55 protein-coding genes and 1 pseudogene (1 of these 56 only partly in view) are annotated in these 52061 nt (G+C 46.3%); 20 read left to right on the top strand and 36 right to left on the bottom strand.

The features are described from left to right. The 15 genes from F461_RS18875 to F461_RS0116340 all read right to left on the bottom strand — a co-directional run. A protein-coding gene (locus tag F461_RS18875; RefSeq protein ID WP_020002223.1) for a phage tail protein crosses the window boundary here: on the bottom strand, positions 1-17 show its start. 991 nt of this gene lie to the left of the window's left edge; the window shows 17 of its 1008 coding nt (coding positions 1-17); the start codon lies at positions 15-17; its stop codon lies beyond the left edge, outside the window. Positions 18-210: 193 nt separating this feature from the next. Beyond that, positions 211-690, bottom strand: coding sequence for a tail fiber assembly protein (locus F461_RS18880; protein ID WP_020002224.1), 480 nt, complete (start codon positions 688-690; stop codon positions 211-213). 1 nt (position 691) lies between these two features. Continuing rightward, complete coding sequence (locus F461_RS18885) at positions 692-2413, bottom strand: phage tail protein (RefSeq protein WP_020002225.1); 1722 nt, start codon at positions 2411-2413, stop codon at positions 692-694. An 8-nt stretch (positions 2414-2421) separates the two neighbouring features. Continuing rightward, on the bottom strand, positions 2422-2973 hold the full coding sequence (locus F461_RS18305) for a phage tail protein I (protein ID WP_020002226.1): 552 nt from the start codon (positions 2971-2973) through the stop codon (positions 2422-2424). Beyond that, positions 2973-3863: a baseplate assembly protein gene (locus F461_RS0116290; RefSeq protein ID WP_020002227.1), complete on the bottom strand. Its 891-nt coding sequence runs from the start codon at positions 3861-3863 to the stop codon at positions 2973-2975. Before F461_RS0116290 ends, F461_RS18305 begins: the two co-directional genes overlap by 1 nt. After that, complete coding sequence (locus F461_RS0116295; protein ID WP_020002228.1) at positions 3860-4198, bottom strand: GPW/gp25 family protein; 339 nt, start codon at positions 4196-4198, stop codon at positions 3860-3862. Before F461_RS0116295 ends, F461_RS0116290 begins: the two co-directional genes overlap by 4 nt. Positions 4199-4313: 115 nt before the next feature. Then, complete coding sequence (locus F461_RS0116300; protein WP_020002229.1) at positions 4314-4994, bottom strand: phage baseplate assembly protein V; 681 nt, start codon at positions 4992-4994, stop codon at positions 4314-4316. Next, complete coding sequence (locus tag F461_RS0116305; protein ID WP_143154752.1) at positions 4975-5601, bottom strand: hypothetical protein; 627 nt, start codon at positions 5599-5601, stop codon at positions 4975-4977. Before F461_RS0116305 ends, F461_RS0116300 begins: the two co-directional genes overlap by 20 nt. Positions 5602-5822: 221 nt before the next feature. Continuing rightward, positions 5823-6206, bottom strand: coding sequence for a helix-turn-helix domain-containing protein (locus tag F461_RS0116310; RefSeq protein WP_020002231.1), 384 nt, complete (start codon positions 6204-6206; stop codon positions 5823-5825). A 12-nt stretch (positions 6207-6218) separates the two neighbouring features. Further along, a complete protein-coding gene (locus F461_RS0116315) occupies positions 6219-6521 on the bottom strand; it encodes a phage holin family protein (RefSeq protein WP_020002232.1) in 303 nt (100 codons plus the stop codon). After that, complete coding sequence (locus F461_RS0116320; RefSeq protein WP_020002233.1) at positions 6521-6736, bottom strand: hypothetical protein; 216 nt, start codon at positions 6734-6736, stop codon at positions 6521-6523. Before F461_RS0116320 ends, F461_RS0116315 begins: the two co-directional genes overlap by 1 nt. 2 nt (positions 6737-6738) lie before the next feature. Further along, positions 6739-7377 carry a hypothetical protein gene (locus F461_RS0116325; protein ID WP_020002234.1) on the bottom strand — a complete coding sequence of 213 codons (639 nt, stop codon included), beginning with the start codon at positions 7375-7377 and terminating at the stop codon, positions 6739-6741. A gap of 317 nt (positions 7378-7694) precedes the next feature. Beyond that, entirely contained in the window at positions 7695-7907 is a 213-nt protein-coding gene (locus F461_RS0116330; RefSeq protein WP_073020939.1) for a hypothetical protein, read from the bottom strand. A 1-nt stretch (position 7908) separates the two neighbouring features. After that, positions 7909-8547 (bottom strand): DUF6475 domain-containing protein, encoded by a 639-nt coding sequence (locus tag F461_RS0116335; protein WP_020002236.1) that lies wholly within the window; start codon positions 8545-8547, stop codon positions 7909-7911. A 4-nt stretch (positions 8548-8551) separates the two neighbouring features. After that, positions 8552-9493 (bottom strand): hypothetical protein, encoded by a 942-nt coding sequence (locus tag F461_RS0116340; protein WP_143154753.1) that lies wholly within the window; start codon positions 9491-9493, stop codon positions 8552-8554. A gap of 288 nt (positions 9494-9781) precedes the next feature. On the opposite strand from F461_RS0116340, the gene F461_RS0116345 reads away from it, so the two are divergent. Together F461_RS0116345 and F461_RS0116350 are read left to right on the top strand one after the other, a co-directional pair. After that, on the top strand, positions 9782-10300 hold the full coding sequence (locus F461_RS0116345) for a helix-turn-helix domain-containing protein (RefSeq protein ID WP_020002238.1): 519 nt from the start codon (positions 9782-9784) through the stop codon (positions 10298-10300). Positions 10301-10985: 685 nt separating this feature from the next. After that, a complete protein-coding gene (locus F461_RS0116350; RefSeq protein WP_020002239.1) occupies positions 10986-11189 on the top strand; it encodes a hypothetical protein in 204 nt (67 codons plus the stop codon). 244 nt (positions 11190-11433) lie between these two features. On the opposite strand, the gene F461_RS0116355 is transcribed toward F461_RS0116350, so the two are convergent. The 7 genes from F461_RS0116355 to F461_RS0116385 form a co-directional block, all read right to left on the bottom strand. Beyond that, positions 11434-11670, bottom strand: coding sequence for a hypothetical protein (locus F461_RS0116355; RefSeq protein WP_020002240.1), 237 nt, complete (start codon positions 11668-11670; stop codon positions 11434-11436). Between the two features lie 88 nt (positions 11671-11758). Continuing rightward, complete coding sequence (locus F461_RS0116360; protein ID WP_020002241.1) at positions 11759-12442, bottom strand: ABC transporter ATP-binding protein; 684 nt, start codon at positions 12440-12442, stop codon at positions 11759-11761. Between the two features lie 2 nt (positions 12443-12444). Further along, positions 12445-13620 (bottom strand): ABC transporter permease, encoded by a 1176-nt coding sequence (locus F461_RS0116365; protein ID WP_082208236.1) that lies wholly within the window; start codon positions 13618-13620, stop codon positions 12445-12447. A 9-nt stretch (positions 13621-13629) separates the two neighbouring features. Then, complete coding sequence (locus F461_RS0116370) at positions 13630-14634, bottom strand: class 1 isoprenoid biosynthesis enzyme (RefSeq protein WP_020002243.1); 1005 nt, start codon at positions 14632-14634, stop codon at positions 13630-13632. Positions 14635-14641: 7 nt separating this feature from the next. After that, entirely contained in the window at positions 14642-15298 is a 657-nt protein-coding gene (locus tag F461_RS0116375; RefSeq protein WP_020002244.1) for a class I SAM-dependent methyltransferase, read from the bottom strand. A 563-nt stretch (positions 15299-15861) separates the two neighbouring features. Further along, a complete protein-coding gene (locus F461_RS0116380; protein WP_020002245.1) occupies positions 15862-17460 on the bottom strand; it encodes a cation:proton antiporter family protein in 1599 nt (532 codons plus the stop codon). A gap of 293 nt (positions 17461-17753) precedes the next feature. After that, the gene (locus F461_RS0116385; RefSeq protein WP_020002246.1) at positions 17754-18662 is read right to left on the bottom strand and encodes a hypothetical protein; all 909 of its coding nucleotides are present in this window, start codon (positions 18660-18662) and stop codon (positions 17754-17756) included. 454 nt (positions 18663-19116) lie between these two features. Here F461_RS0116385 and F461_RS0116390 point away from each other — a divergent pair, with 454 nt between their 5' ends. The 12 genes from F461_RS0116390 to F461_RS0116445 all read left to right on the top strand — a co-directional run bounded on the left by F461_RS0116390 (position 19117) and on the right by F461_RS0116445 (position 28412). Continuing rightward, the gene (locus F461_RS0116390) at positions 19117-19974 is read left to right on the top strand and encodes a universal stress protein (protein WP_020002247.1); all 858 of its coding nucleotides are present in this window, start codon (positions 19117-19119) and stop codon (positions 19972-19974) included. 22 nt (positions 19975-19996) lie between these two features. Continuing rightward, positions 19997-21367, top strand: coding sequence for a F0F1 ATP synthase subunit beta (gene atpD / locus F461_RS0116395; protein WP_020002248.1), 1371 nt, complete (start codon positions 19997-19999; stop codon positions 21365-21367). Then, positions 21364-21747, top strand: a complete 384-nt coding sequence (locus F461_RS0116400) for a hypothetical protein (RefSeq protein ID WP_020002249.1) — start codon at positions 21364-21366, stop codon at positions 21745-21747. Before atpD ends, F461_RS0116400 begins: the two co-directional genes overlap by 4 nt. Further along, positions 21744-22055: an AtpZ/AtpI family protein gene (locus tag F461_RS0116405; RefSeq protein WP_020002250.1), complete on the top strand. Its 312-nt coding sequence runs from the start codon at positions 21744-21746 to the stop codon at positions 22053-22055. Before F461_RS0116400 ends, F461_RS0116405 begins: the two co-directional genes overlap by 4 nt. Further along, the gene (locus F461_RS18310; protein WP_020002251.1) at positions 22042-22353 is read left to right on the top strand and encodes an ATP synthase subunit I; all 312 of its coding nucleotides are present in this window, start codon (positions 22042-22044) and stop codon (positions 22351-22353) included. The genes F461_RS0116405 and F461_RS18310 overlap by 14 nt, the downstream gene beginning before the upstream one ends. Before the next feature lie 43 nt (positions 22354-22396). Next, complete coding sequence (locus F461_RS0116415) at positions 22397-23092, top strand: F0F1 ATP synthase subunit A (protein WP_020002252.1); 696 nt, start codon at positions 22397-22399, stop codon at positions 23090-23092. Positions 23093-23095: 3 nt separating this feature from the next. Then, on the top strand, positions 23096-23374 hold the full coding sequence (locus tag F461_RS0116420; RefSeq protein ID WP_020002253.1) for a F0F1 ATP synthase subunit C: 279 nt from the start codon (positions 23096-23098) through the stop codon (positions 23372-23374). Between the two features lie 84 nt (positions 23375-23458). Continuing rightward, positions 23459-24193 carry a F0F1 ATP synthase subunit B family protein gene (locus tag F461_RS0116425; protein WP_020002254.1) on the top strand — a complete coding sequence of 245 codons (735 nt, stop codon included), beginning with the start codon at positions 23459-23461 and terminating at the stop codon, positions 24191-24193. Between the two features lie 7 nt (positions 24194-24200). Beyond that, positions 24201-25727: an alternate F1F0 ATPase, F1 subunit alpha gene (locus F461_RS0116430; protein WP_020002255.1), complete on the top strand. Its 1527-nt coding sequence runs from the start codon at positions 24201-24203 to the stop codon at positions 25725-25727. A gap of 4 nt (positions 25728-25731) precedes the next feature. Next, positions 25732-26616, top strand: coding sequence for a F0F1 ATP synthase subunit gamma (locus F461_RS0116435; protein WP_020002256.1), 885 nt, complete (start codon positions 25732-25734; stop codon positions 26614-26616). A gap of 73 nt (positions 26617-26689) precedes the next feature. Next, positions 26690-27061: a hypothetical protein gene (locus F461_RS0116440; protein ID WP_020002257.1), complete on the top strand. Its 372-nt coding sequence runs from the start codon at positions 26690-26692 to the stop codon at positions 27059-27061. A 265-nt stretch (positions 27062-27326) separates the two neighbouring features. Next, the gene (locus F461_RS0116445; protein WP_020002258.1) at positions 27327-28412 is read left to right on the top strand and encodes a DUF6765 family protein; all 1086 of its coding nucleotides are present in this window, start codon (positions 27327-27329) and stop codon (positions 28410-28412) included. A 117-nt stretch (positions 28413-28529) separates the two neighbouring features. Here the strand turns inward: F461_RS0116445 and F461_RS0116450 are convergent, their stop codons facing one another. The 4 genes from F461_RS0116450 to F461_RS0116465 are packed head-to-tail and all read right to left on the bottom strand — an operon-like array spanning position 28530 to position 30924. Further along, a complete protein-coding gene (locus tag F461_RS0116450; protein WP_020002259.1) occupies positions 28530-29198 on the bottom strand; it encodes a GNA1162 family protein in 669 nt (222 codons plus the stop codon). A 9-nt stretch (positions 29199-29207) separates the two neighbouring features. Beyond that, positions 29208-29633 carry a DUF4810 domain-containing protein gene (locus F461_RS18315; RefSeq protein WP_020002260.1) on the bottom strand — a complete coding sequence of 142 codons (426 nt, stop codon included), beginning with the start codon at positions 29631-29633 and terminating at the stop codon, positions 29208-29210. Beyond that, positions 29630-29950, bottom strand: coding sequence for a hypothetical protein (locus F461_RS0116460; RefSeq protein ID WP_020002261.1), 321 nt, complete (start codon positions 29948-29950; stop codon positions 29630-29632). Before F461_RS0116460 ends, F461_RS18315 begins: the two co-directional genes overlap by 4 nt. Then, complete coding sequence (locus F461_RS0116465; RefSeq protein ID WP_020002262.1) at positions 29950-30924, bottom strand: CsgG/HfaB family protein; 975 nt, start codon at positions 30922-30924, stop codon at positions 29950-29952. The genes F461_RS0116460 and F461_RS0116465 overlap by 1 nt, the downstream gene beginning before the upstream one ends. An 809-nt stretch (positions 30925-31733) precedes the next feature. On the opposite strand from F461_RS0116465, the gene F461_RS18320 reads away from it, so the two are divergent. Genes F461_RS18320 through F461_RS0116490 form a run of 4 tightly spaced genes read left to right on the top strand, consistent with a single transcriptional unit; the run spans position 31734 to position 39560 of the window. Next, a complete protein-coding gene (locus F461_RS18320) occupies positions 31734-33071 on the top strand; it encodes a TolC family protein (protein ID WP_020002264.1) in 1338 nt (445 codons plus the stop codon). A gap of 19 nt (positions 33072-33090) precedes the next feature. Continuing rightward, a complete protein-coding gene (locus F461_RS0116480; protein WP_020002265.1) occupies positions 33091-33351 on the top strand; it encodes a YHS domain-containing protein in 261 nt (86 codons plus the stop codon). Between the two features lie 58 nt (positions 33352-33409). Then, positions 33410-35584 carry an efflux RND transporter periplasmic adaptor subunit gene (locus F461_RS0116485; protein WP_020002266.1) on the top strand — a complete coding sequence of 725 codons (2175 nt, stop codon included), beginning with the start codon at positions 33410-33412 and terminating at the stop codon, positions 35582-35584. A 7-nt stretch (positions 35585-35591) separates the two neighbouring features. After that, on the top strand, positions 35592-39560 hold the full coding sequence (locus tag F461_RS0116490; RefSeq protein WP_020002267.1) for an efflux RND transporter permease subunit: 3969 nt from the start codon (positions 35592-35594) through the stop codon (positions 39558-39560). Positions 39561-39963: 403 nt separating this feature from the next. Here F461_RS0116490 and F461_RS0116495 read toward each other — a convergent pair whose 3' ends face one another. The 8 genes from F461_RS0116495 to F461_RS18325 all read right to left on the bottom strand — a co-directional run bounded on the left by F461_RS0116495 (position 39964) and on the right by F461_RS18325 (position 49134). Then, complete coding sequence (locus tag F461_RS0116495; RefSeq protein ID WP_020002268.1) at positions 39964-41379, bottom strand: ABC transporter ATP-binding protein; 1416 nt, start codon at positions 41377-41379, stop codon at positions 39964-39966. After that, positions 41370-42185: an ABC transporter permease gene (locus tag F461_RS0116500; protein WP_020002269.1), complete on the bottom strand. Its 816-nt coding sequence runs from the start codon at positions 42183-42185 to the stop codon at positions 41370-41372. Before F461_RS0116500 ends, F461_RS0116495 begins: the two co-directional genes overlap by 10 nt. Further along, positions 42182-43117, bottom strand: a complete 936-nt coding sequence (locus F461_RS0116505) for an ABC transporter permease (protein WP_020002270.1) — start codon at positions 43115-43117, stop codon at positions 42182-42184. Before F461_RS0116505 ends, F461_RS0116500 begins: the two co-directional genes overlap by 4 nt. Continuing rightward, the gene (locus F461_RS0116510) at positions 43118-44596 is read right to left on the bottom strand and encodes an ABC transporter substrate-binding protein (protein ID WP_020002271.1); all 1479 of its coding nucleotides are present in this window, start codon (positions 44594-44596) and stop codon (positions 43118-43120) included. It abuts the gene before it with no gap. 349 nt (positions 44597-44945) lie between these two features. Then, the gene (larB, locus tag F461_RS0116515; protein WP_020002272.1) at positions 44946-45692 is read right to left on the bottom strand and encodes a nickel pincer cofactor biosynthesis protein LarB; all 747 of its coding nucleotides are present in this window, start codon (positions 45690-45692) and stop codon (positions 44946-44948) included. A gap of 8 nt (positions 45693-45700) precedes the next feature. Next, on the bottom strand, positions 45701-46498 hold the full coding sequence (gene larE / locus F461_RS0116520) for an ATP-dependent sacrificial sulfur transferase LarE (protein WP_020002273.1): 798 nt from the start codon (positions 46496-46498) through the stop codon (positions 45701-45703). Positions 46499-46508: 10 nt separating this feature from the next. Beyond that, complete coding sequence (gene larC, locus F461_RS0116525) at positions 46509-47792, bottom strand: nickel pincer cofactor biosynthesis protein LarC (RefSeq protein ID WP_020002274.1); 1284 nt, start codon at positions 47790-47792, stop codon at positions 46509-46511. Between the two features lie 190 nt (positions 47793-47982). Continuing rightward, positions 47983-49134: an aldo/keto reductase gene (locus F461_RS18325; RefSeq protein WP_020002275.1), complete on the bottom strand. Its 1152-nt coding sequence runs from the start codon at positions 49132-49134 to the stop codon at positions 47983-47985. 983 nt (positions 49135-50117) lie between these two features. Here F461_RS18325 and F461_RS0116540 point away from each other — a divergent pair. Continuing rightward, on the top strand, positions 50118-50894 hold the full coding sequence (locus tag F461_RS0116540) for an autotransporter outer membrane beta-barrel domain-containing protein (protein ID WP_020002277.1): 777 nt from the start codon (positions 50118-50120) through the stop codon (positions 50892-50894). A gap of 25 nt (positions 50895-50919) precedes the next feature. Beyond that, positions 50920-51141, top strand: a pseudogene (locus F461_RS19560) (integrase core domain-containing protein); the annotation flags it as partial. Between the two features lie 132 nt (positions 51142-51273). On the opposite strand, the gene F461_RS0116545 reads toward F461_RS19560, so the two are convergent. Both F461_RS0116545 and F461_RS19285 read right to left on the bottom strand, forming a co-directional pair. Continuing rightward, entirely contained in the window at positions 51274-51624 is a 351-nt protein-coding gene (locus F461_RS0116545; RefSeq protein ID WP_020002278.1) for a hypothetical protein, read from the bottom strand. 8 nt (positions 51625-51632) lie between these two features. Next, positions 51633-52061, bottom strand: a 429-nt coding sequence (locus F461_RS19285; RefSeq protein WP_026364817.1) for a hypothetical protein, incomplete at its 5' end; no start/stop codon positions are given.

The raw sequence follows: 52061 nt of genomic DNA on the forward strand, positions 1-52061 counted from the left end.
GTATAAAAATCAGGCATATTCTCTCCAGATTTATGACAACACAGCATCTTTCTTCATTACAGCACCCTGTTGTCTCACTCTGCTTTTTCAAATTTTACGTTGGCCACACTAAAAACTGTTCGTTATTACACCGCAAAAAACGGTACCAAATGCTATTCATTAACTACGTAACGCTGTCGGGTTAAGAGAAACTATCCTCTGCGGCTTCGGTTAGTTCTTCCCCATGCGCAGCCAATTGCACTTTTTCAAGAACGACTGCTTTGTGGAACTCTGCTCTGGTTGACTCTGGTCTTCAGAAGATTCAGGATTGGTCAATGCTACGAGTTCTGACCGCAACGCTTGTGCCTGTGTTTCAAGCTCAACAAGACGAGCTTTATCCGCGTCTGTTGCTGTACCTGCTGCTTTTGCGCGTAATGGACGTACAGAAGCAGAGTCATTTGCGGTGAGCAGCTGTTGGATTTCGATAATGCGTTGTTGTGTGAGCTCCTGCTCTGTTGGTTCAGGTAGAGCCGGTGGTTCCACGGCAATAGGATGGCCGTTTTCATCTAGCTGAATAACCTTTCCTTGTTCCAATGCTCTTACAAGAGCAGAATGTTCCTCTAATGTAATAGGAACAGCTCGCTGCGGAATCTCTTGATGCACTGTAGAAAGGTAAAAACCACCAGATTCAGGGTCATAATATCTCTTCATTTTATTTACCTATTGCATTCCAATATATGTTACGACCATTAGCTAAATGCGATAGAACATTAAGAATAGCTTCGAAGCCAGTTAACTTGGGTACAGCCACACTAACAATTGCAGTATCATATCGATACATTCCGTTTATGACATCCAAGTCATACGAGTTAACTCCTACACCATAAGTGATTGTTATTGAGCTATAGTCTGTAAAAGCAACTGGAAATACTTGGTCAATATTATGGTATGAAGCATTTACAAGATTGACGGTGCACCAACGTTGTTCAATAAATCCGTCAGGACGCCGCCAAGCTTTCCCCGGAACCAACTCCACCCACTCGGAACGATCAACCTTGTTTCCATTAATTGCCGCCACCTGCTGCGCAAGAGCCTGCATATCAATCTGTCCAGCATTAATGGCCACATCAAATGCTTTGATGCACGGAAGAACATAGGAGGTCTTCGGGCGGTTTTCTTCGGCGGTTGGGACGACACGAGAAGCTCTAAAGTCAACATCACCAATCTGGTTTCCTGAACCAGCGGAAGGAGTTGAACTGACAACAGTACTAACAAATGCACCGTCTGTTGTAGTTAGTACACCTGATATTCGACCGACTGTGCCTGTGATCTCACGAATCGCATCCCCAGCCCAATCACCAGCCGCCTTGTCTCCATGAGCCGCCGCAAAGTATTTGGTATAGCAAGGCAAAATGAAGTAGTCCCCGCCGTCCCAACAGTACTTACCGCAAGAGCCATCTTGTACTGCGGCCTCAGCATCCCACGCGGCTTCATCTGTAAGGTACGTCCCACACTTCTTCATCCATTCGAAAAGCTGCGGAGCTAAACTGCAAAGTATCTTCTGCTTCACGTTGACAGGAATTGTACCGGGCAAGGCTTCTCCAGTTGTAGAGAAGCAAAGTTCACCAACAGGAACACCTGCAACGGCCCCCCATGCTATACTCCCATCTTCCTGCTTTATAAGCACCTGCCCCGCCTCACCTACATCAAGCGGCAATCCGTGGGGAGCCGTGTCGCCCAAGTGTGTTGTGATCTTCTTGTACACCTCGTTCACAGCCATTGACGTTGCAACCTTGACTGTACTGGTAGACGTACACGCACTGCTCATTACAGACTTAAGTAATTCCCATACGCCTATTGGAGTACAAGCAAGATCACTTGCAGTTTTAGCTACATGCTCTTCATCTGTTGCAAGACGCACAAAGCCTGTTTGTGCTGTTGTCGCAAGTCTGTGCGCTAACGGATCTGCATTATGATCAAGCACGTCCTGCTTTGTTGCCAACGCAACTGCTGTATCAATGACTAGATTCACTTCATCCGCATTTTCAAAATGCAGAGGCAGACGAACTACCAGATCACGCACGGAGCCATTGACGGCAACGGGCTTTTCCGTATCCGGAAAATTGCCGATGCAAAACAGATTGCCGCTTTCATCCAACAAACCGACTTCTCGAATCGTAAAGCCGCCTGTATCTGCTGGAATGGCAAATTCAAAAATAAAGGTATTAGGATCGTCAGAATCAACTTTGATTCCTGCAACCTCTCCGCGCCATACTTCGTTAACCAGAGCTGTCATGCCTTTGTTTGGAATAACGGCAAGACCGTTCCCGTCACCGACAACGGCGTGTGTCAGGGAAAAACTCTGGCCTTGCGTGGAAGCAAGCCCCAAGGCTTGAAGTCCTGTATCAGTAACTACGGTGTAAAAATCAGGCATAATAATTCCTAGTTAGCTTTAATGCGCCCTAATTCATAAATGGTCACAAACTCACCGCAGAATACAGCACTGGATACAAGCGGCTTTTGCGTCAACGCTGCTGGTGTGAGCGCAATTTTCCCAAGATGGGAGCGACAGTTCTTCGCCGCATTCACAACTCGTTCAACTTCTTGATAGGTTGCTTCTTCCGCTTTGTATCCCGCGGGAAGCTGTACCTCTAAGTCATAGGTTGCGGGTGCGCCCTTCGGTTCTGTTTCCCACCATTGAATTGCACGCACCGCAATGCCCAGCGCGCCTAAAGCTTCTTCAACGGCTCCGCATGTGCCTTTCTTTTTATGTACACTAATAGAACGGGCTGTTATCTGCCGTTTCTGCTCATCGCTCCACTCCTCGTTCCACTCATCCACAGAGCGCTCGTAGGCCAGCCATGGAAGCGTGGCCATAGGGCTTTGGGATGGATTACGAATCCTGTCGATAAGCACAGGCAGGGAAAACGAACGGGCACACGTTTTTTCAAGAGCGCGTTCATACTTGGTGGCATTCGATGGAAGCAACGACATTAGACCGCCACCAGTTCACTATGCAGTGTAATATTGGTGCAGAATGCGGCCTCATGATTGTCATTCATGATGTCTCCTGCCGGTTGCGTAATTTCCACACGGTGCACACCTGCAATATGCAGAGCTGCATCGATGCCGGATCGGGCTACGCACATGCCGAGAGCGTGGCTCTTAGCAACGTAGGTTTCCAGATTCTTCCGAGCCTCAACAAGAACAGACTCAGCAGACGGCCCGGGCATGAAATACAGAGTGGCATCTATCTGGTATTCTTTCACTGTCGCCGGTTTAATCTGCAAATAATCAGTAAACGGGCGAACATCGCCGTTAAAGACATCCTCCACAGAATCAAGCAATGCCTGATCCGGTACGCCGTTTCCTTTTTTAGAAAGGATGTACAAGTCTACTTCGACCGGAGCGGGAGACGCCGGATACGCATCCTTTACGCCCACAACAGACATCGCATGAAAAATATACGCTCCTTCAGGCCCCGCGGTGCTGAATCCTTCCGGCGCAAGCACAACACGTTTTCTGAAGTCGGCATCAGATTCATATGTTGGTGGCACAGGCGGATATGCCTTAGGATCACCCGCATTCAACATCTTGCGTTTCAACGGAACACCAGCGGCAAGATGGTCTAAATCCTCAGCTTCAGCGTACGCAACAAGCACAGCCTTAACCGCCTCATTAATTCGCTGGCGCAGCAGTAATTCACGATACGCATTTGCCTCAAAAATCTTGTACGCAGGGTCAGATGACAACGGTGCCGTAAAATCAGGATCAAGCTCTGCATGATAAGCAAGCATCTCCTGTAAGATCTGCTCCACGCTCAGATCTTCAATAATTTTAGGCGGTGCAAGGGTCGAAAGATCGATTGCGTTAAATACACTCATTTTACTTCTACCCCCTCAAGCGTAATCTGCTTGCCGTCCGGCAGGTATTCACCCACCAGATCAAGCACAACAACGCCTTCACGAGTTGACGCAATGCGTACACTCGTAAGTTTAAAGCGCGGCTCCCAGCGGTTTAACGCTTCCGCTGTGGCTGCATAAAATTCAAGAGAAGTTTCGGCGTTAACCGGTGCATCAATCAGGGCTGGCAACCGCGAACCATACTCACGGTTTAAAACGCGAGTACCAATTCGGGTTGACAGAATGTCGGCAATAGACTGCCGCAAATGTGCTATTCCGGAGAGTCTCGCTCCGGTGTCTTTATTGATACCTTTCATGCGGCCAATCTAGCAGCACGAGGTGGGTGGTTCCAGTGCGGTTTGAAACTATTTTAAAAGGTTAGGCTTCCTGCAATCCGCAACAGGAAGCCTTTTGAAGATGGCGGATACGCTACTAGCCGGGAGACTGAGTTCTCCCCTCCCTGCAACTATGCGTATGGCTATTCAACGACACGTGCGCTTTAACATCGCTATCAGTTGTAATATCGCCTGTAGTATGGAGAGTACCTTTAAAGGAAGCATTACCGCCGTTGCTGCCGCCACCTTGAGATAGAGATCCGTTAATTATAGTTTGACCGTTCAGGGTAATCGTCGGTGCAGTAATAGTTGCACTTGTTCCTGCATCTACAGAGACAGCCGCCCCTGCTTTTGCTGAAATATCCTTTTGGGCCTCTGCCTGAATATTGCCTGTCGCAAGCACGTTCACATCACCTTTAATATCCGCAGTCAGCACATGCGCTGCCCTGTCGTACGAGATTACAGAACCGTCCTTGTAGACGGTTTTCTGGATCTCGGAACTGTGCTCCGGTGCAGGAAATTTTGTTTGATTCAGGACACCGACAATAACACCCAATGCTTGCCCCGGAGGGGTGATGACAAAGACCTGCTCATCAACTTCTAAGGAATCATATGTGCGGTTCCCGGCGGCTCTGGTTGTGAGCCACGGCAGGTAGTCCGTAACCACGGTTCCGAACGCCACGCGCGCGGTGTTGTTCTGATAATTAACAGAATGCACCGTCCCTATCCGCACGAGAGTATTAAACTGACGTTGTAACTCAGCTAGCTGGAAGCTCATGTATCACCTCTTCTACCGATGTATATTTATCGATATATGCCAGCCCGATCTCCGGAGCCATAGACGCATAAGCCTTCTGCGGGGTTTGAAACTCGTCTTTAAAGCATGACTCTCCAAGGCACACAGACTGTTCAAATGTCACAATCCACGCATTCAAACCAGTCAACTCCGGCGCAAGTTGATATTCCTTCGCCGCAACAAACTTTGCGCCCATAATTTTACAACCGAACTGATTGTTATGAATGAAAGTTGAGACACGGGCGGCAAGCTCACGTACGTTCAAATCTGCTTTTTCAACAGATTGACTGCAAACAACACGCAGCTCCCATCGCAGCTTTATGGCAAGCTCTTCAGTCGCTGTAGGTACATCATTTTCAAATGAAGCAAGTGACAACACCAGAGCAGGCAGGTTCAGTTCATTACTACCTGAAGCCTGCTCCTGCATAAGAGCATCATAGTCACACACGGTTACGGTCGGGAAAGCTTCACGTAAGGCGTTCTCTATACCTCCGTGCAAAGCTCCAATTGTTATTTCTTCTACCTGTACAAGATTGTCCACGTTAGTTCCTGCTCCAAGGTCATACATTGTGTTGTAAAATTTCAGCAAAAATATTGTCCTCAAAATACGTCACTGCATTTACAAGGACGTTTCCGGTATGCAGCACAACAGAGGTATTCTAAGAAAACGCACTCCGCATTTTCAGCCGGTGTCTGCGTTTAGTTGTTTCAATCCTGCACTGTAGTAACGCGGTTTCTTTTTCCAATTCCAGTATGATTTGAAACTCTGCCACTGATTCCACAGATACTTTGACAGCACCGTACCGTCTCTTATCGCTGCGCCTTCAACCAACGGTAATAGACTGTCTTCACGGATGACACAGACATATCCATAGCGCGCGCAACGTCCTGATGGGTCATGCCCTGCTCCCGCATCTGGATGATCTGCCTGTTGCGCTCCAGTTTGGTCACGCTTGAACATTTTGGAATGGTCAACGGTTCGCCTGCGTACTCTGTTGCCAAGTCCCGCGCAGATTCTTCACCGATTGTCTGTACCAGCCAGTGCGAAGGCTTCATCCGGTCAGGTGCCGGAACGTACAGACTACGGCACTTGGATTGCCGCTTGCCCCGCACCAATGCCATTGTTTTCTCAAACCCGATAACATCCGCAATGCCTTGCGCTGTTGCCGGCAAATATGCTTTTTCCGGTTGCATCGCCCCACCTCATTACTTTTTGAGTTTGAGATTTTCAGCAAGCTCACATGTCCGTTTAGACAGAATATCCAGCAGCTTACCGCCGTTGTATCCTGCCAACCCTGTCACAGCTGCTTTCTGATCCGGAGTTAAAAACGCCACATCCTGCAAAAACAGCGAGACAACAACGCCAGTAAAGGCCGCTACCAGCATGGCAATCAGCGTGGCTTTAAACGTACAATTTGTCCGCACCGCCCGAACAAGACCGCCCAGAACAGAAATCACAAGCGGGGGCAAAAGCCCCCATAATTGAACTAGAAAATCTTTTTCCGGCATTAAGCATGCGCCTCTGCAGGAAGAGGGGAGGAACCTCCATTACCGGTTGGCAGATCAGGCAAGTTACGGAGCTGTTTTGTGCTCCGCTCAAACTCTTCAAGACCCGGTACTTGGTAGCCGGCAGCGGAAAGCCGCATTGCGGATTCATATGCTTTAAGGCCAAGTTTAAGGCCTGCCGAAATAAGATTTATTGTATCCTGTGCATTCACGTTCATGGCTATTCGCTCCAGTCTGAGTTCATAAGTTCAAGCATCATCACGGCCGCATTCTGAAACGCATCCTCTGCGTCTTCTTTCAACCGGTCATAGTTCTCCGGCTTGTTCTTAAAGGAGGCATAGATAAGCGCTGCATCCCGATACAAAACGATTGCATCCTTGGCGGTATTCATCACCGGAGCCACCTTGCTTCGCATTGTCTGCTTCAAGTCTTCGCTAGTGGTCGGGTTGTTATAGAGCTGCTGATACTCATGATGCAGGGATAAATACTGCAAGCGAAGCTCTTCCCCTGCACCAAGAGCCTGTTGATCTGGTGATAGATTTGAAAAGGCGCATGCAGAAACAAGAAGAGGAGTTACAAGAATGAATACAATCATTAAGTTAGATTTTTTCTTTGAACTAACTTTCTTTATTTTGATTGTAGTATCAGCCTTAACACGTCCATAAATTGCAAATATAGATGCAATAACACCGCCGAGCGCTACAAGTTGGTTAACAAGTTCTCCTTTTACTCCTTCATCAACTTGGATATTAAACTGCATTAGAATCATGCACAGTATAGTAACAATACATCCCCATACAGTTTTAGACTGTAGCAAGCCTTTAACTTGTGATTCCAATTCGCATTGATCTTGCCTCATAAAACTCTCCAGACTAGTTAGTGTAATAAAAAAGGCATGTACCTATGTGAGTACATGCCATGCTATAACACTTTCGCCAGAAACTTCTTGCGTATACACATGTATACGCACAAAAGTGCATATTTTTTTATATTATTTCTGATAATCTCTCTTTTGTGAGATGCTCCAAGCCGTTTTTCATCGACGTGAGATATATTTCTACAGAAAGTTCGCTATGTCCGCATTGCTTACAAACCCGCCGACGGACAATGTACGTATCATCAGATATATTTGAACGCGGAATATGCGTTTTTCCGCCACACACAGGACACAACATTCTACTCCCCTTCTCTGCCTGCTACGGCTTGTTCAGGCATAAAAGCCACTCTCAACAAATTTTGAATGCCAACCATAGTCACCATTGCCCACAGGCGATAATCACACAAAGCCAAAAGACTGCTCTTACTCCTGCGGACTGCCTCCCGCATGGCAAGCTGAACAAAATCAAGCAACAGAACCAATTCTTCAATCATATAACTGGTACGTTTCAACCTACGCCCCCGCAGCATCGTGTTTCGCCGCATCATTTGCCAGCATAGTAATCAGACTCAGCTGTTCTTCCCTCCTGACTGTCAGCGCGTTTTGCGCTTTCCCAGCATTGCCGATTAATGCAACCTGCTCATAATTCGGTGTACAATTCGCTTCATTTGCAATGGCTGCCCGCCCTGCCAATTCGCCAAAATACCGCACATCTTGCCGGGAAAAACTTACGTACAGCTTACAAAAATCTTTACGAAACCACTTTTCGCTATCTGCCCGCATTTCGCTGCACAACTTCACCCATCCGCCAAAACCGTGCTCTATCACTGCAGCGGTAACTGGATTATCGAACACAACGGATTTATATGCCCCGACACGCTTAACAGCCTCAAGTACCTTACTGGCTTCCACCTCGGCCACATCTTCAGGATTCCCCTGAATAAACTCGATGATCTCCGCCGGTCTTGGAAAAAACTTGGAGGCAGTTACAGCCTTGACCATTGCGCGCAACACGTCCTCAATTTCAAATTGTTGCAGTGCAAAAAAATAGAGTTTAGCCATCGCTTCCGTTGCCTGCCGGTTATGCAATTCACACAAGCCAGCAAGCCCCTGAAGGAATCGCTCACGCTGTTGCTTGTTGTTCCAATCCATGCCGCTACTCCTGCATCAAGCTTTCGAACACGTCATTGTTGCGCTGGCTGACGGAAGCACCACCCCGTAGCGACGCGGTTTTGCCCTTCTTCGGCAAATACGTTCCCTCTTCAATCTTCACCATGTTGGCTGTCTTCAATATCCAGTCAAAGCTTGCTGTCCAGCCACGATCATTATCGCCAGCAAGGAACGTACTCCGGCAAACCAGCCTGAAATACCCCTCCCACCACTCGAGGAACTGTTTGCCATTGCCGCTCTTCCACACCGCGCGCACACGGGCCTTGCGCTGCGTTGTCATATCCCGACACTGCGGCAATCTTGTACAGATACGGTTGTACGCTTCTTTAATTTTCTCGTACGGACAATTCGGAATGGCCGGCTCTTCTTGGGAATCCTCCCCTACAGTTTTTGCAGTTTCAATAACTCCAGCAGATTCAGCCAAGCCAGAAGTGACATCCGGAGAATCATCGACACACTTATCTTCTCCTGTTCTCTGTTCTCTGCTTTCTGTTCTCTGATTAGGGAAAGCATGCGCCAATTCTTCAGCAAAGGTTTTACTGAAGGCTTCCCGAAAGCCTTGGGAAAGTCCGTCCACCAAGAATTTTACACCGACAAGAATGTCTGTACGTAGCGCGCTTTCCGGCAATTCCCTGAAACCGTAGTGCCAGCTTTTAACCACATTAGGACTCTCCGGCAGGTTGTACCGTAAGAAATTAGGGAACCAGATAAGGAGCTTTCCATCGTGCGTAATAATCCCTTGCGTTAAGACTTCCTGGAAACCTTTCGTGAAGGCTTCCAACTCCATACCCAGCTCACAAGCAAGACCGGGGACATTCGCCCGTAAGGCACCAAGTTGCGTTAAATCCGGATGCGTCAGCATGAAGAACACAATCAGCTTGGCATCATTAGAAAGGGCCATAAACTTAGCATCGTTCCAAATACACACGGAGATCTTGCGATAACGCCGCTTACTCATGAATTTACTCACTTATTTTGTTGCGTTGCGAATAAAGTTATTGCGTACAGCAAAGCGTTGCGGAATACCGTACCTCCCCGATTACAATTTTACGAATAACGCCCAGTCCTGTTGCGCTGGGCGTTATTCGTGTCCGCCCCCCCCAACCAGTGGGTTCCCCATCATCTTTCCATTCTTATGCAACGACGTTTGCCATACCGGACGAGATACCACGCGGTTACAGAAATGCGCAACTAAAAGTTGACACAAGGTTACAAAGTGACACATAGTACAATTCTTATGGTTAAATACGATCCTGAAAATGCCCAAGCATGGGCAATTATTATGAATAGAATCCGTCAAGAGTATGCCGAGGGCAATACTCAACTTTCAATCGCCCAAAAACTTGGCGTTACAAAAGTTGCAGTAAGCCGATGGCTTAGTGAAGATCGTGGAGGCGAACGGACGACGTTCGGAGATATGCTGCGATATGCAAAAGCGCTGGGTATTCCATACAATGAGCTTATTGATATGCCCTGCCAAGCTAATCAGCTTGAAACAACAAACTTTGACAAAGCATTAGCGACAATTCTTACGCAGGCTGTAGCTGATGCAGACCTGACAGCAGCAGAGCTTGCCCGACAGACAGGTTTACCGGAATCACAACTTACCGACATTTTGACTGGTAATATACCAGCTACCGGCGCAGCTCTTCATAAAATCTGCACAGTTGTCGAGGTAGGCGCATCAATTTTATTAAGGAAAGCTGACAAGCTTATGCAAAAAGGCTTGAAATAACTTTGCTGAAAGAACAGTGTTTCACCCCTGTTTTACAGGCATACCTGCCTGTTGATAAAGAAAAAAGAAACGCGCCACCCAATTGACCAGCTTAATGAACTATTCCAGTTTGCTGATCAATTAAAAGAGCGCGCACTTGCTTACGACGAGTAGCATTTAGTCCTGTCATTCAGCCCCGCTTCGGCGGGGTTTTCTTTTTTCCTTTCTGAAATTGTCGCATTTCTTGCGACATTATTTTTTACAACAAAAGTTACCGTGCGACAACACAATATTGCCCCCAGAAGATAACGCACGTTAACTATCTTGCATCAAGCAAGAAAAACAAGTACAACGCGCACAATACCCTATTTTATCAGTCTATTCTCGCATGAAGGAAAACCCCAGACAATCCCCCTCCTTTAAGTCAGTCCCTTCTACGACGTAGTAACGTTCCATTATGCTTAGCAATAGACACTATATTACGACGCAAATATATAACACTCTATACAACTACAAAATATAACGCCCTAATCGGAGCGGCACCTCTCCCATTCCCTATGTCAGGGCAGCAGTCACGGTTGGAAAAATAAAAAAGTTCTCATCGAGTTGATGAGAACTTTTTTATTGGTATGTTTTGATAATACATTTTCATTGATGCCACTGCATAATAAATCTACTATTAAAAAAACCAGTTCGGGAGGCAGACATGAAAAAATACGTTCAAGTTTCTGACGATATGTGCATTGATAAAACCGATGAAGAATATCCCACAAAGGTCATCTGCGAAGCCTGCTTTGACGTTATTATGAGTAACCCGGAGCAAGAACTCATCGTTGCCGACGCAACAGGTAAACCCGCCCCTGATGCCGAATGTGAATTCAAACTGGCTTACAACTGTGAATCGCTGTAAAAACATTGCCATATAATTAAGTAAAGCAACGAGAATGTATCTCGTTGCTTTTTTTTATGCTCCGTTCACCTGTTTCCCGTATCTTTAAACAAAGGATGCACTCAGGGGGCTACAACGTGACAGTCTTTGTCTTCAAAAAGCAGCTTGGAAGGGGAAAAGTGCAACTATGCAAAGACGTATAGCCTCCGCACGGCTACTACAGGAAACTAAAAAACTTCTTGGAATGTGAACGGCATTGCAGAGGCTAGATCGTGTCGTTATGGCACTTCAAACAACCGGTAAAATCAGGATGAGGAGTCTCCGGCGCTCCAGATTTTACTGCGTTTTGAGGTGCATGACACATGAGGCAGTCTTTGTCTGTCCTAGCGCCTGCGTGGATATCCGGATATGTCTGAATGGATTTACCATGGTAGCCCATATAGGCACAGCCAGAAAGCAGGCAGACCATTACTACAAAAGCTGACATAAACGATCTATTCATAAAAACTCCTGATCAGATTACTTGAGATCTTTCCAACGAGGCCGGAGGAAAAAACTGTTGCCAGTTAGGAAAACTTACATCAAAGCTGCTAGGTAGCTGCGACCAGCTTTCCATCGTGCAACTGAAAAATGTTGTCTGCAATGTTGATAATCTCCATGTCATGTGTGGAGAAAATCGTTGTACATTTCTGCTCATAGCTTAACGAACTGATGAGGTTTACCACCTCTCTGCCAGTTACAGAATCCAGGCTTGCAGTGGGTTCATCTGCAAGAAGAAGCTTCGGTTTATGTGCCAGAGCCCTTGCAATGGAAGCCCGTTGCAGCTCCCCGCCGGAAAGTTCATGAGGCATCGCATTCTTAGCGTCTGATAATCCCACCTGTTCCAGTAATTCATCAATGCGGGATGCGCTTTCTTTTTTCCCGACCCTATTCAATTTAAGGGGAAATGCGATATTTTCCGCTACAGTAAGATAGGCCAACAGATTTCCTTTCTGGAAAACTACTCCCAAGTCTTTCCGCATGAAGCGGGAACGTTCTACAGCACTCATGGCGGTGATTTGATGAGAAAAACATACAACACTCCCTGAATCTGGAGTTTCAATCCCTCCGATACAGTGAAGGAGCGTTGTTTTTCCAGAGCCGGAACATCCTGTAAGAGCTGCAATTTTTCCTGCTTCCAAGCTGAAGGATATCCCGCGGAGAACCTGCTGTACTCCCCGTGATGATGTAAATGTCTTGTGGATGTCTACAATTTCAATTTGCATAGGAACCATACTTATAATTTCCGCAAAATTTCAGCGGGATCTTGTCTGACAACAATAAGAGCAGGCCATAACCCAGCAGCTATGCTGAATGAAATCGCCATGATTGGCGGGTAAATTAGCGAACTAAGTGTAAGCCTTGGATAGATCATTCCAGATGTTAAGAAATACTGGTTATGGGAAGTGAGCTGAGAAAGGTCGATACCGATATCGGCAAAGACAATAACTGCTATTGAGCCGGCCAGAACCCCAAGAGCACATGAAACTACATTGATCATAATAATCTTGATCGAAATAAAGTTAATAAGCTCCCAATGGGTGACTCCCATAGATTTCATAATCCCGAATTCGCGGATGTTTCGTAAAATGAAAATGACGAACGCGCAGGATACACCAATGGAGACAATGGCAAGTACGATAGCGTTAACAAGATCCATGCAGACACTATTGAGTTCAACAAGCTGCTGAAGGTCTGGCATGAGCTCTCCCCAAGTGAGAACTGTTGCTTTATTCGGAACAATTTTTCGTATGGTGTTTGCAATTGGTTCCGCTTGCCGGCCTTGTTGCAGAAAAACTGCCCCCTGATAGTTATCAGGGAGTTGCGATAGGTCTTTTTTGTTGCAGAATGCAAGCGTGTTATCAAACTGGCTGAGTCCAGTCTTAAAAATTCCGATAACGGTGTAGCTTGTTGCGTTACTTTGCGTGTTTGTTCTGAAAGACAACGTGTCTCCTACAGAAACAAGCAGCTTGTCCGCAATACCGGAGCCGATGAAGACTCCTTTTTTCTGACTATCAAACGGCGTACCCGCGATCGTTTTTTTCCACAAAGCCGTATTCTTGAGCTCTTCTTCAGGGGAAACCCCGATGAGTTGCAGCCCGGCGACATTCTTGTTTACTTCAACAAGTCCCGTTACGCTATAGCGTTTTAAAATCGTACGTACACCATCGACCTTGAGCTCATTTGTAGAAACATTCTCAGGAACATCCTGAAGAGCTATTTGACCAAAGTATAGCGAGGTGGAGTTTTCGATCATCGTGTCGCTTACGCCCATCGCAAGCGCGGACAAGAACACAAGGGTCATGATCGCGGTTGTGAGCATGACACCGATAACGAGGGATGAGCGCCAGGAGCGGATCAAAAAGAGTGCTGCGACTCTCACCCAATATAAGAACGTTGTTATCCTTTGCATGATAGTAAACTACATTGAAAAGAATCGTTTTACACCAATGCGTTCCAATAAAAAAATTATGCTGTATTTTTTTATTGAGCTTGGTTCGTCACTAAAAAGAACGTCAACGCCTGCGTTGAGATATTGTAAGCCCAGTTCTGTTATGTGCTTCTGCGCGTCAGGAAATTTTCTCAAAATACTGTCTGTTGTCATATCCTTATCACGCAAACACATGGTTCGAAGTTCGTTACCGCTCTCTTCTCCATATCTATGATTTATGTATGATGCTAAGTAATTATGGTGTCCGTCGCGTATGTCAGGAACAATATCAGACATGTCATCTAATAACTGGCATCCCATTCCCACTGCATAGAGCGCATCTTTAATGCCTTCTACATCACTGGTTAACTCATTTTCAAATCGAGTAGGGATGGCCCACGGTGCTGTAAACAGTATTCCTGTTTTATAATGATGGACTTGGGTAATAATCTCTTCAGGAGAGAGAAATTTACCCACTCCGCCTTCTTCTGAAGCTTCCTGAACTCCACTTGGAGTAAGTGCATTCAGGGAGATAGCGACACCGTCCAGAACAAATTCAGCAGAAACTTCTTCCCGCTTATGTGCCTCGAATAATATATTGAACAGAACTCTATCTGAAACCAGAATGTCCATTACAGACCGAAATTTCACTGCTTTTCTAGGCAGGTTTGTGTCGAGTGTGCACTTGTATTCGTCATCCAGAATATTGTCACATCCGGTAACAATGCCACGTAAAGCCTGATTTATAGCCACATACATTTCACAACGGCTCAGGTCGATTCCGGCTTTGTAATAAGAATATAGAAAAATGAACGAAAAGAAGTTGTCGGTAATGGGGTAACATCCATCTTCATTTCTCTTTAAAACAATACTGTTGCCTTGCAAAAGAGTTTGCGCAGTGTCGTAGTATCGGTTGATACCGGCATTGAGTGTCTTTTGAAGGGCAGAAACGACGCTGCTTGATTCTATGAATTTATTGATAATAAAACGCTTCATGTGACTATTATTGATTTTTTTGTGTTGAAAAAATGGCAATGTAACCGAGGTATGTTTTTACCAGCTCCGGTTCTTTAAAACCTGCTTCTACCATTACGTCCGGCATCAGTCCTTTAATGTTTTCCGCTATCTGTGGTTGAAAGAGTAGCCAGCGGGAGATGTGGGACGTGAGGGCACCGAAGAAAGAGGTAGGCTTATGCATATCAGCGATAACAAGACGGCCTCCGGGTTTCAAAACACGGTAAGCTTCTTTAAGAGACTTCAATTTAAGATCAAGTGGAATGTGGTGGTAGAACATAGTTGAGAATACTGAATCAAAGGAACTGTCTTCATAAGGGAGATCTTCTGCTGCAACAGCTTCAAATCTACAGGTTTCAGTCCCCCGCAGTTTCCGAGCCTCTTCAATCATTTTTCCCGCAGCATCAATACCCAGTACATATCCACTTTCCACAGCGGAAACATTACGAGAAGCTAAATGGGTAATAAATCCGGTTCCGCACCCAATATCCAATATTCGGTGGGAAGGCTCTATCTGCAATAAAGAGATGACGAGGTCATTCATTTCTTTCTGCTTGCCAAGCAACAGCAATGGTTCACAGAAATCATATATGCTTGCGGCACCATCTAAAGTTCTGCCACGAGTTGGAACACTTTTAATACTCACAGTTTCCTCCTGAGTTGATGAAGAAGTATGCAGGAATTACATAGTATGTATACCCAATGGATAAGAAACGCAGAGTCTATACCATAGGATGCTTGAAGGTTAAAAAAAGAAGAAAAAAGTACATGAAACATTCATTATCCGTACTAATAGTTATCACTACTAAAAAAAGCAAGAAAATAAACGAACCTAGCTAGTATACAATCTGAGCCAGATTCGTCGCGCGATGATATGGACGGAGTACTCATTCTTTTCTGTTATGTGGAAAGAAGCAGCCGCATACCGGTCACAGTCGAAAAAGATCCGATAAACGGTTACTGTTAAGTGACTCTACTCTCCAAATGTTACAAAACGGTTAAGACTTTTACAGTAGATTGTTCATCAGACTCATATTTATCAGGGAACAGTGCCCCTGCCCCCCCTAGCTGCTTTTGAAGTGTCGTCATAAACAGTATGATCTTGTGGCGTTACTGCATTTGGGTTGCAGAATAAAAAAGGCTTCATGATGATTTTCATGAAGCCTTTTTATAGCAGGATCACATTACGAGTTAGTCCGTCTGTGGTTTTTACTCACCCACCACAATTTTTGGATCATCCAGACAGCTACATATATCGTTCGCCAGACCAATGCCGATTTCATCATAAATATTGAAAGCCAAGTCGGCGCCGCCTTCCAGCAGGGGTTCTACCTCATCGTCGAATTCTGTTATTGCTACTATCTTGCAGACTACTCCCAGCTGTTTCGCCATAGTTATGGCGTACAATTTTGCATCGAAGCTCGGAATGGTAACTACACATGTTTTTACAAAGTTCAGCGACACGAGCCGACGCCAGAAATCCCGGCCCGATACGTCAGCATATATAACGTTGCGCCCCTCCGCATTGTGTCTCTTTACTTTTTCTTGATCTGCATCCACCCCCAAAACCACATTGCCATAGCGTTCGCGCAACACATCATACGTCTGGGTGCCTACGCGTCCCATCCCGAGGATGATCACTTGCCACATAACCGTGGGTATGATGCGTTCCTCGTCCGGATGTGACTTGGCGGTTTCAAAACGGTTAAGAACATTGCGCCATTTTTCAAATAACTCGTCAGCCACCACATTCAGGGGCGAGGCAACGATAAATGACAGTGAGAGAGAAATGGCCATGACCACAAGCCACCTGTTGTCCAACCAGCCGTTGGACACTCCTATGGCTCCCACAATGAGACCAAACTCACTGTAGTTGGTGAGCGTTACAGAAGTGATAAAGGATGATCTGGAACTCAGGTTGAAGCGAGTGAGTAAAAAGAAAAAAAGAAGGCTTTTTAACGGGATGGCAAGCACGAACAACGCTGAGACTACGAACGAGTCAAAGTCTGGAAATCCTCCCAGTCCAATGCTGAGGAAAAAGCCTAGAAGCATGAAGTCCTTGATACTGAGAAGGGATTCCGACAACTCTGTTGCCCGAGGGTGCGTTGCTAAAAGCATGCCCATGACCAATGCACCAAGGTCAGCCTTAAGACCCACCAACTCAAACACACCTGCACCGGCGGCCAAAGCCAGAGCCATTCCGAAAAGCACTTGCAATTCACCGTGGCCGATATGGTTCAGGATATAAAAAAACATCCAGCGTGCCGCTGGAAGCAGCGCAATTATTAGCAGTGCCCACAGGGAGGGAGTTTTGCCTGTAGAAAATGTGATAAACAGTACGGCCAAGATATCCTGAATAATGAGGATGCCGATGGAGGTTCTGCCGTTAAGAGAGTTGGCTAACCCACTTTCTTCCAGAATTTTAACGGCAAAAACGGTGCTGGAAAAACTTAAGGCAAACCCCAGCAGGAGTGAGGTGGCAACATTAAGCTCTGCGAAAAAATGCAATCCTGCGAACGTAAGCAGCTGAATGCCCAACCCGAAAAAAAGTACCGTAATAAGCATGTGGATTGAGCCAGCAGCCCAAATTTCCGGACGCAGCAACTGTTTGATTTTTAGTTTCAGACCTATGGTGAATAAAAGTAGAGTTACCCCCATATCGCCAACTAACTGAATATTCTCAGACGTGGAGAACCCCAACAAATTCAGTATAAAACCGGCAACAAGAAACCCCACCAATGCTGGCAGCCCTACGCGGTTGGCTAAAAGCCCTAGAACGAAGGTGACAGATAGAATGATTGGATCCATAGGGCCCTCAAGCTGCTGTAACAATCTGGTTGAAAAACGAGTCCTGACAGAACGTCAGAAAAATTCATTCAATAGAAGGTGATGGAAAAGCCTCACCTTCTATCTTATTTTATTATGTTTTTTTTTACTGATTATTTTGACATCAAACTTGAGTTTTGGAAAGAGGAGACAAACTTTTCAGGCAACATCACATGACGCTACATTATCTTCATCTCGGGATAAGACCGTCTTGTCACACATATAACAACACCCGCCTTCAAATGCTGACTCGCCCTCCCTGTTCCAGATGTTCATCACCCCTTGTCAGTTGAGCTTTTCTTACCGCCCGCCCTCATTTGAGGATTTAAGCTGACAGTGGAAAGTGATCCATGAGAAAAAACGCTTGTTGCATAGGCTACAGCAAGTGCAAATAACGCTGCACCGCACCCAATACCGGCAGCATAGTAAGGAGGAGCAGACAGAGCAATACGCATAAACAACGTAGCAATTACATAACCGGAGTTTCTAAATACGGCATGGAAACCCGGCATAAATCGTTGCGTTACAAGCACCAGCAAAATGTCTGCAAAAATAAGAACGGTATAGAGCGTAACAAAAAAGTCATGTTTTCTACCATAAAAAAGAAAATCTACGGCATCATAACTACCTATCCCTACAAAGACAAAAAACAAAACCAGCGCAATAATTTTTTTCGTCAGTACATAACGCATACGTTCTACAGGGTCTTTTAAATACCCCTGATAACGCTGCACACGATAATATATTCCCAGAATTACAAATATAGCCAGTGCAGCTGAACTGGAAGCAGCCACATGTAAAAGAGCCTCAGAGTCTAATGCAACAGTTATCGGCTCATGCATATGTGATAATTCTTTGAAAGAATTCCTGAGTAAAATTAGTGTCAGAATTTCTAACTGCTTACCAAGCGATTTAGAAATGGAGGTAGATAACACAAAGATAAGGCTCAGAACTTCCAGAACCAAAAGCATCGTAAACGCAAGATTAACCGCATAAAAGTGGTTTAACGGTGTTATTGCTGCAATGCGTTCCGGCAACAACCCTTGACGGTTAAGCTCTATTCCCAAAATGCCTAGCAAGAACATCGCAATTAATAACTGGGCAACAAAGCGTTCCGTTTTCGGGTTCTCCCAGAAATGATGCAATAAATCAAACAGGTTCGAAGCAGGTTCTAAACGACTCATAACGACTCCAACTAGTAATAATTACTAATCCTAGATTTCTTTTTTTATTTTTTCAACCATAATATAGACAAAATGCTCTGATTCAGCACCCCCTTATACGTACCTTGAAAAGATGCAGGGGACACTCATAACTTACAGTAGAGGCTCTGAATGACACGGCTGTGTCATTCTTTTTCATTTTCTCCCCTTTCCTCCTCACAGAGCAACGCCGTCATTCCCCGCAAAGCACAGACAGTACCCCGCCAACAGAATTTAGATATGCCATTTCTGCAACCGTATGAGAAAAAAACAAAATATACTGTGCACCTCTGCCCCTCCCTCCTAAAATTACAAGGAGAGAAAGCTCCTTGTTTTTTTGATAAGGGCAGATTCTCCAACAAAGACTCCGAACTGTTACACCTCAAAAAAGCAGCCCAAAAAGAAGCACCAAGAGGCCTGCGACAAGGGAGAACATATGGAACGGCATCTGTTACTAGCGGTTGGAACTCATCCCCACGCCACCTCAGGACAAAACTTTGTAAGCGACTTCCTTACAAAAAAAGATAATATCAAGCTGACATTGTTAACAATTTATACAGCGTATGACGAGTATAGTGCAGTCGCTCTTACGACCCACATTGCTGAAAAAAAAGCACTCGCAGTATTGAACGAAGTCCGGAAAACACTTGAAGCAAAAGGCTTTGACCACAAGAAAATTACACTTCGCCCCATTCTAGTCCAAGGCTCGCGTGCACGTACCCTTATGCATGAAATAAATAAAGAACAATTTGATGCAGTTATTCTCAGCCGCAGAGAACGTATTCTCACCTTAGAGGACTTTTTAGACACCAGCGTATGCACCGAGCTACTGAAAACTGAAAAAAAAGGTCATATCCCTCCCTTCTGGCTATGCCGGCAATTGACAGAGAAGAAAAAGGGAGTGCTGCTTTGCACAGACGGTTCCAATCCCTCCATGAGGATCGCTGAGTATGTGGGGGGGATATTGCAAGAAATTCCGGAACAAGATGTCTGTGTGCTCCATATCACCGACCCTGCAAAGGCAGACAGTTCTGATGCCGAGTCCGTTGTCCAACAGACCGTGGAGAAAATAACGGCTGCAGGACTGGATCAAAGCCGCATATCTTCCAAAATATTAGAAGGCCGTGGAGCTGCGCGGATTATTATTGATCAGGCGACACAAGGAGACTTCGCGGTCGTGGCCATGGGAACGGCAGGAACAGGCCAAAAAACGTTCTCAAAACTGTTTACGGGCTCTGTGGCACGCAATGTATTCAAGGAGCTGACTGAAGCCGTGTTGTGGGCGAGTTTTTAAAAATAGCGCACGGTGAAACCATATGGAACCATATGTCGGAACAATAAACGCCATACGCGGCGGGGTTGTAGATGTGGCGTTTGCAGAGCAACTTCCGCCGATTAACACCGTGCTCAGAACCGGGCCGGAAGGACAGGTGGTCATGGAAACCGTTGACCATCTCAACGCCGGCACAATACGCGCCATCGCCCTGACGCCAACGGCAGGACTTGCCCGTGGATACCCTGTCGTCAGTGATGATACGCAACTGACCGCCCCCGTGGGCAAAACAACGCTCGGCCGCGTTTTTAACGTGCTCGGAAAACCAATAGACGGCAAACCAGACCCCGAAAATGTTTCGTACCGCACAATTCACCAACCCCCTATTCCTCTTGTCGAACGGGTGACAAGCGAGGAGATTTTTCAGACCGGCATCAAAGTCATTGACTTACTCGCCCCTCTTGAAAAAGGCGGAAAAGCCGGATTGTTCGGAGGTGCAGGTGTAGGCAAAACCGTACTTATCACCGAGTTCATCCATAATATGGTCGGGCAGCATGAAGGAATGTCTATCTTCTGCGGCATTGGAGAGCGTTGTCGGGAAGGAGAAGAACTGTACCGCGAAATGGGCGAATCCGGCGTGCTCGACAATACGGTGATGGTCTTCGGACAAATGAATGAGCCGCCCGGTGCACGGTTTCGGGTGGGTCATGCCGCTTTGACCATGGCAGAGTATTTCAGGGACGACCTTGAGCAGAATGTCCTGCTGCTGATTGATAACATTTTCAGGTTCATACAGGCAGGCATGGAGCTTTCCGGCCTGCTGGGACGGCTTCCCTCCCGCATGGGCTACCAGCCCACGCTGGGGCCGGAGCTTGCCGCGCTTGAAGAACGCATTTCCAGCAGCCGCAAAGGAGCTATAACCTCCATTCAGGCTGTATATGTCCCTGCGGACGACCTTACAGATCCTTCTGCAACACATACCTTTGCCCATCTCTCCTCGTCTATCGTACTTTCCAGAAAACGTGCCGGAGAGGGATTTTACCCTGCTGTTGATCCGCTTCAATCCCGATCCATGATGCTGTCTCCCCATGTAGTGGGGCAGCGCCATTACGACGTAGCGCGCGAAGTGCGGCGCACGTTGGCCGTTTACGAAGAACTCAAAGATATTATCGCAATGCTCGGTCTGGAAGAACTTGCCCGCGAAGACCGCAAAACCGTGTACCGGGCACGTCGCCTTGAACGCTTTTTCACACAGCCGTTTTTTACCACCAAGCACTTTACCGGCATTGAAGGCCGCATGGTCTCGCTGGATCAAACTGTGGAAGGTTGTGAGCGCATTCTCAATGACGAATTCGCGGATTATCCGGAAAACAAACTCTACATGATAGGCGGTGTGGAAGAGGCAATGCGATGAGGCTGCGTATTTTCCTCCCTCACACAGAACTGCTTGATACTGAGACAGTAAAAATCAAGGCCGAAAATCCCATGGGCTACTTCACCCTGAAACCACGGCATATTGATATGACATCAACACTGGTACCCGGCATTCTATCCTACACCACCAGCACAGGAAAAACTGAATACCTTGCCGTAGACTACGGGCTTCTGGTGAAACAGGGGAACATGGTGAAGGTAGTTTCAAGGCGGGCATTTTTAGGAGAGTTAGGAAAACTTGAAGCAGAAGTCAGGCGAATGACCGAGATTGAGGACGAGCGGGAACGTTCTGCACGATCCGCAGTGGCGCGGCTTGAGGCAGATTTTGTACGCAGATTTCTGGAGGTCGGCAGGTCATGACTTCAAACAAAAGTTTTCCGCACCGGATCGGAGAAAAAGAACGGCGCAGGCTCAAGGCCGAACAAAAAAAAAATATCGGTGCATGGTATGGCCTCGGGCTTGTCGGGATTGTGGGATGGTCTGTGGTAATCCCCACCCTTCTTGGAATCTTTTTAGGAGTATGGGTGGATATTCACTGGCCAAGTCCACGCTCATGGACGCTGATGCTTATGGTGCTGGGCCTTTTTATAGGATGCCTTTGTGCCGGATTCTGGGTGAACCGGCAACGGCAACAGATAATGAAAGAGAGAACGAATGAAGATCGTTGATATAGTCATAGGGCTGAGTATGGGAGGAGTGTTGTCCTGCATTCATTTTGGAGGACTTTGGCTGGTACTGAAACGAATGCCGACCAGCGAACGCCCCGCGTTTCTTTTCTGGACGACCACCATGGCACGATACGGTATTACCTTGTACGGTATGTATCTGGCCCTCACCATGGGCGGAATCGTGTTAGTGGGCGCATGCGCAGGCTTGTATCTGGCTCGTTTAATGGTGGTACCCCGTCTTGCAGACAGGTTAGAGAAAAACGGAGGCAGTTCCCTGCTCCGTGCCGCAAAAGAGTAACGCTCTCCTCCGGCACCATCCGCACATCGCTATAAGGAAGAATATGCAATTCAGTCCTGACCATATTATCTACTATCAGGGAACATTTGCCTCCCTGAACGCAACGATTATGTTCACATGGGGGATCATACTTTTTCTGGCGCTCTTTTCATGGTCTGTTACCCGCAATCTGACCAGTTCCACTGATTTTAATTTCCGTCAAAATATTCTGGAAATTCTTGTGGACGGGCTACTAAACCAGATTCGTGAAACGACAAGACAGGAACCGGAGCGCTTCCTGCCCCTTCTGGGTACACTGTTTATCTTTATTTTAGTGTCCAATATCCTTGCAGTAGTCCCGGGTTTTGAGCCGCCGACAGGTTCACTATCCACCACTGCTGCGTTGGCTCTGTGCGTTTTTTTTGCCGTGCCATACTACGGAATCCGCGCACACGGCCTGAAAAATTACCTTGTCGGCTACATCCGCCCAAATCCCTTCATGCTTCCCTTCAACGTGGTGGGCGAGCTTTCCCGCACGTTTGCGCTCAGCGTGCGACTCTTCGGTAACATCATGAGCGGCTCAATGATGGGGAGTATTCTGCTGATCCTCGCACCGCTCTTTTTCCCAATACTTATGAATCTGCTGGGGCTGTTAATCGGTGTAGTGCAGGCATACATATTTGTGGTTCTTGCCGCAGTCTTTATCGCTTCAGGCATGGAATCTCATCTGGAAACAACTGACCTAAATAACAAGGAGTAAACTATGGATTCTCTTGCGCTTATCGCCATCGGCTCTGTATGCGCAGCAGGAGTATGCATGGGGCTCGGAGCCATTGGCCCCGCTATCGGTGAAGGTATGGCTTTAGCACGGGCGCTCAGTTCCATTGCTCAACAGCCGGATGAAACCAACACCATCGTCAAATTCCTGTTTGTGGGCATGGCCATGATTGAATCTACGGCAATCTACAGTTTCGTACTGGCCATGATTTTGCTCTTTGCCAATCCTTTCTGGAACTACTTTCTGGAAAAAGCCGGAGGCTAAGGAGGCAGGCACAGCAAAAGGAATGAACAATGGACGAAGTAACGCTACTGGAGCTTTTTCCTCGAAAAAGGAGGCAGCTAATCCATGCTGCTTGACTGGTTTACTGTTGGTGCGCAGGCACTGAACTTTCTTATTCTTATGTATCTGCTCAAGCGCTTTTTATATGGCCCGATCATCAGGACCATGGAAGAACGCAAAGCCAAGGTGCAAGAACATCTTGCCAGTGCCGAAAAGGCACGGCAGGAAGCAGCTGCGTACTCTCAGGAACTGAAAAAGCAACAAAAAGAACTGGAACTGGCAAGAGAATCTATGCTTGCTGAGGCCAGAACCAGCGTTGAAGCATGGCGTGAAACAGCCTTGGACACTGCCCGCAAACACGTTGCGGAGCAACGTACCAGCTGGCTGGATTCGTTAGAAAGAGAACACCGCTTGATTGCAGCCAACATCAGACAAGACGTAGCTGCAGAAGTGGTGGCTTTGGCAAAAAAAGTCCTTACCGACCTTTCCGATACAGAGCTTGAATTGCGGGTGGTGAATCACTTTATCCAAAGGTTGGGACAAGAAATTTCTAAAGACGCAATAGCGGGCGATCTTGTTGTCCAATTGGGCTTTTCAGTGCCTGAAGGTAGTGAGGAGCACATAGTAAAAGCAATACATGCAACGTTTCCAGAGGTGGGCAAGGTGGATCTTACTGTTCAGCCTAGTTTAACGCTGGGTATCACACTGGTGGCAGGAGACCGGAAATGGGACTGGAATCTGGAATCCTATCTGGAAGGGGTTGAAGATTCCATTCTGGCCAGTCTGGCCGAGGAAAGGTAACGCGACAATGACCAAGCCGTCTCTTAAACACACCATCGAACAGGCATTACAGGCTGTCCGGAAGGGAAAAGACGAATTCACTCTGGATACTGAATCCATGGAGGTTGGACGCATCCTTTCCATTGTGCAGGGCGTTGCGTATGCAGAAGGCGTGGGTGCCGTGCGCGCAGAAGAACTCCTGATGCTCGGCCATGATGTTCCGGGAATGGCTCTGGACATCCTGCCTGAAAAAATCGGCATTGTATTAATGGGCAGCGGGAAAAATCTTAAGGCTAACGAAGAAGTTGCACGTACAGGTCGAGTACTTGATGTACCCGTAGGGGAAGGACTGATAGGACGAATCATCACCCCGTTGGGAATGCCACTGGATGGTCGCGGGGCCATTCGGGAAGATGAGCGCTGGCCTGTGGAGCAGGAAGCTCCACCGATTTTACATCGTGCTCCCGTCATTAAGCCGTTACAGACAGGTCTCAAGGTTATAGACACCCTCATTCCCATCGGACGTGGACAACGGGAACTTATTCTCGGGGACAGACAAACCGGCAAAACGGCCATCGCGCTGGATACCATCTGTAATCAAAAAGACACCGGAGTCATCTGCATCTACTGCGCAATCGGACAACGCAGTTCCAGCGTGGCCCGCGTCCTGAACGAAATGGAAAAAAGTGGTGCCATGGCATATTCCTTTGCTGTCGTGGTAGAAGGAGATGACCAGCCGGGAATGCAGTATATTGCCCCCTATGCCGCAACAACCATGGGCGAATATTTTATGAAGCAGGGACGGGATGTTCTGGTGGTGTTCGACGACCTGACCCGACATGCTCAGGCGTATCGCCAGCTGTCCTTGCTGCTGCGACGTCCCCCCGGACGGGAGGCGTTCCCCGGTGATATTTTTTACATCCACTCCCGCCTGCTTGAACGGGCCACCCATCTCAATACAGAACAGGGGGGAGGCACGCTGACAGCCTTGCCTATCATTGAAACGGAAGAGCAAAATATCTCGGCGTACATCCCGACAAATCTTATCTCCATCACGGACGGACAGATTTATCTGAACCCCGACCTGTTCCAGCGAGGAATTCTTCCAGCGGTGGATGCGGGAAAATCTGTTTCCAGAGTTGGCGGACGAGCCCAAATGCCCGGCTATCGCAAAGTTGCAGGGGATTTGCGGCTTACATACTCTCAATTTCAGGAACTGGAGGCCTTCGCACGCTTCGGAACCAGACTGGATGAAGAAACACGCTCAAAACTAGAGCATGGGAAAAGAGTACGCGAGATTCTAAAACAAGAGCGCTTTGCCCCGCTCACCCCCGGAGAACAAGTAGCCGTATTACTAGCGGTAACCAAAGGACACTTCGACAAGCTGCCCCTTGAAGAAATTGACCAAGCGCAACAGCACGTGATTACAGCCCTTACCAGCGCGCTGGACGAAATAGAATTGCTAGGCGAAGCACAGGCAAATGATCCCATCTGGGACACCGCCAGCAAGGCGCTTGACTCGCTGTTTGCGAAAGAGTCCCCCGAGGAGGCGTAGTTCTGTGCAGACACTTGAAAGCTTGAAAAAGCGAATCCACACAGCCTCTGACTTACTTTCGTTGGTAAAGACCATGAAGAGTCTTGCTGCCGTCAACATTCGGCATTTTGAACAAGCAGCACAGTCTCTTGAAGAATACGCTATTGTGGTGGAACAGGCGTGGCGAGTGTTCCTCCTCTCCGAGGGAGAAATTGCACCTTTTGCTAAAACAAAAAAGGCCGTGATATTGGCGATCGGTTCAGATCAGGGAATGTGCGGCCAGTTTAACGAAATCATCCAACAGCACGCCCAGACGGAGAAAGAATCCCTGCAAGCGTCCGGTATAGAAACGGAGTTCTGGGTAGCCGGAGACCGGATTAAATCCGGACTGGGTGATGCGGGGCATCCTCCCACCCTTACTTTTCATATCCCAAGCACGCTGGGGGGGATTCATTCCGTTGTGGCCGAATTCATAGAGCATATAGCTGCATGGCGATACAAGAAGGGAGTGACACGATTTTCTACGGTGTTCAACGCTCCCCTCGGAATGCAGGGGTATGCCCCACAGAGTGTGCATGTTTTACCACTTGATCAAGAGTGGACTGACCAGCGAACAAAGGAAGCGTGGCCTGAAAGATGTCACCCTCAATTTTTCATTCCCGCAAAGCAATTGCTTAGCGGACTGTTTGAGCAACACCTGTTCGTATCTCTCTATGGTGCTCTGGCCCGTTCCCTTGCTGCGGAAAATGCTGCGCGCCTTATGGCCATGCAAGCAGCAGAAAAAAACATTATGGATATGCGGGATACTCAGGAAGCAAAGTTTCGGGAGCTACGCCAAAACGCCATTACAGAAGAATTGCTGGATATTGTTTCCGGCTTTGAAGCTCTCACAAGAGAGCACAATACCTAACTTTCATTTGACAATCCCTACCGACACAGAACATTATTCCAACTCGATTAATTATGCTCCCAGGACTTGCCCAATGAAAGAAAAATACTCACTGCTCCTGATCTTCCTGTTCGTTGTCACGCCGCTGGTCACAATTACACTTCTGCCTGCAAATTTGTGGGTTCTATTCAATATCGTACTGTTCACCATAATTATTGTCATCAGCTACAACATGGAGAACAAAAAGCACGCCCCCGGCCCTCTGGCACAAACCGGTCTTTTAGCAGGGATCCTCTGCTTTGAAACTCTGCTTTGGGGTTGCGCTAATTTCATTTTCCTAAATCCGGCTATTTCCAGCGTAACAATGTGGCAAACAGTAGGTGTACTGGCTGCCAGCAGCCTCACAGCTGTTTTCTCTTTCGCTATTCTTGGAAAACGGCTTGTGCAGATCCAGAAAGAAAACTAGACCGAGCAATCTCCAAAAATGGAGATAACAACTGCTTTTCACAATCCTTACAACACGTCTTTCTCTGTCAACTACCGATAAAATCAAAACAAGAATATAAGGCTCATCAAAACTGAATGGTTTGATGAGCCTTTACCTTTATATATGAAAAGAAGAATTTCAGAGGGAAGAACCAACTCTAGTCCCCTACTAGACTTACAACAGAACTAAACATATTAACATTCTAATTTCATTAAACAATTCACAACAACGTTGGGAGAAAACCATGCAATTAGATATGCACTATTACGGCACGTACGCAATGGCTCGCGCTGCTGGCTTAAGTCAGGAGACAGCTACAACTATTGCAACTGCCGCGCAGTTTGTTGACGACAACGCTGCTCCAAGTTCGGTTGAGTTCAGGGACGGGGGCAAATTCATGACAGAGGCAACGGCACACCATACCTTTGACAAGGCAAACCTTAAAAGAGACGACCAACGCTCTGTCTGGGTTCCATTCCATTTCCTTCCCGGCAACGAAGGTGAAACTTACACAGAAAAACTTATTTGCCGTAAAAACAGCGAAAATGCACAAGCTGTTTTACACTACGCCCTTTCGCGTAGCGATAGAACCTTTGCAGCAGAACTTATCGGGGCAGCAGCACATTTATATGCCGATACTTTTGCCCATTATGATTTTTCAGGAGTGAGTTCCCGATGGAACAACATTGAAAATGACAAGCTTACTATTTTAAATGAGGGATTTTCTACAGACATGCGTTCCTACATCGCTGCAAAACGTAAATCTTTCTTTGAAAAAAACATCGCATCATGCAAATTATTTGACAACATTTGCAGTTTTGGAGCTGAAACATTCTCTAGCGGTCTTGGACATGGTGCAGCTTGTACGTATCCAGATAGGCCATATTTAGTCTGGAGTTTTGTACGTGAAAGAACACAGGAAGAAATTAGACACAATAACCCAGAGTCATTCCTTGACGCATGCAAATCACTCCACAAATTCTTCAGTGACTTTGCTGCCGCAAGACCTGATCTATGTTCAGGAAAGTCAAAGGACTTTGAGGATATTGAAGAAGAAGTAAAGCGCATTCTTGAAACTCCAGCACCAATGGAAGGTCGCATTGAACTTTGGCAAAACGCCTGCCAGCAAGGTATGCTTACAGAGCAAATGGAGCGTATCCCAGAATACAGCAATGATGGCTGGAATGATGAAAGGCATCAACTAAATGAGAACGAACATTGTGAAGAAGCTGTTAGCCACAGCAGCTATCGCTTCTATCAAGCTGTTGCGTATCTCAGAACGTATATCTTACGAGATCTCCTCCCGCAAAATGGACTTGTTGTAGCGTAACACAACAAGCGGCATAGAATCCCATAAATTCAAGCTATTCAAAATCGTACGAGATAAAAAAAGAGCCTTGGACAATTGTTCAAGGCTCTTTTTTTATCTTCAATTGCAGGAAGAATATTATTTCGTTGAATCCAACGCTCCCTGATCGAAAATCACTGCTTCTTGATCATTCATATAGGCTTGTGAATACGGGCCCTCTGGCAGAGTTGAGAATGTAAAATTATTTACGCGCTTTGCTGCATCTACATACTCAGCCATTGCCGAGTTCACTGCAGTAACAATAATGTCTACAAACACATTGCCTGAACCTCCACCGAGATCAACAACAACCGCCCCCTTGTATCTCCACAATATATTATTTGTCCGGGTAGACCGAAGCTCACAATCAATTCCAACAGTCATATTAGAAGCAATCACTAAATATGACATGTCCCATGCTGTAATCTTAGTAAACAGCACACTGTCAGCGCCGAGATTTGTTCTGATCCCCTGCAAATCATCGTTGTACAACAGCTCTGAGTCATACAATCCTTCACTTTGCATAAACTCCATCACAACTGGAGCCGGATAAACGTAATACCCCATACGAGCTAACGGTTCTGACACGGTAGTAATATAACACTCTTTTGCGTCCGCCGCTGTTGTGAGGTTAATCGGCGGCAATACTAGAATCGAACGCGGCTGCTCTTCATACATACCGGGAAAACGCTCTGCTTTTGTTACCTGCTTTGCACAACCAACTGCAAGGAGACAGCAGGCAAGAATGGCTAAACGAAGATACTTCATACTGCCTCCCTATTTTTTAGCAGGCTTCTCTGCGGCCTGTTTTTTTTCTGCAGCAACATCTTTTGCTACGTCACCCCCGGCGTCACCATCAGGAGTCGCCATACGTACAAGCATACTCACAAACTGTTCTGACTCAGGATATGCAGCAACTTCCCTTTCATAATAGGCAACAGCCTGTTTTGTTTTACCTTCCTTTGCGAGCATATATCCATACTCTGCAAATACACCAGGAGGAACAGGCTTATTCTTCGTCTCGGCATTATCAATAATATGCAGCAACTCATCCTGATGTTCTTTAATCAGAACCGGAGTCGGTTCCTTGAGCATGGCATAATACGTTTGAGAATAGTTGCACCATTCAATGCGTTGCTGATGGACACACCCGCTAACAAGACCAACAAGAAGGAGACAACAACAAACTAGTAATTTTCTCATGGCACTCGAATTTCCTTAGTTTGCTGGCCACCGATTAAGACGGTACGCCTTACAACAACCCGATTATTACGCTGCACTTCAATGACATGTTTTCCCGGCGTAGTCTGATACAACTTGCCGCCATTTTCGCTATGAGCAGAAAGCACTGTCGGTATTCCGCCATCAACCACAAATGCAGTACCTTTTGTATTTCCAACAAAAGAAAGCCAGGCAGTCTGATCAGGAGAAGTAATTCCGGTATGTCTGCCACACCCAACAGACAACGCCATGATGCTGCAAACAAACATCAACAGGATAATTTTCTGAACCCTACGCATTATTGTTCCTCTACCAGCAGTTTTTCATACTTTCCTGACGCAATGTATGAAGAAAGATTGCCGCTCACAACACGACAAAATGACACCTCGTTACGCTGAGTTTTTCCGTATGTTTCAATCACCTCTAACTCAGCAACTTCTTTACCCGGCAACGTAATCACACTGTTTGTCTGGCGGTTTTTGACCTTCTTACCTTCCTTGACAACGGTAAAACGATCACCTTGTTTTACCCCCTGACTCTTACCGCCACCGATGATAACCATGCCTTCTTCATAGCCCAAAATGTAACTACGCCATGGTTTGTCCATCAGGTTTTCAATAATATTTGAAGCAACTGTTGTAATAGCTGCATCAATGGCTTTATCATTCAATGTAGAGTCATAACTGCTGCGTCCACCGACGCCAAAAACGGAACCTACTTCCATAAAAGCTTCACCGCTTCCGGATTCTGAGTAGATAATCTCGCCTGTGTACACATCAATAAGACGAATACTCACAGTTGCATATGCAACCTGTTTTCTGGTTCTGCTAAATACACCGACTTCGCTCGTTTCTTTACGCCCGAACTCAGTAATTGAACCAACAATCAAATAATCAGCCATGTTCTTAAGCTGGCCAGCATCACCTAAAGAAAGCTCTGCTTGGATTTTTTCCAAATCTGCTCGCTCAAGAAGAATAAATTTATCAGTCTGTACTAGCTTTTCTGACAGAATATCAACAGCCTGTTTTCCGATTCTGTCATTGTTTTTATTGAGCAAAAAACTACGGCCATATTTCGTTTCATTGGTAAAACGGCCAATTGCAACTTTTCTTTTGAGCCCATGATATGCAGTTTCCGTCTCTTGCTGAAGAGTCGGGCTAACTACTGGCGCAGTATTAGTTGAAGTAACTTTTTCCGGCTTTTTGATCGTTGCGCACCCAACACATGCGATACAAAGCATCCCTATGAGTATTCGCCAAAACAGTTTCTTCATTCTTGCTCCCCGTTTAAAACAATATAAAATAAGTGGTCACGAAATCTTTTTCATAAAGGCAAATAAAACTCAAGTTTTTTTGGATGGTTGAAGCGTTACACAACAAGGTCTGAACACAACATAATTGCAGAACTTGAGAACCGGTGAAGTCCTTCCATATAGTTCCCCCTGCACACACCCTATCCACACTTTTGAATTGATCATTCGACGAGCTAATTTTCTCTGTAACCAACCGGCACAGACTAGGGAACGACGTCAATTTTTGTACATATTGATATAAGAGTTGTCCGAAAATGATGGTGGTTAAAAAATATACACAGGGAACCAAGGACAATATCAATTCAATAGCAAATACTTTTTATTATGTAAGGAAAATGTACGTTCGAGCTTCTACTGTTGTATGGGAATATATTTACGTAATAGTAGGTTATGACCTTCTACAGGCGCTTTTCGAAGTCGGATTTATTGAAAGGACTGTCTATGTGTATAAAAATTACACAGTGGATAGAGGTCTTCTGCTAAGACTGTATATTTTTCATTCAGTTTTTGTGACAAGGTATCATCCTAAATTAGCAGCACTTTTATATCTGACTAAAATAGTAAGGATTGCACATTTTGGTATCTGCTTTGCTTAATAAGAAGTGGATACCTGTTCTTACAACCTATGCAGTAAGCGATGCGCGGGAAAATGGATTAGGTGTCCTACCTGATGGAATATACTTTGTTATGTTGTTCAAAATATAATAATTAAATCTTAATATACTGATTATACTGTTTTTTTGCACTTCTGGCCCGACTGAGAGGATAGTATGAAGTTCAAGACTGTGTTTTTTGCAGTAGCACTCTTGCTTTCTGCCGTAAGCGTCTTACATGCAAAGGAGAGGTTGGAAAACTTTTTGCCAACGTATCTAGAGCTCGCTGCTGAAAATAACGGTGAATTGTATGCAGCATTTGCTCGCTGGAAAGCTGCGATACAAAAGGCCCCTCAAGTTTCCAGTTTGCCGGATCCACAATTGAATTTCGGGGTCTATATTGTACCTGTTGAAACTCGGGTCGGGCCCCAACGTTTAAGTTATGGGCTTTCTCAAAAAATTCCGTGGCCCGGAAAGCTAAGTGCAAAAGAAGAAGTAGCCTTACGCGAGTCGGATATTCTTAGAGCGAAAGCCGACAGCATAAAAGCAAGAATTTTTAAAGAGGTAAAAGTTGCTTACTATGAACTTGCGTATCTCAATCGCGCTATAGAACTTACTTCAGAACGAATTGAACTGCTGGACTATTTAGAATCAGTAATACGTGCACGGTATTCGGCTGGTAATGCTCTTTATGCAGATGTTCTCCGTTCTCAGGTAGAGTTGGACACTTCGCGCAATCGCAAGCGTTCTTTAGAAGATTTACGTTCGCCACTTACAGCAAGGTTGAACGCGCTTATGGGAAGAAAATATGATGAGCCTGTCCGCATTGATAACGTCATTGCCGGATTTGAGCTTAAAGTGAGTGATGATCAGCTACGGACGTGGCTTGAAAGTCAGAACCCTGAGTTGCTCAATTACGAACAGCAGGTTGCAAGCGCAAGTGCACAGATTAAAGTGGCAGAGAAGAATTATTATCCAGATGTAACACTGGGTATTACATCGATTTATACTGATGACGCCCGCACAGGAGACCCCTCACAGAATGGACGAGACCCGGTTATAGCTTCTGTAGGAATCAATCTGCCAATCTGGTTGGACAGTAGAAATGCTGCTGTTGAAGAGGGAAAAGAAAAACGTGTTGCAGCATTGAAAGGCAAAAAAGGGCGAAAAGATATTTTAATGGCAGATCTGGAATTTGTATTGTTCCAATACCGTGATGAATTACGCCAAAAGGCATTATATCAGGACAGCCTACTCCCCAAAGCGGAGCAGTCTGTAAAGGTGACAATGCAAGCGTACCAAAGCGGACAAGTGGATTTGCAAGAGTTCATAAGTGCCGAAACAACATATTTTGATTTGTATCTGGCTTATGCCCGTGTCCTTGCTAATCAAGCACAACGGATAGCTCAGCTGGAACAACTGGTAGGTACGGAACTTCCTGTTGCACAGGTTCATACTCCTGTGTCTTCAGAATTTTCTTTACCGGAAGAAGAGTTGAAAACACAAGTAAACTAGACACACAAATGGGGGAAAGATGAAATCCTTAATTAAAACAGCTGTATTTGCACTGGTAATTACCGCATTCGCATTTGCGTCAACGACTGGAATGGCTGCTGAACCTCAAAAGAATTGTCCTGTAATGGGCGGTGAAATTAACAAAGACCTTCATGCAGACTATAATGGTAAACGCGTATATTTCTGCTGCCCAGCGTGCGGACCACAGTTTAAGAAGTCTCCTGAGAAATTTGTTAAGAAACTCGAAGACCAAGGCGTTAAACTCGAAGTCGTTAACTAGTAAGCCGATAGTGCTCTCGGGCCTTGCCTGAGAGCACTTGCTTTATTGAGGATCAGAGATGAAATTACCATATTTTTGGGGCAAAATAGTTATTGTTCTTAGCATTGCTGCTGTTGTTGGTTGGGTGTGGTTTGCCTTTTTGAGTGATTCAGAATCTCCTCATGATGGCACCAATGCAACGCATGTACATGTTAAAACAATAAAAGATGGTGTGGAGAGCAACTCAAGTGCCGGAAAAGTTATCTGGACGTGTTCTATGCACCCGCAAATCCAACTGCCGCAAGCTGGTAAGTGTCCAATATGTTTTATGGATTTGATAAAGCTTGAGATTGATAACAGCAGTGCTGTTGCTGAAAGCTATCGACAGATTAATTTGGGGAGTGATGCCCGCAAGCTTGCACAAATAGAAGTCACCCCTGTTAAGCGGCAATCAGCCTCAACGTCTCTTCGCATGGTCGGTAAAGTTGATTATGACGAGTCCCTTGTCGGCACTATTAGTGCTTGGACAGCCGGACGTATTGACAAAATGTATATTTCCAAAACTGGCAGCATTGTGCGCAAAGGGCAGCCTATGGCTGCTATCTATAGTCCAGAACTGTACGCTGCGCAGGCTGAATTGATTCAAGCCCAAGGAGCAAAATCTAGACTTACTCCTCAAAGCTCTTCCCTCCTTCGTACTTCCATAGAAGACAACATTTCTGCTGCAAAGGAAAAGCTACGCCTGCTCGGCCTGACTAAAATGCAGGTTAACGCTGTTCTTAAACAGAAAAATCCATCGAAAGAAATCGTTATCCGTGCTCCTCAGGCTGGTATCGTTATCAAGAAGAAAGTCGTTGAAGGTGCCTATGTTAAAACTGGGCAGCCCATATATGCCATTGCAGACCTTTCCAAAGTGTGGGTTGTTCTTGAGGCTTATGAAACGGATCTTCCTTGGATTCATAAAGGTGATGATGTTGAGTTTACCATAGAAGCATTTCCCGGTGATCAATTCAAAGGTCGCGTTGTTTATATAGACACAATGGTTAAACAGAAAACTCGTACTGTTGATGTGCGCCTTGAAGTGCGCAATCCACAAGAAAAGCTGAAGCCGGGAATGTTTGTACAAGCGGTACAGACGATGAAGCTTGCCGGCGCAAATGATCCCCAAAAAACTTTTTTAGTTATTCCAGCCTCTGCTCCGCTTATCACGGGAAAACGTGCTGTTGTGTATGTGGAACTCCCAGAGAAAGAAGGGACGTATGAAGGGCGCGAAATAGTCTTAGGCCCAAGAAGCGGTAATTACTATATAGTTAAGAGTGGATTGAAAGAAAATGAGCGTGTTGTAAGTAAGGGTGCATTTAAGCTCGATAGTGCGCTACAAATTATGGCAAAACCGAGTATGATGAGCGGTTCTTCCAGCACTGCACATTCAACCAATGTTGGAGAGTCGCTTAAGGCGCCCCAACTTTTTATTTCCAAGCTTTCTTTTTTACAGACAGATTTTGATGCGCTTGCTCAGGCCTTGCGCCAGCAAGATAACGCAACAGTTCAGTCTTTATTTAAGAGGATAAGTCAAAAAATTTCTTCCATTGATTACAGCATGCTTGAAGGGGAATCCAAACGGGTTTGGAAAGAGCACGGAATGTTGCTCACAAATGATTGTGTCCTTGGTTCTGAGGCTGAAACGTACAAGCGCCAGCACGAGATATTTGCGTCAGCTAAATTCAATTATGAAGCACTGCGCACTGCGTATGGAATAGAGAAGGTAGCAACTTCCCTGACCCCTGCTATGGATGTTCCATTTACCTTTAAAAAACAGCTTGGGCATGTGCTGACGGCATACATCGAGATCTCAGAAGCGTTGAGCAAGGACGATATGGAAGCCGCACGCAAGGGAGCAAGTCGTGTTATTTCCGCCCTTACAAACGTTTCAAGAAATGGCCTTTCAAAACAGGCAATCTCTTTCTGGGGAAAACAAGAGCAGAAAATATTACAGAATATTACGGCAATGCAGGAAGAGTCTGACATAGCAACCATGCGCGAAAAATTCTTTGCAATATCCAAGGAGTTACTTTCTTTGACAGAAAGGGTGGGAATTGCTCTGCCAGGCGAACTGTATGAAGTTTACTGCCCGATGGCCTTTGGTAACAAGGGAGCCATATGGCTGCAGCAAGATGAAGATATCCGCAACCCGTATTTCGGGAAGTCTATGTTGAAGTGCGGTGAAGTAAAAAGACAACTTCCAGTGGAGTAGCGTGGTTATGCCGGATCAAGAAAAAAACACTGCGCTACCTGCAGAAATGAATCAAGATAATTGTCCCTTGGACAAGACTTCTCCGTGTGAAGTTCAGCCGCGTACCATTACAGAAAAACTTATTTATTTTTGCCTGAAACGAAAGCTTATTGTGGCATTGCTCACCATTCTAGTTATTGGATGGGGGGCGATGGTTGCTCCTTTTGACTGGGATCTAGGCGGTCTGCCCAGAAATCCTGTTCCTGTAGATGCTATTCCGGATATTGGAGAAAACCAGCAAATCGTATTTACGGCGTGGTCCGGGCGTTCCCCGCAGGATATGGAAGATCAGGTAACATATCCGCTTACAGTTTCATTACTCGGCATTCCGGGAGTAAAGACTGTTCGAAGCTATTCTATGTTCGGCTTTTCAACTATCTATGTCATTTTTAATGAAGATGTAGAATTTTACTGGTCTCGTTCCCGTCTTTTAGAAAAATTGAATAGTTTGCCGCCGGGCACACTGCCGTCTGGCGTACAGCCAACCTTAGGGCCAGATGCAACTGCTCTTGGGCAGGTCTTCTGGTACACAATTGAAGGTCGGGACTCTCAAGGTAATCCTACTGGTGGATGGGGGCTTGATGAACTTCGCAGTGTGCAGGACTGGCTTGTTCGCTATGGTTTGCTTTCTGCGGAAGGCGTTTCGGAAGTTGCCTCTGCCGGTGGGTTTGTAAAAGAGTATCAGGTTGATGTGAATCCTGACGCGATGCGGACTAAAGGAGTTACCCTTCAGCAGGTAATTTCCGCAGTTAAGCAGTCAAACCTTGATGTTGGCGCGCGTACAATGGAAATTAACAACGTGGAATATATAATCCGCGGTGTTGGTTTCGTTAAAAAAGTATCCGATCTGGAAAAAGCAGTTATAAAAGTAACGGATAACACCCCTATCACCGTTAAAGATGTTGCAACCGTCACGCTTGGCCCAGCTACGCGACGAGGAGCACTGGATAAAAACGGCGCAGAAGTAGTCGGTGGCGTAGTCGTCGTCCGTTATGGAGAAAACCCTCTTCAAGTAATTAAAAATGTAAAAGAAAAGATTAAAGTTATCAGTGCAGGATTGCCAAGTAAAACACTTGCAGACGGTACTGTTTCAAAACTGACGATTGTACCGTTTTATGATCGGAGCGGTTTGATCAAAGAAACGTTAGGGACACTGGATAGTGCCCTGTTTGAAGAGATTTTGATTACCATCATTGTGGTACTTCTTGCTGTTATGCATTTCAGAAGTTCATTATTGATTTCTTCCCTGCTTCCTTTGGCTATTCTCATATGCTTCATAGCCATGAAAACATTGGGGGTAGATGCCAATATTGTTGCCCTGTCCGGTATTGCCATTGCCATTGGTACAATGGTGGATATGGGGATTATAATATGTGAAAATATTCTGAAAAAGTTGGAAAGTGCTCCGGAAGGAGCGGATACGTTCTCTCTTATCTTTGATGGGGTTTCTGAAGTTGGCAGTGCGGTTATGACGGCTGTTGCCACAACCATTGTCAGTTTTCTGCCTGTTTTTGTTATGGAAGGGGCAGAAGGAAAGTTATTTAAGCCATTAGCGTATACCAAAACGTTTGCTCTTGGTGCCTCTATTTTACTTTCGCTTACAGTTCTTCCGGCACTTGCTCATGTCTTATTTAAGGCAAGAAAATCATCTTATATGGGGCATAAAAAATACATTGCACCCGGATTGCTTGTGATAGCAGGTATTGTGCTTGGGGTAATGATCAAATGGTGGATTGGCATCATAGTCGCTTATATGGGAATCCGCCGGCTGATACGATCCCATTTTTCAACGCAAACCGAGTTGATTCTTGAACGTATTGAAAATTGGGTAGTCATTATTGCAGTCACCATGTTCCTTTCCCAGCACTGGTTGCCTCTTGGCCCTGGAAAAGGATTCACAGTTAACTTTTTCTTTGTTGCTGGAACCATTGGTAGTTTGATGGCATTTTTCTATGTCTTTCAAAAGACATATCCTACGTTGCTTCGTGTTTTTTTAAACTGGAAAGGCACCTTTTTAGTACTTCCCGTAAGCATTGTTTCATTTGGTATGGTTATCTGGCTTGGGTTTGGGACACTAACGTCGTGGCTGCCTGATGTAGTTCGTTCTTCTACCCCACTGATAGCGCTAAACCATGCTTTCCCCGGCTTAGGTAAAGAGTTTATGCCGCCGTTAGATGAAGGGTCATTCCTTTATATGCCTACCACAATGCCGCATGCATCCATTGGCGAGGTTCAGGAGGTGCTTGCAGCGCAGGATAAAGCTATTCAACAGATTCCTGAAGTTGAAAGTGCTGTGGGAAAACTTGGCAGGGCAGAAACTCCTCTTGATCCTGCTCCTGTGTCCATGATTGAGACGGTTATTAATTATAAGCCTGAATTCCTGTTAGATAAAAATGGCAAACGGACGCGCTTTAAATTTGATGCATCTAAAAAAGACTACATGCGCTCTGCTGATGGCAAGCTGCTACCTGCCAATGATGGATATCCGTATCTAGTACGGGGATATTATGAACGTGATGCCGCAGGACGACTTATTCCAGATTCGGGAGGACAACCGTTCAGAGTTTGGCGTATGGCGCTTGATCCTGAAATTAATTCTGGCCGTGAAAAATGGAATGGGGTGCATTCTTCTGATGATATTTGGGATGCTATTGTAAAGGCTGCCAATATCCCCGGGGTAACAAGTGCTCCCAAGCTTCAGCCAATTGCTGCCCGTATTGTAATGCTTCAATCCGGCATGCGTGCTCCAATGGGTATTAAGATCAAAGGGCCTTCGTTACCCGTTATTGAAGAATTTGGATTACAGCTTGAGCATTATTTAAAGCAGGTGCCATCCATAATGCCTGCAGCTGTTACAGCGGATAGAATAGTCGGTAAACCGTATCTTGAGATTGTGATAAATAGGGATGCGATAGCCCGTTATGGAATTACCGTCAGCAGAGTTCAAGATGTGATTGAAAGTGCAATAGGCGGGCGCGTATTAGGTACGACTATTGAAGGACGCGAGCGATACCCCGTACGAGTACGATATCAGCGAGAGTTACGTGATTCTATTGAAGGACTCAGTAATGTCGTTGTTGCTGCTCCTTCAGGAGAACAGATTCCAATACGACAGCTTGCGGACATCAAATATGTTCGTGGCCCTCAAGTTATCAAGAGTGAAGATACATTCCTTATCGGGTACGTCCTGTTTGATAAAAAGTCAGGATTTGGTGAAGTTGATGTAGTTGAACAGACCCGCAGATTCCTTGATCAGAAAGTTGCTACCGGTGAGTTGGTGATCCCGGCAGGCGTGTCATATGAATTTGCAGGCAGTTATGAAAACCAGATTCGGGCACAGAAGAAACTGTCCATAATTCTGCCGCTTGCCCTGCTGGTGATTGTCATAATTCTTTATCTGCAGTTCAGTGCCGTTACCACAACCCTAATGGTTTTTTCAGGCATTCTTGTGGCATGGTCTGGCGGCTTCATTATGATTTGGCTTTACGGGCAGGATTGGTTCTTGAACTTTTCAATGTTCGGTACAGACATGAGAGAGCTTTTCCAAGTACATCCGATAAACCTGTCTGTTGCCATTTGGGTAGGATTTCTTGCTCTGTTTGGTATAGCCTCCGATGATGGTGTTATTATGGCTACGTTTCTTGATGAATCAAAAGGCAAGCATTCACATGAGACAATAGAAGATATTCGTACTTTTGTTGTTGAAGGGGCCAAAAAACGGATTCGCCCGGCCTTAATGACATCGGCAACAACTATTTTAGCGCTGTTACCGATCCTAACATCAACCGGTAAGGGCGCGGACATTATGGTCCCTATGGCGATTCCTTCATTTGGCGGTATGTCTATAGCGTTATTGACAGTCTTTGTTGTACCTGTGCTGTACTGCTGGGTCGAAGAATACCGTTTAAAAGTGAAGAACAGATCAAAAGAAAGGTGATTGAAGCACAGAAATGACTTTGGCTGTTATGGCGTGCTGTTATACTAAAGAGTAATGGCTGTTCGCTATTCTTGGAAAACGGCTTGAGCGTATCCAGAAAGAAAACTAGATCGAACAATCTCCTGCACCAATGGAAGATCGCGCTGTTGCGTATCTCAGAACGTATATCTTACGAGATCTCCTCCCGCAAAATGGACTCGTTGTAGCGTAACACAACCATAATTGCAGAACTTGAGAACCGGTGAAGTCCTTCCATATAGTTCCCCCTGCACACACCCTACCCACACTTTTGGATATAAACAGGGTATAAAAAAAGGTAGTCAGAAGTGTTTTATACTTCTGACTACCTGTATTTATAGAATGTTATAGATAAAACTAAACCACTAACCTACTGGTCTTAGCATTAGTGATACATCCATTTTTCAAGATTGATTACCCGATCACAGCTTTTTTCCAGTAAATTAATATCATGGCTGACCAGCAACATACCGCAGTTATTGTCACGGACGGCGCTTGTTAAATGATGCATAGTTTCTTTTTGCGTTAGTGGGTCGAGCCGTGAGGTCGGTTCGTCGGCGAACAGGAAGACGGGGTTGAGAAGCAAGGCGCGTACAATCGCCAGCCGTTGCAGTTCGCCGCCGGAGATACCTGCGGGTTTTCGCTCCAATAACGAGCGGTCCAGTTTTAGTTTGTCCATCAATTCGTAAAATCGGTCATCGGCAAGTCCATGCAGGGCCACCAGTTCCTCCAGACTGCTTTTTACGGTATGGAAAGGAGAGAACGAAGCTGGCGGATCCTGATATAATTTCAAAAACTGAAAAGAGTTAAATCCGTTGGTGCGCATCACCTTTCCCGTGTCGGGAGAAGCCAGTCCGAGAAGAATGTCGCCAAGGGTACTCTTCCCGCTACCGCTCGGGCCGAGGAGTCCGACGATTTCTCCTTTGGCGATACTCAAATCGACATCCGTGAACAACGTATCGCCGGAGAAAGATTTGGCGATACCTGTACAACTGATGACATCATCCCCTGTAACGGGATGCTTCTCAGTCTTTTCCCAGCGACTTGGGACTGCATTAATCAGTTCCCGTGCATACTCGCTTGTCGGGGAAGCAAACAGAGCTTGAGTGGTGCTCCGCTCCTGTTCGACACCGTTTCGCATTACGATGGTCTGCCCTTTCAGGCTTTCCGCGACCTCCACATCATGGGTAATAACAAGCAGAGTACCTTGCCTGTCCAGTACGCCCTGAAGCTGGTCGATGACCTCCTGCTTGCGGTCGACATCAAGTCCTTTGGTAGGTTCATCTACGATAAGGATATCCGTGCCTCCGGCCATGATGCAGCAAAATACCAACCGTTGCGCCATACCACCTGATATCTGATGCGGATACTTGTCGCGTGATTCGCCTAGATTAAAGCGGGCCAAATCGTCAGTCGTCTGCCGGCATGAAGTCTGAGCATCCTTGCCGAGCACACATCGGTATACTTCCTCAACCTGTGGTGCCGCCCGTTTAGTCGGATCCAGTGAAAGCCAAGGTTCCTGCGGCAACATGCCAAGTTTCCTGCCCCAGAGCCGTTGGCGTTGCCTCGGAGATTGGCCGAGGTATTCCGTACCATCGACGTAGACTTCGCCGCCAACTGCCAAGTCATCCGTAATATTCCCTAAAATAGCTTGAGCAATAAGGCTTTTCCCTGAGCCGGTTTCCCCGACCAGAGAGAGTGCTGTTCCCTTGGGGATATCAAAACTGATAGGGGAAACAATCTCGTTACCGCCGGTAACCGGACGAACAAAAAGGGATTTTACACTCAACGCTATTTCCATGACGTGTCACTCCGTGTAAGCAGGTTCAGCCCCAGAACCAGCGCGACGACGATCAGTATCGGCTGCATAAGAATGAAGGGCGCATCGTAGATGTAAGGGAAGAGTTCCGTCATCATAAGTCCAAGTTCGGAAACAGGGGGTCGTACGCCCACATTGACAAACCCGAGCGCTGCCAGCGCGAGGATGGCATTACCCGCTCCCAAGGCTGCAAGAGGCAGGATGCTGGAAGCCAACCCCGGCCATATGTGCTTACGGAAGCAGTACCACGTTCCGAAGCCGAGCAACCGGGATGATTCAAGATGGGGACTGGCGCTCAGGACACGAGTCTGGGCGCGTACCACACGAAAGTACTCAAGCCACAGCACCAGGGAGATGCCCACGTACAGAACCAGAAACGATCCGGGGCTGATTGTGGCGATAAGCATGATGAGCATCAATCCCGGCAAGGCGGCCACAACATCAGCCGCAAAAGAAATAGCCTTGTCCGTTAATCCACCTTTCCACCCCGCGATGACCCCGAAGATCAAGCCGGGTACAACAGCAGTGAAAACACTGATGAGGGCAAGCGACATGGAGAGGCGAATGGCCGCTCCAATACGGGAGAACATACTTCTGCCCAGATGGTCTGTCCCGAACGGCTCTACCCATGACGGCCCGTGGAGCGCGTTATACAAGTCTGTTTGCTGAGCCGGAACATCATGCACAAGAGGTTGGAGAACTCCCAGCAGAATCACGGCGAGAAGAATGCCCGCTCCGACCTGCTGTGTCCTGTTCAGTTTATTGAAATAGGAAATGACGTCGGTCATGATTTGCGCTCCCTGGGATCGACCCAGCGATAGAGTATGTCGAGCAGTGTGTTAAGCAGTATGAAGCTGAGGGCCAGTGTCATGCACGTCCCCTGAATCATGGGAATGTCCCGGGCAAAGATAGCATGCGCCATCGAGTGACCTATGCCGGGCCATGCGAACAGAGTTTCCACGATAACAAGACCTTCTACCAGATAGACAAGCTGAACGCCGTGGTAGGCAATGACCGGAATGGACATGTTCCGCATCCCGTGACGCAACAGAGACTGACACCAACCCAAGCCTTTGAGGCGTGAGAACTCGAAGTAATCCTGTTCCATGACATCTTTCAATGAAGCGCTGGTAATGCGAACGGATACCGTAATGAGGGGAAGAGCCAGTGTTAATGCCGGTAATACGTAGTTGATAGGCTCGCCGCAGCCTGCAGCGGGCAGAACATCCAGCCAGATGGCAAATACCACAATGAGCACAATGCCGATGACATAGGACGGAATGGATCGGGTAGCCACGGAGAGAGCCACAGATAAACGATCCACCGTTCGGCTTCTGGTAAACGCTACCAAGACACCGAGGGTCGGGCCGACAATGGCGGCAATGGCAATGGCGGCCAGAGCAAGGGTCAACGTGCTGCCGAACTCATGTTTCAAAATGTCAGTGATCGGGGCACCACTTACCATCGACTCCCCGAGGTTCCATTGCAACAAATCCATGAGCCAGTGGAAATAGGCTGAAATCGAGGATTGTCCCAATCCTAATTCCTGACGCACGAGTTCCGCCGCGGCAGTATCGACCATGTCATGACCGTATCTGCCGGCAGCGATGCGATAACCCATGTCACCCGGAAGCGCCTTGGTCAGCACAAAAGTCAATGTGCCGACGACGAACAAAGCCAATGAAGACTGTAACACTAGGTTTCTTACGAGGCGTACCATCTAATGATCCCAGCGCATTTCGGAAATACGGTAGCTGCGTTCCAGCGAATCGAGGGAGAAGCCGACGATATCATTAGCATAGGCTGCCGAATGAACGTAGGAAACGACCGGAATGGTTGGCATTTCGTCATGCAAGATAGTGCAGACGGTCTTCACGTGTTCAGCGTACTTTTCCGGAGTAGTTGTTTTTTGAATAGCAGCAAGGGATTTCTGCATGACCGGACTGTTCCAGTTCATAGCCCCCCAATCGCCACCTTCCGGAGCATAATCCATCAAAATCGAACCGAGAGGATCGGATATCAACCCGTAGTTTCGAGCCATCAAACCCATTTCCAGTGTGCCCTCATTATGCCCCTGAGGAATCGCGCTGGAATTAGAGACAGCAATATTCAGTTTGATGCCCATTTTTCGCATCTGGTCCTGCAGAGCAGTCGCACACACGGGTAATTCAGGACGGTCGGAATAGGTGGTCATGGTGAACTCCAAAAGGGAGCCGTCTTTTTCAAGATAACCTTCACTGTTTTCTTTCCAGCCCTGTTTCATCATCAACGACTTATAGCTGCCAACGGTTGGATCCGGCTGTTCCAGTGAATCCAGATGCCAGATACCGAGAGCCGGTGGGAATAATTGTTGGGCTGCGGACTGCTCCTCACGCATAACGGTGAGGGCAATACCCTTGCGATCGAAGCCCTTACTGAGGGCCTTGCGGAGCTCAGGCGTATTCATCCCCGTATGTGTACAATTCATCTTAATGACAATGGTACGGGGCAACGGGGTCGTTGATACGCGGATTCGGTGGAACCGTTTCAGTCGCTGAAGTGTTACAGGATCAAGAGTAAAGATGATATCTGCGTCACCGCTTTGAGCCATGAGTGCGCGTGTTTCGTTTCTGGCGACGGCAAGATATTCGGCGGTTCGAATTTGTGAAACCGATCCCCAGTAGTCTCTAAATGCCCTGAGCTTGATCTTTTGCGGAAGCTCAAATCGAGTAACCTCGAAGGGACCGGTGGCTATGAGGCGGATCACATCACCGTTATTATCGTACGCGGCTGGCGCGAGGATACAGGCTGTATAGTGGGCTACTCCCGAAGCGAGCATAGCGCATGCTTCCGAGAGTTCGAAGATCACGTTATCGCCTTCCGCCCGTATGGATTTGATGGGCATTTTGCGGAGCATGCCCGGTTTGCCCAAGGATATGTTGAGGGAGTCAGCCACGTTTTGAGGGGTCACTTTCGACTTGTCGTGGTACCTTGCTCCCTTACGTATGGCGAAAGTCCACGTGAGGCCGTCTTCACTCGTGCTCCAACTTTCAGCCAGACATGGAATCAGGTTCCCGTCGTGGTCTACGGACGTCAGTGTTTCAACAATTTCCATACGTTGGAAAATAATGCCTGATTTGGCTGGGTCGATGCCTTTAATTTCCCATGGGGCAACGGCTACGAGGGTGCGTTGGTGGCTTAACGCCGGTTGGGAACCCATCAGTAAGATAAATACCGGAAGTGCTATTACAATGAACAGAGCACTCCATTTGATTTTGAATGAGGTAGAAAAAGTAATTGAAAGACCCTCCTTTGCTCACAGCCGATATATTCGATTGCACGCCTAAATATTACGAAATTCGATTCAGTAACACATTAGATGCACTATTTTAAAAAGAGTAACTATGTCAAGGCACAGATCTTAACTGCCCGTCACATTGCAAGATAACTTCCATCATCGCATAAGCGCGGTTAGCAATAAAAAGGCCCCTCGGAGAACACTCCGAGGGGCCTTTCATTTAATTATGGTTAACAACCACGTAAAAAACTTGCTTTGGGCTAACTACTGCTTACTCCAACAAGTTATTAATCTTACAGGCCGCACAAGCCGCTCCGAATCCGTTATCAATATTGACTACAGAAACACCACTCGCGCAGGAAGTGAGCATCCCGAGCAAGGCAGAAAGTCCGGAAAATGATGCTCCGTACCCGACTGATGTAGGAACCGCGATTATAGGCTGTGAGACAAGTCCCCCAATAACACTGGCTAATGCCCCTTCCATTCCGGCAATTACAATAAGCACACTGGCTTTGCGGAGTTGGGGAAGCTTATCCAGAAGGCGGTGGATACCGGCAACGCCTATATCGGAGATAACGGTGGCACGGCTACCGAACATTTCGCAGGTAACACGGGCCTCCTCCGCAACTGGTAAATCCGAAGTTCCGGCAGTAACAATAACGATCTCTCGTGATTTGAATTTTAGTGAACCGCGAATCAGGGCTAAGGTACGCCCCAATGCATTATAGCTGACGTCAGGACAGACTGATTGCACATGCGTTGCCATTGCCGGCGAAACCCGTGTAGCAAGAATGTTTGTGCTGCCGGACACCCCGAGGAAAATATCCCCGACCTGTTCAGGCGTCTTGCCTTCCGCGTAAATCACTTCAGGAAACCCATTGCGCAACGAACGGTGCAGGTCAAACTTGGTGTGTCCCAGATCTGCATAAGGCAGGTCACGTAACAGCTCTACACCTTCATCAATATCAACTTTGCCTTCCCTTACTGCAGACAAGAGTTCCTTTAATTTATTTTCCATAATTCAAATTATACCGTTTGTTCATTAAGGCTGCCCATACGATAACCAGCCATATCCAATGTGACATGGCGATATCCCAGCCTCTTGAGATGTGCATCAATCTGACGGCGTACATGTGGTGCAACCAAATCAGGAATTACCTCTTCAGTTACTTCAATACGGGCCAGTTCTCCATGACTGCGCAACCGGACAGAAGAAAATCCGATAGATTTAAGGAACAACTCCCCTTCTTCAATGCGCCGCAGTTCTGGTTCGTCTACGTCCGTATCATGAGGAATACGGGTTAACAGACAAGTTCCGTTCGGCTTGTTCCATGTTGGAAGAGCCTCTTCTTTAGACAACGCCCGAATCTCCTGTTTAGTCAGTCCAGCATCCTGCAAGGGACTACGGATTCCTAATTCCAGCAAAGCCTTACGCCCCGGACGGTGATCGTCCAGATCATCCATATTGGTTCCGTCCAGAATATGGTCAATCCCCTCCGCTTCAGCAATACTCTTGAGCTGCAGAAATAGTTCCCGCTTACAAAGGTAGCAGCGTTCTGCCGGATTGTTACGCAATTCCTCAGGGAAAGACACGTTCACCAGTTCATGACGGACATTCATATCCCGCGCCAGAGCAATTGCCTCTTTCACCTCCGCCTGAGGGGTATACGGGGCAGATAACGTCACAGCGAACACCTTACCGGGCAAAGCCTGATTTGCGGCATGAAGCAGGAACACACTGTCCACTCCTCCGGAAAAGGCCACAAGAACACGTTCCATAGACCTAAGATCGGCGAGAAGAGTTTCATATTTATCTCGAGACATAGAGCTCTTCTCACTTCCCATGCTTATGGATTGCGTCATAGACATCACTGATCGGGATACCGTTTCGCCGGGCAATCTCTTTGCAATCCTCAAATTCCGGCTTGGAACGGATTACCACGCCATTAAGATGCGTGTGTTTCAAGGTCACCTCGCCCAACGGGATCTCAATACGCTCAAAACTTCTTTCCAGCGCGGTCTTATCAACTGAAAGACTTTTTATACCTAATGTGGTTGTGTGTCGAAAAATCAAGTCTTTGAAATACTCTTCCTTATCCATACCGCACAAAAGTGAGACGAGGGTGCCCGGCCTGTTTTTCTTCATAAGTATAGGCGTAAAGTACGCATCCATGGCACCATGTTCCATGAATATATCCATGGCTTCCCCAAGCATCTCTCCGGTCATGTCGTCTATGTTGCACTGAAGAAGACGGGCTTCTGATTTACCCGAGCACTCCTGCTCCACTACAGCCAGATACGCTCTAAGAACATTAGGAAGTCGGGTTTCACTGCGATGCCCTATGCCGTACCCTGTCCTTTGTATTTTCATGACAGGAGAATCGATGAATCTATCAGTCAGAGAGGCAATAATAGCCGCACCAGTAGGTGTTGTGGCTTCGTGTGTGGTTCCACCGACAGAGATCGGGATATTATGAAGAATTTCAGATGTGGCCGGAGCAGGAACAGGCATTACACCATGAACGCAATGGACAACACCGCTGCCCAGTTCCACAGAACGGGCCCAGACACCTTCAACGCCCAAGTTATGGTAACAGATAGCCGCGCCGACTATGTCCACAATGGAATCCGTGGCCCCCACCTCATGAAAATGAACCTCATCCACCGGTTTTGCATGCACTTTGGCTTCGGCTTCGGCAACCTTGCGGAAAATATTGAGACTGGTTTCCTTAACCCTCTCGTCCAATCCACTTTTCATGATAATGGATTTGATATCAGTAAAATTACGGTGGGGTTTGTGGGTATGTGCGCAGGAATTTTTTAAGTCTTCCTTCCCATGATGATGGTGAGTGTGCTCATGATGATGGCTGTTTTTGTGCTGCCCATGAGTATGGTCATGCTCGTGAGCATGGCCCTCGCCGCGCAGATGCACTTCGACCCGTGTGCCATGAATACCTCTTCTGCTATCCTTGGTGATTTCGAGTTCGAATTCACTATTCAGGTCTAATTTCCCCAGTTCGGAACGCAAAAACTCAGCATCAACACCAAGGTCGATCATGGCTGCCAGATTCATATCGCCGCTGATTCCGGCAAAACAGTCATAATATAATATTTTCATTTTGTTATCCGATAATCGTAGCCCATGTCCTCTCCGCTTTTATATAGAAAAATCCGGTAACATACCGTCTCGCCGGATTGCAGAAATTATAACGCTGAAAAGGACAAAAAAATTATAGGCTGACGGAGGAAGATACTCTTGCTGTGCCCCCCGTCAGCCCAGTATATTCAACTATTATTTTTACATAACGCTACGCATTTTCAAGTTCAGTGACGACCCTTTTAAGGACCTCTGGAATATTAATCTGCTGCGGACATTTTTCCAAACATTCCCCGCACTCTATACACTGAGACGCAAACCCTGCTTCACGCTGGAGAACTGTACCCGCGGCAAACGATTTATAAAAATGTTTAACGCCTTCCAAGCCTCCGAACATGTGCAACTTATTGAATAAATCAAAGCAGGTAGGAATCTGGACTGCTGCAGGACATGGCATACAGTATCCACACCCCGTGCAACCGACCTGCATAAGTTCCCGATACTTCGTGCTTACCCGGTCAACCAGAGCACACTCTTCTGCCGTAAGGGAATCTGCATGCGCTTCACAGGCAATAGCCATGTTCTGCTTCACATGGGACTCAATGTTCATTCCTGAAAGCACCACTGTGACTTCCGGATGATTCCAAACCCAGCGCAGTGCCCATTCAACAGGAGCACGTTTGGTCTGCGCTTCGTCCCAAATTTCCGCGACAGCCGGAGGCGCAGTAGGAAGACCGAGATTACCACCGCGCAGAGGTTCCATAATAACCACACCCAGATCCTTGGATGCAGCATATTCCAGCCCCTTGGTTCCTGCCTGAAACTCCTGATCGAGGTAGTTGTACTGAATCTGGCAAAACACCCAAGGGTAACTGTCCACAATACCGTTGAAATCCTCTGACAGGCCATGGAAGGAAAAACCGGGATTCACGATGCGTCCGTCACGTTGAGCCTGATCAAGAAATTCCTTCACGCCGAGAGCTTCGATCTTATCCCAGGATGGGCCGCTCAGAGCATGGATCAGATAATAGTCAATATGATCCGTGCCGAGCTTTTCCAACTGAGCATTAAGGAAATTGTCCATATCCTCACGGCTGTTAACCATCCAAGTCGGGAGTTTGGTGGCAATTTTTACTTTTTCACGATAGCCGTCACGCAAAGCTTTGCCAAGCAACGGCTCACTTTCTCCGTTGTGGTACGGCCATGCGGTATCCACATAGTTAACACCATTATCAATAGCTTCGCGGATCTGTGCAATGGCTCGTTTTTCGTCAATTTTTCCATCAACCATCGGCAGGCGCATACAGCCGAATCCCAGTGCGGAAAGTTGATCGCCATTCTTGGGCATTGTTCTGTAAAGCATATTTTATCTCCTAACTAGTAGTAATTGCAGAGTATGATATAGAAATGAGGCGAAAGTACGACATACGCCAATAAGGGACATCTATTATGTATCAAGTAACACCAGATTATAATTCAACCTGCCGACATCCTGCTTACATTTCTGGCTGTAATTATTGCCACACTTTTAATACGGTTGGAACAGACGATCCTCTGTGCTTTTTACCTGATCCTTCAATCCAACAAATAGCCTTAAAAATACCATCAATATTAAAGAAGAAAAAACACAAACAGCCACTATCCCATAAAAGAACAGTAGCTGACAATCGCTGATATTTGTATTTTCTATTTTTGCCCAATACAATAAAAAACGACATGGAGATAAACAGCAACACTATCCATGTCATGTCTTAAATGCACCCTAACAGAACTGAGCCTACAAAAATAGATGCACTAAAGCACTGTTGTATTGAATCAGACAATAACTACAGGCGAAGCTGACTTGCATCAGGTTGTTGAACAACATCATGTACTGAAGTGGCACCTTCTGTGATCGAATTTACCGCTTCAAAACTAAATGCAACCAGATAACAGTTGCCGATCATCGTATCCTCATGAAGTTATCGACTTTAACTCAAGAACGTCTACGAAACTAGGGGCGATTCAAACATCACTTCGTATTGACAATCAAACATTTTGCAACGCTATCTATTCATATCCTTCCACTCCTTATTGTCCCCCCCATGCGGAAAAGTTACCCGCACATAGCTAGTTACCACCTTCAACATCAACCGTATTTAAGCGCTACGCCGCCTCCACACTCTTCAAGCAATGCCAAAGCTACATTCTGCTTCTTCCCAAAAACCAGTGTGCTAGCCGGAAATTTATTAATTTGTTAACAGGTTAAAAAACACAGTTCTTCTTGCATCGCTTACCTGCCTTCTAAATTGGAATACTTCCCGCTCTCCTCAAAAAACTCATCCCAAAAAAGCCATGAGAATAGACATGAAAAAACTAACCCTTGCGTTACTTCTTTTTGTTTTCCCTTTTACTGCACATGCTCAAACAACTTTTACAATATCTCCTAAGGCCATTTACTTTTCGTATCACGAGCAGGTAATGGATGAGACTGGCTACCTTGCCGGAATAAATACTGGACTTACACATACAACCAATCAGGGATATTTCTTTGGTCTTGAAGCAGAAGGATTAGGCGGGGAATTACGTTATGAAGGGAAGTACTCTGATGGCACGGGTCTCAGTTGCGATACCCACGACTTTTTGTTTCAGGGTACGGCTGCTGTAGGAAAAGAATTCACTATTTCATCCTGGCAGTTAACTCCGTATACAGGCCTCAAATACCGCTACTGGCGGGACAACATCATTACTGAGGGAGGCTATCTACGCCAGATTAGCCAGTTCTACCTTCCTGTCGGCTTGACTGCACAATATGACCTTGATGACAGTTGGAACGTAAAAGTAAAAATGGAAGGTTCGTTGTTACTAGCCGGAAGGGTGTATTCAAATTTGAGTGACGCCGGAAGTATGTACTCCGACATAACAAACCACCAAAGCTTTGGCAGTGGTGTCGGAGCGCGCATCTCAACAACATTGCAAAAGAATTTGGGAAGTTACATTCTCGGAATTTCACCGTATTTCGAATGGTATGAAGTTAAAACATCTAAAAAGGCATCAAGCCAGATTGGCGATCAACCAGCAAAATTTATTGAGCCACATAACACAACATGGATGCTCGGCCTATCTTGTAGCCTATCCTTCTAACGCCCCTCTATAAGGGGTAATCCCCTCCGGAAAGGGAACTCGCTGGGACAACGCCGTCGCAGAGTCTTTTTTCACACAGTCAAAAATCAACTGATCCGTCACAGGAAATTTAACACCAAGCATGAAGCCGACTTGGCTCTATTTAATCGAGGCGTACTACAATCGAAGACGGCGAGATTCGAGCATAGGATGGGAGTCTCCAGTTAAATATGGATACCGTAATGAACAGTATGACCTTGAGGCTTAACTTGGTGTCCACATTTTTGTTGTAGGATCAGTCAGTGCCTTATTAAATGCAACTATCGTCATTAAAATTCTCCAGCTCTTTCCTAGTCTTCAATTTGACAAGAAAGCAAACAAAATTAGTCGACACATCTAATTACTCTTCCAAATCATTTTCATATTCAGCTAGCAACCAATCCCATTCCGGAAGTGCCCCAAAATTATTATACATACTTTCTTCAATCTTTTTTTTATCAACCTTGTCCAACAAAATAATATAATTTTCCTTTTCAAACTCTTTAATCAAAAGCTTATGTAACTCTCCATATATAGAATAGTTAAGAACCCCCTCCCAACTTTCAACAATCCCATACTTTTCTTCAATCTCTTCATAAAGGCTCCATAATTTTGGGCTATATCTAGATTCTCCAGCTCCTACACAATCATCAACCACTATTTGATTTGGCCAATAACTGGCTACCTTTTCAAACATTTCAGAAAATTTCATTTCTTCTCCTAAGGGTGTGTTATAACTTTACCATCATGCCCAAGAGTAATTTTATGCGTTTTGCTAGGAGCAACTCCTTTTTTCATACCAACCTTCCATTCACCAACCTTATCTGTATGTGTGGTAGTACTTTTTTGGTAGATATAACCATTAAAGACATAATTATTACCTATCTTAACAAACACTTCTCTTTCTAAAGTCGGAACGGGTAGTACCTCACCAACTTTTGCAGTGGATACGTTTGAGGTCGTAACTTCTGGTCGAAGGGTTATTTTTTTACCCGTTTGGGCATGTCTTACACGGACTCGTCCATCAGAAGATAAGAGTGGCTCCCAAACATCAATCTCACCGCTTTGATCTGGAGTGGTGTGGACGATTGGAGAGCTTGAACCATTATCTGGAGTAACTAATGGGCCAGTGTCAACACCACCTTCTGC

Source organism: Halodesulfovibrio aestuarii DSM 17919 = ATCC 29578 (genome assembly GCF_000384815.1).
Classification (GTDB): Bacteria; Desulfobacterota; Desulfovibrionia; order Desulfovibrionales; family Desulfovibrionaceae; genus Halodesulfovibrio; species Halodesulfovibrio aestuarii.

Bases quoted from the DNA above. Each gene is read 5' to 3' on its own strand.
- F461_RS18880 (WP_020002224.1), bottom strand. From the start codon at position 690: ATGAAGAGATATTATGACCCTGAATCTGGTGGTTTTTACCTTTCTACA.
- F461_RS18885 (WP_020002225.1), bottom strand. From the start codon at position 2,413: ATGCCTGATTTTTACACCGTAGTTACTGATACAGGACTTCAAGCCTTG.
- F461_RS18305 (WP_020002226.1), bottom strand. From the start codon at position 2,973: ATGTCGTTGCTTCCATCGAATGCCACCAAGTATGAACGCGCTCTTGAA.
- F461_RS0116290 (WP_020002227.1), bottom strand. From the start codon at position 3,863: ATGAGTGTATTTAACGCAATCGATCTTTCGACCCTTGCACCGCCTAAA.
- F461_RS0116295 (WP_020002228.1), bottom strand. From the start codon at position 4,198: ATGAAAGGTATCAATAAAGACACCGGAGCGAGACTCTCCGGAATAGCA.
- F461_RS0116300 (WP_020002229.1), bottom strand. From the start codon at position 4,994: ATGAGCTTCCAGCTAGCTGAGTTACAACGTCAGTTTAATACTCTCGTG.
- F461_RS0116310 (WP_020002231.1), bottom strand. From the start codon at position 6,206: ATGCAACCGGAAAAAGCATATTTGCCGGCAACAGCGCAAGGCATTGCG.
- F461_RS0116315 (WP_020002232.1), bottom strand. From the start codon at position 6,521: ATGCCGGAAAAAGATTTTCTAGTTCAATTATGGGGGCTTTTGCCCCCG.
- F461_RS0116320 (WP_020002233.1), bottom strand. From the start codon at position 6,736: ATGAACGTGAATGCACAGGATACAATAAATCTTATTTCGGCAGGCCTT.
- F461_RS0116325 (WP_020002234.1), bottom strand. From the start codon at position 7,377: ATGAGGCAAGATCAATGCGAATTGGAATCACAAGTTAAAGGCTTGCTA.
- F461_RS0116335 (WP_020002236.1), bottom strand. From the start codon at position 8,547: ATGGATTGGAACAACAAGCAACAGCGTGAGCGATTCCTTCAGGGGCTT.
- F461_RS0116350 (WP_020002239.1), top strand. From the start codon at position 10,986: ATGAAAAAATACGTTCAAGTTTCTGACGATATGTGCATTGATAAAACC.
- F461_RS0116355 (WP_020002240.1), bottom strand. From the start codon at position 11,670: ATGAATAGATCGTTTATGTCAGCTTTTGTAGTAATGGTCTGCCTGCTT.
- F461_RS0116360 (WP_020002241.1), bottom strand. From the start codon at position 12,442: ATGGTTCCTATGCAAATTGAAATTGTAGACATCCACAAGACATTTACA.
- F461_RS0116365 (WP_082208236.1), bottom strand. From the start codon at position 13,620: ATGCAAAGGATAACAACGTTCTTATATTGGGTGAGAGTCGCAGCACTC.
- F461_RS0116370 (WP_020002243.1), bottom strand. From the start codon at position 14,634: ATGAAGCGTTTTATTATCAATAAATTCATAGAATCAAGCAGCGTCGTT.
- F461_RS0116380 (WP_020002245.1), bottom strand. From the start codon at position 17,460: ATGGATCCAATCATTCTATCTGTCACCTTCGTTCTAGGGCTTTTAGCC.
- F461_RS0116385 (WP_020002246.1), bottom strand. From the start codon at position 18,662: ATGAGTCGTTTAGAACCTGCTTCGAACCTGTTTGATTTATTGCATCAT.
- F461_RS0116390 (WP_020002247.1), top strand. From the start codon at position 19,117: ATGGAACGGCATCTGTTACTAGCGGTTGGAACTCATCCCCACGCCACC.
- atpD (WP_020002248.1), top strand. From the start codon at position 19,997: ATGGAACCATATGTCGGAACAATAAACGCCATACGCGGCGGGGTTGTA.
- F461_RS0116400 (WP_020002249.1), top strand. From the start codon at position 21,364: ATGAGGCTGCGTATTTTCCTCCCTCACACAGAACTGCTTGATACTGAG.
- F461_RS0116405 (WP_020002250.1), top strand. From the start codon at position 21,744: ATGACTTCAAACAAAAGTTTTCCGCACCGGATCGGAGAAAAAGAACGG.
- F461_RS18310 (WP_020002251.1), top strand. From the start codon at position 22,042: ATGAAGATCGTTGATATAGTCATAGGGCTGAGTATGGGAGGAGTGTTG.
- F461_RS0116415 (WP_020002252.1), top strand. From the start codon at position 22,397: ATGCAATTCAGTCCTGACCATATTATCTACTATCAGGGAACATTTGCC.
- F461_RS0116420 (WP_020002253.1), top strand. From the start codon at position 23,096: ATGGATTCTCTTGCGCTTATCGCCATCGGCTCTGTATGCGCAGCAGGA.
- F461_RS0116425 (WP_020002254.1), top strand. From the start codon at position 23,459: ATGCTGCTTGACTGGTTTACTGTTGGTGCGCAGGCACTGAACTTTCTT.
- F461_RS0116430 (WP_020002255.1), top strand. From the start codon at position 24,201: ATGACCAAGCCGTCTCTTAAACACACCATCGAACAGGCATTACAGGCT.
- F461_RS0116440 (WP_020002257.1), top strand. From the start codon at position 26,690: ATGAAAGAAAAATACTCACTGCTCCTGATCTTCCTGTTCGTTGTCACG.
- F461_RS0116445 (WP_020002258.1), top strand. From the start codon at position 27,327: ATGCAATTAGATATGCACTATTACGGCACGTACGCAATGGCTCGCGCT.
- F461_RS0116450 (WP_020002259.1), bottom strand. From the start codon at position 29,198: ATGAAGTATCTTCGTTTAGCCATTCTTGCCTGCTGTCTCCTTGCAGTT.
- F461_RS18315 (WP_020002260.1), bottom strand. From the start codon at position 29,633: ATGAGAAAATTACTAGTTTGTTGTTGTCTCCTTCTTGTTGGTCTTGTT.
- F461_RS0116460 (WP_020002261.1), bottom strand. From the start codon at position 29,950: ATGCGTAGGGTTCAGAAAATTATCCTGTTGATGTTTGTTTGCAGCATC.
- F461_RS0116465 (WP_020002262.1), bottom strand. From the start codon at position 30,924: ATGAAGAAACTGTTTTGGCGAATACTCATAGGGATGCTTTGTATCGCA.
- F461_RS18320 (WP_020002264.1), top strand. From the start codon at position 31,734: ATGAAGTTCAAGACTGTGTTTTTTGCAGTAGCACTCTTGCTTTCTGCC.
- F461_RS0116480 (WP_020002265.1), top strand. From the start codon at position 33,091: ATGAAATCCTTAATTAAAACAGCTGTATTTGCACTGGTAATTACCGCA.
- F461_RS0116485 (WP_020002266.1), top strand. From the start codon at position 33,410: ATGAAATTACCATATTTTTGGGGCAAAATAGTTATTGTTCTTAGCATT.
- F461_RS0116490 (WP_020002267.1), top strand. From the start codon at position 35,592: ATGCCGGATCAAGAAAAAAACACTGCGCTACCTGCAGAAATGAATCAA.
- F461_RS0116495 (WP_020002268.1), bottom strand. From the start codon at position 41,379: ATGGAAATAGCGTTGAGTGTAAAATCCCTTTTTGTTCGTCCGGTTACC.
- F461_RS0116500 (WP_020002269.1), bottom strand. From the start codon at position 42,185: ATGACCGACGTCATTTCCTATTTCAATAAACTGAACAGGACACAGCAG.
- F461_RS0116505 (WP_020002270.1), bottom strand. From the start codon at position 43,117: ATGGTACGCCTCGTAAGAAACCTAGTGTTACAGTCTTCATTGGCTTTG.
- F461_RS0116510 (WP_020002271.1), bottom strand. From the start codon at position 44,596: ATGGGTTCCCAACCGGCGTTAAGCCACCAACGCACCCTCGTAGCCGTT.
- larB (WP_020002272.1), bottom strand. From the start codon at position 45,692: ATGGAAAATAAATTAAAGGAACTCTTGTCTGCAGTAAGGGAAGGCAAA.
- larE (WP_020002273.1), bottom strand. From the start codon at position 46,498: ATGTCTCGAGATAAATATGAAACTCTTCTCGCCGATCTTAGGTCTATG.
- larC (WP_020002274.1), bottom strand. From the start codon at position 47,792: ATGAAAATATTATATTATGACTGTTTTGCCGGAATCAGCGGCGATATG.
- F461_RS18325 (WP_020002275.1), bottom strand. From the start codon at position 49,134: ATGCTTTACAGAACAATGCCCAAGAATGGCGATCAACTTTCCGCACTG.
- F461_RS0116540 (WP_020002277.1), top strand. From the start codon at position 50,118: ATGAAAAAACTAACCCTTGCGTTACTTCTTTTTGTTTTCCCTTTTACT.
- F461_RS0116545 (WP_020002278.1), bottom strand. From the start codon at position 51,624: ATGAAATTTTCTGAAATGTTTGAAAAGGTAGCCAGTTATTGGCCAAAT.